49 protein-coding genes (2 of these 49 cut by a window edge) are annotated in these 57,671 nt (G+C 47.5%); 12 read left to right on the forward strand and 37 right to left on the reverse strand.

What is annotated here, in order from left to right; translation table 11 throughout:
* The 24 genes from QQK89_RS06235 to QQK89_RS06350 all read right to left on the reverse strand — a co-directional run.
* Window positions 1-568 carry the 5' portion of a FecCD family ABC transporter permease gene (locus QQK89_RS06235; protein ID WP_284237631.1) on the reverse strand. The gene continues 482 nt to the left of window position 1, outside the view, so only the first 568 of its 1,050 coding nucleotides appear in the window; its start codon is at window positions 566-568; the stop codon falls past the left edge of the window.
* A 5-nt stretch (window positions 569-573) separates the two neighbouring features.
* Window positions 574-1,611, reverse strand: a complete 1,038-nt coding sequence (locus tag QQK89_RS06240) for an iron-siderophore ABC transporter substrate-binding protein (protein ID WP_284237632.1) — start codon at window positions 1,609-1,611, stop codon at window positions 574-576.
* Window positions 1,612-1,852: 241 nt separating this feature from the next.
* Window positions 1,853-2,755: a hypothetical protein gene (locus tag QQK89_RS06245; protein ID WP_284237633.1), complete on the reverse strand. Its 903-nt coding sequence runs from the start codon at window positions 2,753-2,755 to the stop codon at window positions 1,853-1,855.
* Between the two features lie 46 nt (window positions 2,756-2,801).
* Window positions 2,802-4,139 (reverse strand): sensor histidine kinase, encoded by a 1,338-nt coding sequence (locus tag QQK89_RS06250; protein WP_284237634.1) that lies wholly within the window; start codon window positions 4,137-4,139, stop codon window positions 2,802-2,804.
* Window positions 4,132-4,821: a response regulator transcription factor gene (locus tag QQK89_RS06255; RefSeq protein WP_284237635.1), complete on the reverse strand. Its 690-nt coding sequence runs from the start codon at window positions 4,819-4,821 to the stop codon at window positions 4,132-4,134. The genes QQK89_RS06250 and QQK89_RS06255 overlap by 8 nt, the downstream gene beginning before the upstream one ends.
* Before the next feature lie 84 nt (window positions 4,822-4,905).
* Window positions 4,906-5,697, reverse strand: coding sequence for a COG4705 family protein (locus QQK89_RS06260; protein WP_284237636.1), 792 nt, complete (start codon window positions 5,695-5,697; stop codon window positions 4,906-4,908).
* Window positions 5,698-5,708: 11 nt separating this feature from the next.
* Window positions 5,709-6,221: a hypothetical protein gene (locus QQK89_RS06265; RefSeq protein WP_284237637.1), complete on the reverse strand. Its 513-nt coding sequence runs from the start codon at window positions 6,219-6,221 to the stop codon at window positions 5,709-5,711.
* The gene (locus QQK89_RS06270; RefSeq protein WP_284237638.1) at window positions 6,221-6,832 is read right to left on the reverse strand and encodes a DedA family protein; all 612 of its coding nucleotides are present in this window, start codon (window positions 6,830-6,832) and stop codon (window positions 6,221-6,223) included. Before QQK89_RS06270 ends, QQK89_RS06265 begins: the two co-directional genes overlap by 1 nt.
* Before the next feature lie 37 nt (window positions 6,833-6,869).
* Window positions 6,870-7,712, reverse strand: a complete 843-nt coding sequence (locus QQK89_RS06275; protein WP_284237889.1) for an undecaprenyl-diphosphate phosphatase — start codon at window positions 7,710-7,712, stop codon at window positions 6,870-6,872.
* Between the two features lie 159 nt (window positions 7,713-7,871).
* Entirely contained in the window at window positions 7,872-8,558 is a 687-nt protein-coding gene (locus QQK89_RS06280; protein WP_284237639.1) for a response regulator transcription factor, read from the reverse strand.
* 9 nt (window positions 8,559-8,567) lie between these two features.
* Entirely contained in the window at window positions 8,568-10,025 is a 1,458-nt protein-coding gene (locus tag QQK89_RS06285; RefSeq protein WP_284237640.1) for a sensor histidine kinase, read from the reverse strand.
* A 15-nt stretch (window positions 10,026-10,040) separates the two neighbouring features.
* Entirely contained in the window at window positions 10,041-11,360 is a 1,320-nt protein-coding gene (locus QQK89_RS06290) for a sensor histidine kinase (protein ID WP_284237641.1), read from the reverse strand.
* Window positions 11,357-12,028 (reverse strand): response regulator transcription factor, encoded by a 672-nt coding sequence (locus QQK89_RS06295; RefSeq protein WP_434481630.1) that lies wholly within the window; start codon window positions 12,026-12,028, stop codon window positions 11,357-11,359. Before QQK89_RS06295 ends, QQK89_RS06290 begins: the two co-directional genes overlap by 4 nt.
* Window positions 12,006-12,746, reverse strand: coding sequence for an ABC transporter ATP-binding protein (locus QQK89_RS06300; protein ID WP_284237642.1), 741 nt, complete (start codon window positions 12,744-12,746; stop codon window positions 12,006-12,008). The genes QQK89_RS06295 and QQK89_RS06300 overlap by 23 nt, the downstream gene beginning before the upstream one ends.
* Window positions 12,727-13,932, reverse strand: coding sequence for a staphylopine family metallophore export MFS transporter CntE (gene cntE, locus QQK89_RS06305; RefSeq protein ID WP_284237643.1), 1,206 nt, complete (start codon window positions 13,930-13,932; stop codon window positions 12,727-12,729). The genes QQK89_RS06300 and cntE overlap by 20 nt, the downstream gene beginning before the upstream one ends.
* On the reverse strand, window positions 13,929-14,753 hold the full coding sequence (locus QQK89_RS06310) for an ABC transporter ATP-binding protein (protein WP_284237644.1): 825 nt from the start codon (window positions 14,751-14,753) through the stop codon (window positions 13,929-13,931). The genes cntE and QQK89_RS06310 overlap by 4 nt, the downstream gene beginning before the upstream one ends.
* Window positions 14,754-14,765: 12 nt before the next feature.
* A complete protein-coding gene (locus tag QQK89_RS06315) occupies window positions 14,766-15,608 on the reverse strand; it encodes an ABC transporter permease (RefSeq protein WP_349816716.1) in 843 nt (280 codons plus the stop codon).
* A complete protein-coding gene (gene nikB / locus QQK89_RS06320) occupies window positions 15,605-16,561 on the reverse strand; it encodes a nickel ABC transporter permease (RefSeq protein ID WP_284237645.1) in 957 nt (318 codons plus the stop codon). Before nikB ends, QQK89_RS06315 begins: the two co-directional genes overlap by 4 nt.
* 16 nt (window positions 16,562-16,577) lie before the next feature.
* A complete protein-coding gene (gene nikA / locus QQK89_RS06325) occupies window positions 16,578-18,269 on the reverse strand; it encodes a nickel ABC transporter substrate-binding protein (protein WP_434481632.1) in 1,692 nt (563 codons plus the stop codon).
* A gap of 176 nt (window positions 18,270-18,445) precedes the next feature.
* Window positions 18,446-19,648 (reverse strand): COG4705 family protein, encoded by a 1,203-nt coding sequence (locus QQK89_RS06330; RefSeq protein ID WP_284237647.1) that lies wholly within the window; start codon window positions 19,646-19,648, stop codon window positions 18,446-18,448.
* Window positions 19,649-19,799: 151 nt separating this feature from the next.
* Window positions 19,800-21,044 carry an iron uptake transporter deferrochelatase/peroxidase subunit gene (efeB, locus tag QQK89_RS06335; RefSeq protein ID WP_284237648.1) on the reverse strand — a complete coding sequence of 415 codons (1,245 nt, stop codon included), beginning with the start codon at window positions 21,042-21,044 and terminating at the stop codon, window positions 19,800-19,802.
* A gap of 12 nt (window positions 21,045-21,056) precedes the next feature.
* The gene (gene efeO, locus QQK89_RS06340; RefSeq protein ID WP_284237649.1) at window positions 21,057-22,217 is read right to left on the reverse strand and encodes an iron uptake system protein EfeO; all 1,161 of its coding nucleotides are present in this window, start codon (window positions 22,215-22,217) and stop codon (window positions 21,057-21,059) included.
* A gap of 39 nt (window positions 22,218-22,256) precedes the next feature.
* Window positions 22,257-23,720, reverse strand: coding sequence for an FTR1 family iron permease (locus tag QQK89_RS06345; RefSeq protein WP_284237650.1), 1,464 nt, complete (start codon window positions 23,718-23,720; stop codon window positions 22,257-22,259).
* Between the two features lie 12 nt (window positions 23,721-23,732).
* A complete protein-coding gene (locus QQK89_RS06350) occupies window positions 23,733-24,209 on the reverse strand; it encodes a Fur family transcriptional regulator (protein WP_284237651.1) in 477 nt (158 codons plus the stop codon).
* 282 nt (window positions 24,210-24,491) lie between these two features.
* On the opposite strand from QQK89_RS06350, the gene QQK89_RS06355 reads away from it, so the two are divergent.
* Together QQK89_RS06355 and QQK89_RS06360 are read left to right on the forward strand one after the other, a co-directional pair.
* Complete coding sequence (locus QQK89_RS06355) at window positions 24,492-25,448, forward strand: ABC transporter substrate-binding protein (protein ID WP_284237652.1); 957 nt, start codon at window positions 24,492-24,494, stop codon at window positions 25,446-25,448.
* Window positions 25,449-25,514: 66 nt separating this feature from the next.
* Window positions 25,515-26,330, forward strand: coding sequence for an AraC family transcriptional regulator (locus tag QQK89_RS06360; RefSeq protein WP_284237653.1), 816 nt, complete (start codon window positions 25,515-25,517; stop codon window positions 26,328-26,330).
* 1 nt (window position 26,331) lies between these two features.
* On the opposite strand, the gene QQK89_RS06365 is transcribed toward QQK89_RS06360, so the two are convergent.
* From QQK89_RS06365 to QQK89_RS06395, 7 genes are all read right to left on the reverse strand, one after another.
* A complete protein-coding gene (locus tag QQK89_RS06365; RefSeq protein WP_284237654.1) occupies window positions 26,332-27,378 on the reverse strand; it encodes a copper amine oxidase N-terminal domain-containing protein in 1,047 nt (348 codons plus the stop codon).
* Between the two features lie 251 nt (window positions 27,379-27,629).
* Window positions 27,630-28,475 (reverse strand): sugar phosphate isomerase/epimerase family protein, encoded by an 846-nt coding sequence (locus tag QQK89_RS06370; RefSeq protein WP_284237655.1) that lies wholly within the window; start codon window positions 28,473-28,475, stop codon window positions 27,630-27,632.
* 38 nt (window positions 28,476-28,513) lie between these two features.
* Window positions 28,514-29,647 carry a glycoside hydrolase family 88 protein gene (locus QQK89_RS06375; protein ID WP_284237656.1) on the reverse strand — a complete coding sequence of 378 codons (1,134 nt, stop codon included), beginning with the start codon at window positions 29,645-29,647 and terminating at the stop codon, window positions 28,514-28,516.
* A 99-nt stretch (window positions 29,648-29,746) separates the two neighbouring features.
* Window positions 29,747-30,580: an AraC family transcriptional regulator gene (locus QQK89_RS06380; RefSeq protein WP_284237657.1), complete on the reverse strand. Its 834-nt coding sequence runs from the start codon at window positions 30,578-30,580 to the stop codon at window positions 29,747-29,749.
* 118 nt (window positions 30,581-30,698) lie between these two features.
* Window positions 30,699-31,700: a hydroxyacid dehydrogenase gene (locus QQK89_RS06385; protein WP_284237658.1), complete on the reverse strand. Its 1,002-nt coding sequence runs from the start codon at window positions 31,698-31,700 to the stop codon at window positions 30,699-30,701.
* Window positions 31,701-31,906: 206 nt separating this feature from the next.
* Window positions 31,907-33,082 (reverse strand): Gfo/Idh/MocA family protein, encoded by a 1,176-nt coding sequence (locus QQK89_RS06390; RefSeq protein WP_284237659.1) that lies wholly within the window; start codon window positions 33,080-33,082, stop codon window positions 31,907-31,909.
* 25 nt (window positions 33,083-33,107) lie between these two features.
* Window positions 33,108-33,917 (reverse strand): sugar phosphate isomerase/epimerase family protein, encoded by an 810-nt coding sequence (locus QQK89_RS06395; RefSeq protein WP_284237660.1) that lies wholly within the window; start codon window positions 33,915-33,917, stop codon window positions 33,108-33,110.
* A gap of 152 nt (window positions 33,918-34,069) precedes the next feature.
* On the opposite strand from QQK89_RS06395, the gene QQK89_RS06400 reads away from it, so the two are divergent.
* Window positions 34,070-34,951 carry an AraC family transcriptional regulator gene (locus QQK89_RS06400; protein ID WP_284237661.1) on the forward strand — a complete coding sequence of 294 codons (882 nt, stop codon included), beginning with the start codon at window positions 34,070-34,072 and terminating at the stop codon, window positions 34,949-34,951.
* 72 nt (window positions 34,952-35,023) lie between these two features.
* Here the strand turns inward: QQK89_RS06400 and QQK89_RS06405 are convergent, their stop codons facing one another.
* From QQK89_RS06405 to QQK89_RS06415, 3 genes are all read right to left on the reverse strand, one after another.
* A complete protein-coding gene (locus QQK89_RS06405; protein WP_284237662.1) occupies window positions 35,024-36,889 on the reverse strand; it encodes a glycoside hydrolase in 1,866 nt (621 codons plus the stop codon).
* Between the two features lie 136 nt (window positions 36,890-37,025).
* Window positions 37,026-38,642 carry a response regulator gene (locus tag QQK89_RS06410; protein WP_284237663.1) on the reverse strand — a complete coding sequence of 539 codons (1,617 nt, stop codon included), beginning with the start codon at window positions 38,640-38,642 and terminating at the stop codon, window positions 37,026-37,028.
* Window positions 38,642-40,453 (reverse strand): sensor histidine kinase, encoded by a 1,812-nt coding sequence (locus QQK89_RS06415; protein WP_284237664.1) that lies wholly within the window; start codon window positions 40,451-40,453, stop codon window positions 38,642-38,644. The genes QQK89_RS06410 and QQK89_RS06415 overlap by 1 nt, the downstream gene beginning before the upstream one ends.
* A gap of 56 nt (window positions 40,454-40,509) precedes the next feature.
* On the opposite strand from QQK89_RS06415, the gene QQK89_RS06420 reads away from it, so the two are divergent.
* The 8 genes from QQK89_RS06420 to QQK89_RS06455 all read left to right on the forward strand — a co-directional run bounded on the left by QQK89_RS06420 (window position 40,510) and on the right by QQK89_RS06455 (window position 51,995).
* Window positions 40,510-41,943 carry an ABC transporter substrate-binding protein gene (locus QQK89_RS06420; protein WP_284237665.1) on the forward strand — a complete coding sequence of 478 codons (1,434 nt, stop codon included), beginning with the start codon at window positions 40,510-40,512 and terminating at the stop codon, window positions 41,941-41,943.
* 180 nt (window positions 41,944-42,123) lie between these two features.
* On the forward strand, window positions 42,124-43,047 hold the full coding sequence (locus QQK89_RS06425; protein ID WP_284237666.1) for an ABC transporter permease: 924 nt from the start codon (window positions 42,124-42,126) through the stop codon (window positions 43,045-43,047).
* An 11-nt stretch (window positions 43,048-43,058) separates the two neighbouring features.
* The gene (locus QQK89_RS06430; RefSeq protein WP_284237667.1) at window positions 43,059-44,012 is read left to right on the forward strand and encodes a carbohydrate ABC transporter permease; all 954 of its coding nucleotides are present in this window, start codon (window positions 43,059-43,061) and stop codon (window positions 44,010-44,012) included.
* 72 nt (window positions 44,013-44,084) lie between these two features.
* Window positions 44,085-45,674, forward strand: a complete 1,590-nt coding sequence (locus QQK89_RS06435) for an ABC transporter substrate-binding protein (protein ID WP_284237668.1) — start codon at window positions 44,085-44,087, stop codon at window positions 45,672-45,674.
* 371 nt (window positions 45,675-46,045) lie between these two features.
* A complete protein-coding gene (locus QQK89_RS06440; protein WP_284237669.1) occupies window positions 46,046-47,011 on the forward strand; it encodes an ABC transporter permease in 966 nt (321 codons plus the stop codon).
* A gap of 37 nt (window positions 47,012-47,048) precedes the next feature.
* Window positions 47,049-47,924, forward strand: coding sequence for a carbohydrate ABC transporter permease (locus QQK89_RS06445; protein WP_284237670.1), 876 nt, complete (start codon window positions 47,049-47,051; stop codon window positions 47,922-47,924).
* Window positions 47,925-47,991: 67 nt separating this feature from the next.
* Complete coding sequence (locus tag QQK89_RS06450; RefSeq protein ID WP_284237671.1) at window positions 47,992-49,656, forward strand: extracellular solute-binding protein; 1,665 nt, start codon at window positions 47,992-47,994, stop codon at window positions 49,654-49,656.
* 101 nt (window positions 49,657-49,757) lie between these two features.
* Window positions 49,758-51,995: an AraC family transcriptional regulator gene (locus QQK89_RS06455; protein WP_284237672.1), complete on the forward strand. Its 2,238-nt coding sequence runs from the start codon at window positions 49,758-49,760 to the stop codon at window positions 51,993-51,995.
* A 27-nt stretch (window positions 51,996-52,022) separates the two neighbouring features.
* On the opposite strand, the gene QQK89_RS06460 is transcribed toward QQK89_RS06455, so the two are convergent.
* On the reverse strand, window positions 52,023-52,892 hold the full coding sequence (locus QQK89_RS06460; RefSeq protein WP_284237673.1) for a helix-turn-helix transcriptional regulator: 870 nt from the start codon (window positions 52,890-52,892) through the stop codon (window positions 52,023-52,025).
* Between the two features lie 63 nt (window positions 52,893-52,955).
* On the opposite strand from QQK89_RS06460, the gene QQK89_RS06465 reads away from it, so the two are divergent.
* Window positions 52,956-55,151 (forward strand): alpha-galactosidase, encoded by a 2,196-nt coding sequence (locus QQK89_RS06465; protein ID WP_284237674.1) that lies wholly within the window; start codon window positions 52,956-52,958, stop codon window positions 55,149-55,151.
* A gap of 165 nt (window positions 55,152-55,316) precedes the next feature.
* On the opposite strand, the gene QQK89_RS06470 is transcribed toward QQK89_RS06465, so the two are convergent.
* Together QQK89_RS06470 and QQK89_RS06475 are read right to left on the reverse strand one after the other, a co-directional pair.
* Window positions 55,317-57,140 (reverse strand): heparinase II/III domain-containing protein, encoded by a 1,824-nt coding sequence (locus QQK89_RS06470; RefSeq protein ID WP_284237675.1) that lies wholly within the window; start codon window positions 57,138-57,140, stop codon window positions 55,317-55,319.
* Window positions 57,137-57,671 carry the final stretch of a glycoside hydrolase family 88 protein gene (locus tag QQK89_RS06475; protein WP_284237676.1) on the reverse strand. 608 nt of this gene lie beyond the right edge of the window, so the window shows 535 of its 1,143 coding nt (coding positions 609-1,143); the start codon falls outside the window, past its right edge; it ends in the stop codon at window positions 57,137-57,139. The genes QQK89_RS06470 and QQK89_RS06475 overlap by 4 nt, the downstream gene beginning before the upstream one ends.

A 57,671-nucleotide genomic window follows, 5' to 3' on the forward strand; every position in this document is an offset into this window, starting at 1 on the left:
CAGCGCTATTCATCAGGGTTAATGCCGTCGTTATGCCACTTAAGGCTGCTCCTAGAGCAACCCCAGCGAGTGTAATTTGGATGGGCGTAGGCGCTTTTCGGCCAGCACCGCCACTAATGACATAGACAATTAAAGTCGCTAGCAATGCACCGGCCAGAGCGAACCAGGTATAACCCGACATGGTGCTTACCGAGAAAACGCCAACCCCCAAAGCAACAGCAAAGGCTGCTCCAGCACTCACACCTAGAATGCCTGGATCAGCCAATGGATTTCGTGTTAAAGCTTGAATTAATGCACCCGAAAGTCCGAATGCCGGAGCTACAGCAAGAGCAATCAGAGTTCGGGGCAACCGCGACTCAAGAACAATTGTACTGTCGTAACTATCGGAGTTCGAGAACAGCGCATCCCACACGACTCCGAAGGATAGCGCTTTGGATCCGATCATTAGGCTTAAGAACACTGCTGCCAACAAAATCAAGATGGCAACCATTAAGCCCGAAAGCAGCCTTGGAGTTGTAACCTGTACTTTTTGTGCTGCTTCATCCTTTGGCTGCTTTGCCGGTATCACTACGCTCACTCTCCAGCTGTTACGATTTTTTTAATTTGAGGGGTCAAGTTCTCGATTGTCCAGAGCAAAGAAGGCACCGTTCCTGTCGAGAAAGCATTAGCCGTATCCGCATCCAGGATAATCGATCTACCATCAACAACGGACGGGATTTTTTGGAACAACTTATTATTAGTAATTTCTGTAGGATCTACCCAAATTGGCATAACAACCGTTACATCGGAATCCAGAAGCTGAAGTTGCTCGTCCGACACTGGAATGTAGAAATTGCCGCTAGCTTGTTTTTCAACTTCTTCTTTTGTCTTAAAGCCAAGTCGAGTCATGAAATCGATACGAGCATCGCCTTTTACATAGGCACCAAACCCATCAGAAGAATAAGCTGCTACTACCGCTTCTTTATCCTTGAATTCTGGGTTGTCACTTGCTGCTTTCGTGAACGCTTCATCTACTTTTTTCAGCAGGGCTTCACCTTCTTCTTCCTTACCAAGCGCCTTAGCGATGATGTGGACTTGATCCTCTGTAGAAGTCAAATAGTTATCTCCGTTGACAGGAACATCAACTGTCGTAGCGATTTCAGAAAGACGTTTATAACGAGTCTCGTCACCGGATGACTTCACGTCCAGGATCAGGTCCGGTTTAAGTGCTGCAATCTGCTCATAATCAAGCTCTGTTGTTCCCAAGATCGTTGGAGGAGTCGTATATGCACCTTTAAGCCATGGGCCAACGCCTTCTCCGCCAAACGCAAGCCAGTCGCTTGCGCCTACAGGTTGTACGCCAAGGCTAAGAGCAGTCTCAGCATCGCCCCACCCAAGAGCGACAATTCGTTTAGGCTCTTCCGTAATATTAATTTGTCCAAACTTTGTATCAATTGTTGCATTAAATGCCGCAGTAGATGCGTTAGCAGGAGCTTCCGATGCTGCCGAGCTATTTCCCGCATTCGCATTCGTATTTGTATTTGTATTATTCGAGTTTGAAGAACAACCCATCAATCCAATCGCTATTGTTGTAACGATCGCTACGCTACCAAATAATTTCGGTGTTCTCATGATAATATTAATCCCCTTTTTCTCCGTTGTGAATGATAATCATAATCAATAATATAATGGAGAAAACGGACAAGTGTCAAGCACAATAACCTGTATATTTAACTATATTAAACACATTAATTAAGACTTTCTAAATAGGGCCCCAAATATAACCTATAGACATCCATTTCATCCACTTTCTTGTAAAGTCTAAACAAAATGAGGGAACTAAAAAGACTGCCAGTGGCAGCCTTCATTAAGCTTATTTCTCTTCTTTTACGACAAACATCGTCTGTGTATGATCAACAAAATCCTCAATGTCTTTCAGCACGGCTTGCTTCTTCTGATTGGCTTGATCTTGCGTAATATCGCCTGTTGCTTGTATAGAAGCGATTTTGGCAGTAAAGTCGGACATTAAGGCATCAATGAGCTTCTGACGGGATACACCGTGATCCTTAGCAATATCAACAAATGATTTGCCTGCTTGAATTTGTTCGGCGAAGGTCGCTTTATCAATGCCTAACAACTCAAAAGCCGCTTGCATATTATATTCGCCAATCCCCTGATCTTTCACTTCTTGCTCCTTGTTTAGAGGAGTCTTGAATACCCTATCAGCTTCCATTGCTGCTTTCTTGCGAACGTTCGCTTTCTCTTCATCCGAAAGGCTCTTCGTACTCTTCGACTGAATCTCGTCACTGATTTCCTTTGTTAATTCATCAATCAGCGGTTGAACCTCTTTCCCTTGCCCTTCCGCGATATCAGCCAGTGACTTCCCAGCCTCAAGCGCCTTTTGGAAAGCTTCCTTATCTAAGCCAAGCTTTGTAGCAGCGATCTGTTGAAAATCTATTCTAATTCCTTCCTCGCGGATCTGCTTATCCTCTTTCCCCTGTGCAGCTGCGGAGCTCTCCTTCTTAGCAACAACCAGATTCCAGTCATTCCCTTCTTGCTTAACATTTTTGACTGTTTCTCCTGGCTTACCAGCTGGCTTTGTTGTTTGACCATCCGCAAAACTTGCTTTCTTCTCATCTTGCGATTGGCTGTTCAGATTATTGTCTGCCGCATAAGCAGACACCGGCACTGCAATGGCAACCAATAGCGCTGCGCCTGCGAGCTTCCAATTTCTCTTCATGGAATTATCCCTACCTTTATTATATTTGCCTTCCATATTCCGAAGGCTACGTTATATAAGATAAGGAAACATTCTGAAACAATTATGAAATGCTAGGTAGGGTGACACGGAATGTTGTTCCTGCCCGTGGCTCGGTCCACACTTCTATCTTCGCCTGATGAGCATCCACGATTTGTTTAGCAATCGCAAGTCCAAGACCCGTTCCTTCGGAACGACGCGTGCGGGCTTTATCGATACGGTAAAACCGTTCGAAAATATGCGGTAAATCTGCATGCTCAATCCCGATCCCCGTATCCATTACACTGAAGGACATTGTCTGCAAGCTCACATCCAGTGCAACAGTTACCCTGCCGCCTTCACGATTGTACTGTATCGCATTTTCAACCAAGATGAGAATAAGCTGCCTTATTCGGACTTCATCTGCTTGTATCATGGAATCTTTCTGTCGATTCCCCTCTTGGTTAACCTCCCATTCCAGAGATACATCCTTTGAGGCCGCAATCGGCTGGAGCTGCTCAATGACTTGGTTAATGGTGTACCACAAAGAGAAGCGCGAGACAGCAAGCTCAATTCGTCCGTTGTCGCTCCGTGCTAGGGTAAGCAGATTTTCAACAAGCCGGCTCATATGATGAATTTCACGTCCCGACTTCTTAAGCACATTCCGGTGAAACTCCGGAAGCCTATCGCTTTGCTCATCCAGTACTTCATAGGCGGATTTCAATATGCTTAGCGGGGTTCGGAGTTCATGCGATGCATCGCTTGTGAATTGTTCCTGCCTTTGAAAGGCATTCGCGATCGGTTTCATTGCCCTCCCTGCAAGCAAATAGCCTGCAACTCCGCCAGCTGCGAGTAAAACAAGAGCAAGCCCCGCAAACGCCCATCTTAATTGCGCTAGCAGTGCAGCATCATTCGTTATTTCCTGTGCGACAATAACCCTATACTCATTGAGCTCCCCGCTTGTTATAACCAACCCTCCAATTCGGAAAGTCCGTCCATTCGCTCGAATATTATGGTAGCCATGAGCCGGTCTTTCAAGAACACTTGGCAATAGCGCGCTCATTGGAAAAACCTCGTCTACGGCTTCATCATTCAAACCCAGTTTGTTTGCTGAGGGGGATTCGAAAATAATTTGCCCTTTCGGATCAACTAACCATGCCATTTGGTTCAATTGTAAGCCTGAAGGCACAAAGCCCTTTTGTGAATTCTCATAAGAATCAAACAAGACATCACCCTTTGGCGAGTCTAACAGCTTTTGCAATTCTGACTTGTACTGACCGCTTAACGTTGTAAGCTGATTATCCTCAGTCGTTGTTAGCAAATTTTGTACCATCCACAGCGCAAAAACCGCAGTTATCATCAAGATCATACCTACGGTTAGAGAAAATTCGCGTGTAAGCCGTGTTCTCGTTTGTTTAAACATTTGCGCACCCGTCCACTGTCAGCCGATAGCCAGCGCCATATACACTCTGAATGCTTTTAGACTCAAAGGGACCGTCTAATTTCTTCCGAAGCAACTTGATGGTGGCGTCTACGACGTTTAGGGTTACATCTGAGCCGATTCCCCATACATGATCAAGCAGCTGCTCGCGCGATAACACTTGTCCAGCATGACGCATCAAACAGACAAGCAATTGAAACTCGCGCCTCGTAAGCGCAATAGCCATACCTTCACGGTTTACTTCAAATCTGTTCAGATGTGCCGTTATATCCCCAAGGGAGATTATATCCGATTGATAACTGCGTTCCTGACGCCGGAATAAGGCAATAAGCCGCGCCTCCAGTTCCTCGAATGCAAAAGGCTTTATCATATAGTCATCCGCACCGGCATGCAGTCCTTCTACCCTGTCTTGCACGGCATCTCTTGCCGTCAGAAGCAGAATTGGAGTATGGTCATCTTTGCTTCGGATTTCCCTTACAAGCTGTATGCCGGTCATCTCCGGCAGCATCCAATCCAGCACATAGACATCATACAAGCCTTTTACTATGACTTCCTTCGCTTGTAAGCCATCCTTCACCCAATCTACGACATGATACCTTCGCTTCAGTTGATGTTCGGTTAACTCACCTAGCGTTTCATCGTCCTCCACAAGCAAGACGCGCATTTGATCTTACCTCCTGCAACTTCATAGAACTTAAATATACCAATAAACTATGAAATTAGCATGAAATGAGAAGCTGCCTTTCTGTTAAGGATTAACAACAGCATGATGTTTCTCCTCAATCTGAGCAGGGGCACCGCCGCGAAAAACAACGAGAAGCACGATAATGATCAAAAGCACCAGACTAACCAGACCTTTGCTGTAGCCTACTCCGCCATGAGCAGGTGCTGCAGACAGCCAATCCGCAAAAGATGCGCCTACGGGACGGGTCAAAACATAAGCTGTCCAGAAAGCCGTTATTTCTTGCAGATTAAACAGCTTATAACATAATGCAGGTATAAGTAGAAATACAAAGAACATGATTCCGGAAGCCAAATACCCCAAATGCATGCTGGAAGCTGTTAAGTCTCCGGCTGATGTGCCAAGAGCGAATGTGGTCAGAACTGTCAACCAATAAAACACTTCTCTTCGTCGTGTATTAATACTATGAATGGATAAGCTTTTCTCTTTTACGTACCAAGTTCTGAAAATGGCCGCAAGCGCAGCGATAAAGAATATAGTTGAAGCCGTATTCCCCAAACCTGCCCGGATAACATCCGCTGCCGTAGTACCAAATATGCTTACCATAATGACGACAAGCCAATACAGACTGGCAATATATTTTTTCGACTTGAACTGAAGAACCATTGCCGCAACAAAAATCGCTACACTTAAAGGCAACGAGATGAAAGGATTTAATTTCTCAAATAAATAATCCGAGGCGACTTCCCCAAGACCCGTAGTCAGGAGCTTGGTTATCCAGAAATACAAGGTGATTTCGGGTACTTTCGCCAACATCGTTGTAGCTCTAGGGTTTAACACTTCTTTATAAGCGTACATGTCTAACTCCTTTATTTCTTAGATTGGATTCGTCCTATTAAGAGCCTAGCCGCAATTGCTGCAATGAATATGGGAATGGCTAACCACTTAAGCTTCCTAAATTGACTAAATAGATTAGCCTTATGAGAACTAGAATCCGTCCCCCGTTGTACGATATCCGATTGGTTTATTGTAAAATCAATCCGGTCTTCCTTATCTTCGGTTAAATACTGAAAATGAATATCCGCTCTGTAATCACCCTTGCTTAATTCAGGGACATTGTTAAATTCAAAATATTGTTCCGTTCCAGGTTCAACAATAAGATCATGCATGGCGATGGCATGTCCGACATGCTTGTAACCATATTCATCCTGACTGGTATTGTAGGCACGATCCAATTGGACAGTCAGATCGCCAACCAATGCCTTAGCACCCGTGTTCAGTACCGTAATATAAATAACCGGTTCTCCATCGGACGTATAAACATAATCATAATGCTCAATGATCAGATTGGAGGCTGAAGCATGTATGGAGGCTGTATCCATCAGACTCTTGCCCTTCTCTTAATTAGAAGCCAATAAGCAAGCAGGCCAACAACTAATAAGGCAACGGCATAGCTAACCGGATGCATATAACGCTCCAATAGATCCGCATTTGCTCCCCATTTATATCCGACATAGGCTAGCGCTATATTCCAGGGAATGCAACCTAATGCGGTAAATAACAGGAATGTGGGAAACCTCATCTTGGCTATTCCAGCCGGCAGCGAAATAAAGGTTCGGATAAAAGGCAGGTTTCTTGTAAAAAACACGCTCCATGCCCCATAACGGGTAAACCATTGCTCGGCTTGAACAAGATGCGAGTGCCGGAAGAAGACATATTTCCCATACTTATTGAGCAGCCTTCTTCCGCCTAGCGCTCCGATATAATAAGCGATGACTGATCCGATTACATTGCCAAGTACTCCAGCAACAACAACCGCCTGCAACGAAATGGTGCCGCTCGCTGCTGCGAGTCCCCCGCTTAATAGAATGACTTCACTTGGGATCGGGATACAAGCGCTCTCCAGTACCATGCCAATAAATATGCCATAGACACCAATGGCATCTATTAATTGGACAGCCGTATTCGAAATCCAATCGATAATACTTTGCATTTCCGCAGTACTCCTTTCCAAACCATGAATGAAACGATTAGTTGCCTGTAGCCACTAGATATACAAGAAAGACAGCTGCGAGAACAAAGCGGTAATAAGCAAACGGAGCCAGCTTGAACCGTTCAAGAAGCTTTAAGAAGGTGATTACCGCAAATAGAGCAACGACAAAAGCAACTAGAAATCCGGTTATAAAAAACACGGCATCCGAAGACGTTAATGTTTGATAACTCTTTAATAATTCATACCCGCTTGCCGCCACCATCATGGGGATAGCAATCAGGAACGAGAAGTTTGTTGCGGCTCTATAGCTAACTCCAGACAACAATCCGCCAGCAATCGTTGCTCCTGAACGGGAGAATCCAGGCCAGAGCGCCAAGCATTGAAATAGCCCGATGTAAATAGCCTGTCTATAAGTAAGTTGGTCAATCCCATCCGTTAGAACAGGTTTTTGGCTTCGCTCGCCTATAAGCATAAACACGCCTCCGAGAACAAGTCCTACGAGGACCGTATAAGCAGAGAACAAATATGAAGTAATAAAGGAGTGTAAGACTAACCCAAGCACCATCGCAGGTAAACACGCAAGTATCACATGAAGAAGATTTAATCTTCCCGGCGCTTGATTTGGTATCTCTCTTTCTTGAGCCATTGACCCTGTAGTCCCTGTATTCACTCCAAGGAGACTTAATATTCTGCGCCAATAAATAACCGCAACTGCTAGAATTGCGCCAAGCTGTATGATGATCTCGAAAGTATCTGCTTTGTCACCGGTAAAGTTCAATAACTCTCCCGTCAAAATTAAATGCCCCGTTGAAGACACCGGAAGAAATTCAGTTAATCCTTCAATGATTCCTTGGACTACTGCCGTTAGTATATTTTGCATAATGCTGTACAACTTCTCCTCTCGCAAACACGATTTTCTCTATGTGGAACTCCTCTACTTTAAAATTCAATTCTCAACGAGCTGTGAATACCTTATTAAATTTTCATTAACAATTATGAACAAAAATAAAAAGCCTGATCGCTTGATCAGACTTTCCATTCATCCTCTGCAGCGGTATCCCGCTCCCCATAACGTTTCAATGTAATCGGGGCTTGCAGAGTCTTTTTCGATTTTTTCGCGAATTTTACGAATATGTACGGTTACGGTCTGAATATCGCCGAGGGCATCAACTCCCCAAATTCGTTCAAACAGATGCTCCTTGCTAAAAACCTTATTCGGGTGGCTGGCCAGGAAATACAGCAAATCAAATTCTTTTGTCGTTAGTACGGTTTCCTCGTTATTAACGAATACCTTCCGAGTATCCGCATCAATGGTTAAATCTCTAATCTGAATGACATTCTTAGTATCCTTCCGACCAACTAACCGCTCATATCTCGCCAGATGGGCCTTAACTCTCGCGACTAATTCAGCCGGCTTGAACGGTTTCGTAATATAATCATCAGCGCCAAGTCCAAGTCCCCTAATCACATCAATATCTTCATGACGAGAAGTTACGATTAGAATAGGGATATCTTGTTTCTCTCTAATTTTCTTGCACACCTCGAATCCGCTTAACTTTGGAAGCATCAAATCGAGGATGACCAAGTCGTAAATACCGGAGAGGCACATGGCTAGCCCAGCCTCGCCGTCAGCTGCAACCTGCACTTCGAATCCGTTAATCTCCAAATAATCCCGTTGCAGCTCCGAGATGGTGGAATCGTCCTCAATAACAAGAATGCTCTTCATCCTTAATCCTCATTCCCTTGAGTGGTTAGGCAAATATAAGGTAATCGTGGTTCCAACTTTAAATTGACTATTCGCCATTATTTTACCGTTATGGCCCTCCATGATTTGCTTCGCAATGGCAAGACCTAAACCGCTTCCGCCTGTACTGCGCGACTCATCGGCGCGATAGAAGCGATCGAAAATATGTTCAAGATTGTCTGGCTCCATCCCAATGCCATTATCCGATATTTCCATCACCGCGTTGTCCGCTCTAAGGAACGCCTTGAGCGATATTTGAGGCAAAGGTTTATTCATGTACCTTATGCTATTTGAAATAATGTTATTAAGCACTCGTTGAAACTGATCTCTGTCCATGAGCACAAATATCCCTGCAGCCACTTGAATATCAAATGCAAAAGAGATCGATTTTTTCTCCAGCTCGAATTGAAGTTCTTCCGTTAAATCCATTACAAAAGGAAGAAATTCTACGGTCTCGAACTGGAATTGCTGCCTGTTCAAATCCAACTTGGAGTAAAGAAACAGCTCATTAATCAGATGATCCAGCTCGTTAGCTTTGGCATCGATCGTTTTCATGTATTTATAGTTTTTCTCGGGCGTGTCGGCTACGCCTTCCAATATCCCGTCAATATAACCTCTAATCGCCGTAAGCGGCGTTCTCAAATCATGCGAGATACTTGCAATTAATTCTTTGCGGTTCTCTTCGTATTGATGCTGGATCCGGATTGACTCCTGCATGCGAGTACGCATATCTTCAAATGCCACTCCTAATTGCCCAATCTCGTCTTTCCCCCAAATATTCAGCTTGAAATCCATATTTCCGTTCTTCATCTCTCGAGCCGCTCTCCGTAGAGAATCCAAGCGCCGTATTATATTTTTGGACATATAGGTCGTAAGAAGAACATGCGTGATAATCAGAGTTAGGACCAAGCAAATTAATAAGGTAGGAAAATACTTTCGTATAAAATAAGTGAGCGGATCCTCTTTGGATATAATAAACAAACTAACCTGTTCTTCTTTGATCTTACTGTCGAACTGGAGATAGACATAATTCGTATTTCCTTCTTTTTTCTCCATATAGCTATTCGTGAATTTCTCCCCATCATACTGAGGCAAATCTACGGCAAGTTGCGGGCTTTGTTCCATGTTAACCGAGCGATAATAGATGGAGTCCCCTTTTCTCAAGATGATCCCGGAATCGCTGCTTTCCAGCTCCTGCGACAAATCTTCAAGATAGGTGAAGTCTAACAGCAGATCAGGATGCCTTGGAGCGGAACGTTTGATCTCTTTAACCGCATGCTCAACGGCTTCATGTCCAAATCTGTTCTCTGTAGTCTCGTATACGCTTTTTAAATTTTTCACGTCGCCTTGGTAAAAGATAACGAGCAGCAAACAAATAGTCAGAATGGAGACGAGCGGTACAATAAGCATAGCCGCATAAGAGAGAAGCAATTTTAATCGTATAGACATACCCGTTAAATCTCCTTAGGAGCTTTTAGGAAAGCTGATTCTAAAACAAACATAGCCATTATCATTTTGGACATTTATTGTTCCTCTATAATGGTCTACAATTTTTTTGGTTATACTTAAGCCTAACCCGAAATTCCCTTTCGTTCCTTTATAGAACGATTGGAACAAATGCTTCAGCTCCTCTTCCGTCAGGAGCGGACCGTCGTTACGGATCTCGATCAACCAATAGAGGCCATCTTCGATTAGCGTAATGGAGATGCTATGACGGGCAAATCTAAGCTGGTTCTCCAAAACATTCTCGATGGCCACTCGAATGCGATCGGGGTTTGCCAACATAACCGCTTCCCGGTTCGCGCCCGATAATTCCCAAGTCAATTCCGAATCAATGGTTTTAAAATTTCGAACGAGATAGCTCAGGATCTTATCTAAATAAACTTCTTCCGAATTCTTATCGTTATCCAAAACGTAATCAAGCGTATTTAAATACAGAATTAGTTGGATCTTTCTTTCGAGACGAAGCGCCTCTGCCTTAATAATGGCGGAAGGCTCCTGCGCAGAATGCTCGTACATGCCATCCATAATCGCTTGGGCATGGCTTGCAATTATCATTACCGGTGTTTTCAAATCGTGAGAAATGCTCTGCAGAAATTTCCTTTCCTCTTCATCCGCAATCTTTAAAGCTTCCTTCATTTCTTTCATGGAGCTTGCTAATCTGCCAATCTCGTCTTCCCGTTTGATCTCCAATTGACTGTCCCATTCTTTATTGGCAATTTGTCTCGTGTATCCTTCCAGCTTCCTCAGCGGCCGTCCGATGTTATTGGCAATCAACTTTGAAATAGGCAAACTGATCAATATAATTAGGATTCCCGCCATAATAATTTGATACATATCCTCATCGCAATCCAGTGCCTTATAGGAAATTAGATAAGTTTGCCCCTTTATTTCGCTAATTTGCGCGAGATAAAATTTGTTATTCACTTTGCTCGTGAACACATGGCTTTGATGATCGTCGATTAAGGCAAGTCCTCTGTCCAAGAGCAACTCGTCTATACCGCTGCTCACGCCGATAACGGGTTTGATTTGTCCAACCGCTTGATCATACACAAAATGATTAATCCGTTGGCTTTCAAAAGATTGCTTCGTATTCTCGTCTAGATCGTTAGGCGCAATAGCGTCCAGCATGATCGCGTGAGTGAATTCAAACGCATGACGGGCACTTTCCTCATCATTATCCTTCATGATAAACGCAAATAATACCAAGATAACGATAACGATCGAGCATATAAAAATAGAAATGGTCATCCAGATTCGCAGCGTCAAGGATTTAATTCTCATTGGGGCACCTCTAATTTATAGCCAAAGCCATAAAGCGTCTCAATTTGAATTCTAACCAGCTTTTTCCTTAATCTCCGAATCGTATCGTCAACTACCCGGTCGGATCCGAAATAGTTATCTCCCCATACCTTTTCTAGAATTTGCTCCCGGGTGACTACCGTATTTTTGTTCTCCGTGAAATAAAGCAGCAGAGCGAATTCCTTGTTTGTTAATATAATTTTTTGATTCCCGTCAAACACCGTCCGTTGCTTAAGGTCCACTATATAATCTTCTACTTGGGCAATAGCCGGAAACTCTTCTTTATTTCCATACAAACGTTGCATGATTTTATTGGTTCGGATCACGAGCTCCCTTGGCAGAAAAGGCTTTGACAAATAATCATCGCTGCCTAATTCCAATCCAATAACCCGATCCAATTCCTGATTTCTAGCGGACATAAAAATGACCGGCGTGAAATGGTTATGCTCCTTAATTGCTTTAATCAGCTGATAGCCGTCAATATCGGGGAGCATGATGTCCAGTATCCAAAGATCGGGCGAATGAGCCATCCTCTGCATAGCCGATTCCCCGTCATAAAAGGATACGACTTCATAGCCTTCCTTCTCCAAATAAACTTTAAGCAAATGATTTAAATGTTCCTCGTCTTCAACCAAGTAAATCGTGTGCATGATAACTACCCCCGGCTAATTGTACAAATTCGCCATTCTTCATAAAGGCGATTTGATCAGCCAAATAATGAACCGCCATTGAATCGTGCGAAATAAATAAATAGGAAATACCGCTTTGTTCCTTCAATTGTTTGAGATGGATCAGAATTTGCTTCTGAATAACCATATCCAGGCTGCTTACTGGCTCGTCCAATACGATTAATTTGGGCTTTAATGCGATTGCGCGAGCTATATTCACCCGTTGGAGCTGCCCTCCGCTCATCTGTTTCGGGCGTTTGGTCATTTCTTGCGGGGACAAGCCCATCGTTTCCAGCAGTTCGGCCACTTTCTTTTGTTCCTCCAGTGCCGATAACCTCTCATAGTTCCGTAAGGGCTCCGCAATAATATCGCGAATGCTCATCCGGGGGTTCATCGCCGAGTAGCTGTCCTGAAACACAACTTGAATGTCTCTTCTCCATTGCTTCCGCGCCTTGCGGTCCGATTGGTATAAATCGATTCCGTTAAACGTAATGTTACCACTGTCAGGCGGCAATAGACCAAGCACGATTTTTCCCAGGGTACTTTTCCCGGCTCCGCTCTCGCCAAGAATTCCTAGACAAGCCCCCTGCTCGAGCACAAAAGAAAGGTCCTTTACGCCTTTGCCTGCCGGAGAATGCTTTCGAAACCATCCGCTGTTGTTGTAGGTTTTAGTCAGGCTATTAGCTATTAGCAGAGACATAACGCCCCCTCCCTTTTCTCTTAAACGCCGCGGTAAACAGCAGTGCCGCGCCCCCAATACAAGCCGCTGTTGCCAGCATCGCTTTATAGGAATACTCGTCTGCCAACCATCCCATCAGATAAGCACCGCAAGAAGTTCCTAGATCTGCGGCCGCTATAAACCAACCGATGGAATACCCGCGCGATTGTTCAGGTACAACAAACGTTATGTAAGTCATTAGGGTGGGATATAGCAACGACAAGGCTATGCCATTGCATAACGCGGATACAAGCAATACGGGAGTTGAAAGCGATACGAATAATAACATAGGCGCAAGCATGAAACAAGCTATTAAGGGAATGATCAGCCAAGTCGGCAACACGGAAGAGTTAGGAATATACTTTCGTCCATAGAAACGGATGAGAATAAGAACAGCCGTCTCCGTTAGGAAGTATAGCGGTGCCGTATGAAGCCCTATGCTCTCCAGATATAAAGGCAAGAAAGTAGGCGCGACGCAAAAAACGACAGAAGCAAGCAGCATAATAACGGCCGGGAAAATAATAGCGCGATTTGCTGTGCGAATGGATGTCGCTTCGCTTGGTTTAATGTTCGTTACAACTTGCCGTTTAGCATCGTAACGAAGGGAACGAAACAACCCTGTGCCAAACAAAATGTTACATGCACCGATAGCAGTGAATAGGAGCAATACCTGCGTCATCGAAATATGATCCTTCATATAAAGCACTAGTGCCGGCACAAACGTATACGGGAGCATCGACGCTAAGGAGAGCATAGAAATGCCCTGTCCCCTTGCTTTATCCGACACCAAATCAATAATAAGCAGGTGTATCGTCATGGAGAAGAAAGCAAGTATAGCTCCCTGCAATGCCCTCATAACCGCAAAGGCCCATAGTGTCTCGATTGAATACAAAGCTAATACAATAGCATTTAGAACAAGCGTAATCATAAATAGGTTGCGTGAACCTAGTTTGTCTACAATAGCACCCGCGACAGGCCGCAAGAACATGGAAACAAACATGTATGCGCCCATAATCATTCCAATATCCGATTGGCTGGCACCCAGCTGCTCAGAGAAGAATGGCAAGGCGATAATGAGCATATGATTTGTAGCGTAAAATAATAGCGCAACAAGGTAGAGCCACGAGGCTTTCTTGTTAAACGGATGATCAAGGCTGGACAACTTCAAAGCGCTCTAGGCTCCTCTTTTGTATGATGGTTAAGAAAACGGGATTCACATAAGAGTTTGGTATATTCATTTCTCGGGTTGCGAATAACGTCACTTGTCTTACCGGACTCAACTATTTTTCCTTTATTCATCACAATCACATTATCCGCTACTGCTTCAATGACGTTCATATCGTGAGACACAAGCAAGATCGCGGTTTCCCCTGCTGATTTAATCCTGCGGATAGCGTTAAGCACATGCTCCCGGTTTACGCTGTCTAAAGCGGTTGTTGGTTCATCGGCAATGAACAAAGAGGGTTGGTTCGCGATGGCAAGTCCAATCATAACGCGCTGCAGCATCCCGCCGCTCAGCTCGAACGGATATTGCCTCAGCAACCGATCCGGTTCCGCCAGATTCATTTCCTTCAGACAATAAACGGCATGCTCCGCAGCTTGCTTCCGCGTGTAATTCCCCTGCAACCTTAACGTCTCTATGAATTGGCTCCCAATTGTTTTTAACGGATTGAAAGCGATCATTGGATTTTGTAGCACCAAGGAAAGCAACCGGCGGCGCACTTGGATTAGCTCTTTCTCTGAACTGTCCAGCAAATTACTGCCCTTAAGCAAAATTTTTCCTTGCGTTACGCGAGCTGTATCAGGGAGCAACCCTAGAATGGACATGCATGTCAGCGACTTCCCGCATCCGCTCTCCCCCACGATTCCAAGCACTTGCCCTTTATCAATCCGGAAGGAAACATCTTGAACAACCCTCATTGTTTCTTGTTGCATGAACGTTTCAATATTCAAACATTGAACATCAAGAACGGTTTCGTCATGATCCACTAGAATCTCCTCCTAATGTTCTGTTACCCGAGGTTTAAGCTTCCTGCGTAACGGACTCCCAAATCCCTTGCTCTCGCTGAAAGAGTCGCTTATCAGGTTCAAGAGCGCCACCATAATAAAGATTAGAACTCCCGGAGCAATCATCAGACGCGGATGGCTGCGGATAAAGGACTTCCCGTCATTGATCATCGCTCCCCACTCGGCGGTTGGTGCCTGAACGCCAAGGCCAACAAAAGATAAAGCGGATATGTCCATAATGACCCACCCAACCTCCAAGGTGACGACCACAAGCAGAGGAGGAACAATGTTTGGGATAATATGCCGTACCATCATTCGGTAAGGACTTGTCCCGCTTACCTTGGCCGCCAGGATATAGGTCTCTGTCTTTATGCTATGTACAAGGCCTCTGACAAACCGAACGTAATAAACCGCCAGAATGATGACCAAAGCAATGGCCATCTGTTTCCAGCCGGCACCCCATACCGCAATAAGAGCAATCGCTAGAATTAAAGAAGGGAATGCAAGAACAGCGTCACTTGCGCGCATGAACAGATGATCTACCCAACCGCCGGCATAACCCGATAGGCAGCCAATGACAAGACCAACTCCCAAACTGGCAAGCACAATAACCATAGCTAAGCTTAAGGAAACTCGCGTCCCGTATAATATTCTGGAAAACAAACATCGGCCTAACTGATCCGTACCTAACGGATAAGAGAAGGAAGGGCTTTGGAGCTTATGGGACAAATCAACTAAATTAGGGTCATGCGGAGCTAGCCAAGGAGCAAGAAGCCCGGACACAACAATAAGCATTACTAGCGTTAGCGATACGATCAGCTTAGGCTGCAACTTCAACGTCCTCTCACCTTCCCTTGCTCTAAGGCAGAACGCGGATCCAACATCGTTTGGATTACATCCGCTATAAAGTTACCGAATACAAATATAAACGCCATAATCAGGATATAGCCTTGAATGACCGGATAATCGCGCCGGAACACCGATTCCAGAAAAAAACCGCCCATGCCCTGCATGCCAAATATTTGCTCCACAATGACGCTTCCGGCAAACAATTTACCTAAATTCATGCCTGCTGCGGTTATGACGGGGCGAATGGCATGCCGGAGAACATGCCGGGTTAATATTGCAAATGTCCTCATCCCTCTAGCTTTTGCATACAAAACAAAAGGCTCATTAAGACCCTTAAGCAGTCCAGCTCTTAACAAACGGGAATAGGTCGCTATCAATGAGAAGGATAGCGTTATAGCTGGAAGCACATAATTCCTCCACGAATCTGCCCCTTGCAGCGGGAACATATCCCACTTCACCGACAAGAAGTATATAAGCAAATAAGCCACCCCAAATTGGGGGGCTGAAGAACCAAGGAAAGCTAATACTCTGCATACATGGTCAATAAACCTGTCTTTCTGTAGAGCCGAGGCCAATCCGAGCGGAATACTTACGGCAACCGCCAGTATTAAGCTCGATATAGCTAACGCAGCTGTAATCGGCAGCCGGTTGTATAGCTCTTCCGTTACGGGGAGCTTACTATAAAAGGAAGTTCCAAAATTGAAATGCAGGAGATCCCCTAGCCATGTGGCAAACTGAGAGAAGAACGGCCGATCCAATCCTAATTGGGAGCGTATCGCACTCACAGCCTCATCCGTCGGCCTTACGTTCGAGACCGTTAAGTATGCTTTCGCCGGATCGATTGGGGTTAGCCGCAAAAGCGAAAAAGAAACGAAGGAGGCCCCCAATAATACGGGGACCGTCATCCAAATTCGTTTCCAAATGAAATTCGAAATTTTCATTAGAATTACACCTGACTTATTTTTGAATGTCGAGCGTGTCAAACGGTGTCTCATCGCGATGTGCCGGGAACTTCAAGCCAGTCACATATTTCGGATAAACGGCAATGCTAGTCAAATACGAGATTGGCAAGTATACGGCTTGGTCATGCAGAGTTGTGAAGATGGAAGTGTACAACTCTTGACGTTTCGCCTCGTCCGTAGTCAGCAGAACATCCTTCATCTGTTGGTGAAGCTCATTCGCCATAGGCAATCCTTGTTGAGCTTCAAAAATACCGTAGCCTGGTTCATAGTTCGTGGATACGAAATTATGCGGATCATATGGAGCTCCATAGGTGCTCCAGAACAGAAGATCAGAATCTGCCGCTTCCATGCGTTTATTGCGAAGCTGTCGTTCAAGACCAGTCAACTTAACATTAATTCCGATCTGCTTCAAATCGGATTGAATCGCCGTAGCCATTGGTTTCTCTACCTCGTCATCACCCATGTATACCAATTCGATCTCAAGGGGCTGACCGTTCTTCTCTCTAATCGATTTACCTTCGGGAAGCTTCCAGCCCGCTTGATCAAGTAAGGATTTGGCTGTTTCCAAGTTATAATCATATGGCTTCAAGCCAACATTCGCATACGGGAAGTTGGGAGCAATAATGGTATCTGCGGCCTTCTCTACGCCGTTCGTAACCCCGTCTACCAGCGCTTGTTTATTTACGGCGTGCTGCAGAGCTAGACGGACATTGAGATCGGCAAAAGGTCCCTTTGTCGTATTCACAATAATCGCGCGGCTTGCAAGCGGATCAGATACGGCCGTCTCGAATTTACCGGAATCTCTCAGGTTGACGAAAGCATCCAGGCTGATCACGCCTTCACCGTAGATGAGGTCGATATCTCCTTTTTCCAAGGCAAGAACACGAGCTTCCGGATCCGGAATTACCTTCACAATAAGCTTATCTATGTTTGGTTTAGTTCCCCAGTAATTGTCATTACGGGTGAATACAGCTTCTTCGTCCTTCTTATATTCACTAAGAACCCATGGTCCAGTCGTAATCGGACTCTTAATTCCATTAGCTGTATTACCGTCATCCGGGAAGCCGGCAGCTCCCAAGAAACGGAGAGGACGAACGACTGCAAACTCCTGCAACGCCGGGTAATATTGGCTTTTTAGCGTAATTTTGAAGGTATTGGCATCCACGACTTCCGTATTTTCAATTTGACTAATAACGCCCAACCAAGAATGCATATCGCGGTTAGCCAAGATTGTGTCGAAGTTTTTCTTCACCACTTCAGCGGTAAAGTCTGAACCGTCAGTGAATTTCACGTTTTTACGAAGATGGAAAGTGTAGGTCTTGCCATCCTCCGAGACATCCCAGGACTCTGCAAGCTTCGGTACGAGTTTGCCGCCCTCGCCATAATCAATCAGCGGTTCATAATACATGCCTTGAGCAAAAAATTCGTTTGGCGCATATTGATGAGGATTTAATGGACCGATATCTTTCGGCCACGAAATTGTCAGTGTCTTTTCTTCTGCCGCTGTATTTGCCGGAGCAGCTGTATCAGAGGCATTTACTGAAGAAGCAGCATTAGATTCTTTGTTGCTGCTGTTGGAAGAACATCCAGCAAGAATAATGGTGAAAATGATAGAGAAGATAATGAACGTGCGCAACCCTTTGTGTAACACGAATACTTGACCTCCCAGTGTGATAATGATTCTCATAATCACTTTACTAGGGAATCTTCATGAAATTATCGTTTAATTATGTGAACATGATGTGATTATGAAAGAAATGAGAAAGCTGCCGTCAAATAACGGCAGCTTCTCATTTCTTTCATATCCATGCAGGACATAGTCCGTTAAAAGCCCAAGGAATGCTAAATCCCTCGGGCCGGCCCTTATTGATTGGATGAATTTAACGTATTAATAGAATCCGCAAGAACCGTATTGCATTTATTCGTATCCGGATTTTTACTGCGGACAGCGGCAAGAACATTATCAATCGTCCCGTCAATTTGCGTCCATGCTTTTCGGTCTATCTTTCTGAGCCTAGGTTCCGACTTATCCCAGTTATGTTCCAGGTCATCCGCTTTGGCCTTTGCGGATTTCCAGTCGTTTATGGTGATACTGTTCTCAATGTCATTTTCGATACTGATAAAATCATTTAATTGGCCGCTCAGAGTCGTTTGAGTCGAATCCACTTTTGGTACAAGATGATGATTGCACCAGCTGTATCCGCCAATTCCTACAACCAACAATACAACGATAGTCGAGAGGGACTGCAGCCACGCCTTTTGTATGCCGCTACGTTCACCGTCCGATTTAGCTCCTTCGGATCTTGGCAAATAGTCCAGCTTGGTTACGGCCAATACAATAATGACAGCCAGTATCGCTATGAGGAAAATGACGCTTGTTAAGGTCGCGCCTAGCTCCAATCCGCCGTTTTTCTTCGTCTGGGACAAATAATCTCCTAATGACGCCCCAAGCGGCCTTGTCAGGATATAGGCAATCCAGAATGCCAAAATCTCGTTCAGCTTTAATTTCCAAGCCGCGAACACGCTGCCAATGACGACTAGAACGATAAGGCCTGTTTTCAAATAACCAAGACCAAGCTGTTCCGAATAAAGATCTCCTACCGCAGTACCTAATGCAAAAGTAAAGAGAATGGTTAGCCAATAAAATACTTCTCTCTTAAACGTATAGATCGAATGGATGGATAACGTTTTCTCGCTGGCATACCAGGACAGGAAAGTTGCCGCCAATAAAAGCGTAAAGAGAAGGGTGCTTTGTTCAAGCGGCACTCCCCATCCGTCCGTCATATTGTCCGTTATCAAAGTGCCAAATACGCTGATCAGCACAACCGTCAGCCAATAGATAAACGGGTTGTATTTCGATGATTCAAACTGAATATACAACACTATTGCAAAGGCAATGCCCATCACCAAAGTTGTGACAGGAAGACCCAAGCCTACATTAATGCTCAAAAAGTCCGAGAAGGTTTCCCCTACCGTTGTGCATAATACTTTAATGATCCAGAAAAAAATGGTTACTTGCGGCACCTTGCTTAGAAGCTGATTATATTCTCTTTGAGACGTAGCCATTTACATCCCCCTTTCGATAGTTAACAAGAACTTTTCGTTTTTTTGCTTTTGTAGAATAACGTAAAATAGTGAAAATTTTATTAACTGGATCTTAATATCAAAATAACCGGGATAAAAAATAAGAGCCGGACGATGTCCGACTCTTTCTTTCCTATTCCATCAAGCTTTGTCCCATATATTGTCCTGCTGTCAAACCTCCCGGGCAAGCAAACATGCCGCTAGCAATATGAGAGGTATACGCATTTAACTTATCCTTGCTTTGCATTAACTTCAGCATTGGGATGAGCTGCTCCTCTGGATTGCGGGAATAGCCGATAAATAACAACCCCGCATTCACGTTGCCAGTCTTGGGATCTACGCCATCGGTATAGGAATAACCCCTGCGATGAATGAGCTGGCCGGATTGTTTGGCAAGCGCAACATGCGAAGTCACCGGCAGCTTAGAGCTGTCCACGGCTTCAAACTCATTGGTCTTGCCAAATGCCGCACCGCTTTCTTTATGCCTGCCGAACGTATTTTCCTGATCGGATAAGGAGGAGCGGTCCCATACTTCCAGTAGCATCCGAATTTTGCGGTAGCTCATATAACTGCCGCCTGTCATCCAGGAAGGTTCCTCTTGACCGGCCCATATTACTTTCTTATTTCCTTCGGGGTTATCGTGAAGCTTATTCGCCGTTCCGTCTTTAAATCCAAATAAGTTGCGGGGAGTCACGCCTGCTTTGCCGCTTATGAATCCTTCCTGCAGCCAGTTCAAAGTCGCGTATCCCGTGGACAGCCGGATGAAATTCCGAACGGCATGAAAGGCGACTTGTTGATCATCCGCGCACACTTGCAAACACACATCCCCCCCTGATAGTGAGGGGTCAATGTTCTCGCGAGGCATACGCGGTATATCCTTCAAATACAAGGGCTGCTTCTTGGCAATTCCAAACCGGTCTTTTCCATCCTCAAGGAAAAAGGTCGGTCCAAATCCATACGTAATCGTAAGATTAGATGCAGACAACTCCAACGTTTCCCCCGTATCGGAAGGAGGAAGCAACGGGTTATCTCCCGTCTTCATGGTCCCCCCCGATGTGCTTAGATCGCTAAATTTCGTCCAGCTTTTGAACAATTGAATAACATCGGCCTTTTGACTTGTCGTAATTCGGAAGCTCACCAAATACATGTACTTCTGCTGAGGTGTTATTATGCCTGCTTGGCGATCACCATACATGGCTATTACATCGTTTACGGGTTGCTTATTAACCTCAGATTTAGCCTCAGGAATAAGCTTCTCATTAATGGACGCCATTCCGGCTGCCCCTATTGCTAAACCAAAACCGACGGATGTAGTCAGTTTAAGAAAGTCGCGTCTGGATATCGTACTGCCTGCAGGTTGGTTTTCTTCTGTACTCACGGCTTAAGCCTCCTACAAAATACTAGCCGTTTGGGACATTAAATTAGACAACTCGCTTAATTGATCGCTTATGACGCGAATTTCTTCCGTGGACAGCTTATCGTAAGCGATATATTGTCCATTTGTTTGATGAGTCCGAAGCGTTCCTTCAAGTTGCTGGAATGATTGATCCAATTGATTGCCCAATTCAGGATTTTTCTCGTTTAAAGCAGGAATAATAGAGAGATACACGGTTTTTGAGCCGTTAACATTTGCCGCAAAATCAACTAAATCCAGATGGGAATAAATCTCCTCTTCGCCTGTAATTTTGGAAGTTGCAGCCTCGTTCAATAATTCCATCGCCCCTGCAACTACAAGCTTCGGATCAAGCTCATAGGATTTTGCTTGTTCTTGCAGCGCCTTTGTATCTATGACTAACTGATCGGCCACTTGGCTCATGCCTTCAAGCGAATGGTCTTCCCATAATGCCTTTTCAATTCTATGGAAGCCGGTCCAGGCGGATACATCTTCAACATCGCCAATACGGGCATCGATTTTGGGATCAAGCTCCCCAAAGCTTTCGGCAATCGGTTCAATCTCTTCATAGAATACGCGGGCTTTTGCATATTCTTGTTTCGCCCGCTCCACATCCCCACTCTTAACGGCATCCGCGAATAACGCCGTTTGTTTGGTGAGGTTATCGGTTTGTTCCTCTACGTACAGCTTATAATTAGCTACTGCTTTAGTTAATATCTCCGAGGATTCCCCGCTACTTTCCTTGGCATTTAACAATGCGGTCAAAGCGTCTTGCAATTTGGAAGCCGTGTCGGTCAACACATTAAAATCAATCTTATCGTAAGCGGAAGCTGAGAAGATCGGCATTTCGTACTTTTCGACATCGGTATATTCAAGCGGATAGGTTTGGCGAACGGCATTCTCGTAGGATAGCCACGCATCATTGATGGACTTACCTAAACTCTTCACCAATTCGGTATCTTGTTTAGTAATGGCATCTTGCAGCTGAGTTGTTAATCCCTGCAGCTTAGCAGTCCCCTCTTGTATAGCATTATGATCCTTTGCAGGCGCTTGGCTTTGCTCTGTATTCTCCGGTTTAGCCGTGTCGTTATTGCCGCAAGCACTTAAGGTTAAGGCTGTAGCTACTACTAATGCCGAGAGCGTTATAGACTTTTTCAATTGAATTCCCCCAAATGTGTTTTGTTGCCAATATTTAAATTAAATAATGGTTCTGTTCTTGGAATAGCGAGTAGATCCTAGCTTCTGATAGAGCCATATAGCAATCGCGGCCAGCACGAAGACTAGCTGTGGCAAGAAACTGTACCACGATGGATATATGCTTAATGCCATACGTTCCGGTAAATAGTCTTGCATGGTGGAAGGGATAACTCCTGCCATTTGCAAACTATGGATCCCCGATCCAATAAATTTAAAGCATAAGTAAAATACAATTAGACTCGAAACGAGGAATACCGGGCGAATGGGTAAGCGAGTTCCTGCTTTTATCATGACAACCGCACAAATGGCCAGAATGCCAAACCCAGCAATAATTCCTGCAGAAAGCGCAACATTGGACATTTTGCCAACCATGCCTACTAGAAAAATAACCGTTTCAAGACCTTCTCGCACGATGGCGAAGAAAGCGAGTAAAGCGAACGAGATCATGCGGCCGCTTGTGAGCGCTTTGTTGCTTTGGGCTTGCAGGAACTGATTCCAGCGTTTAACATCCGAATTCCGATGCAGCCAGTAGCTGACGTACAGGAGCATTACGCTTGCGATTACGCCCGTCCACCCGTTAATTAACGTATTGTTATGGCCAAACGTACTGGAAGATAGTAACAATGACACGATAACACCAACAACTAGACAGACTAACAAAGCAGCTGCGGCCCCGCCAATAATCCACCTATTTGCAAGAGTAGATTGCGACCGCTTGGTGTACATGAGCAAAGTTCCTACCACGAGTAACCCTTCCAAACCTTCGCGCAGCGGTATTAAAGCTGCATCCCACCAGGAATATTGAGCGTCAAGAAGCGGTGTTAATGATTGAATTAATCTTTCTACCACTTGAATGGCTTGATTTTGTTTCTCTCTATTGTTCAGATTGGCATCCAGCAGAACCAGATCACGCTCAGCGTTGTTATACTTGGTTTGCGACTGGCTGACGACATCCCCTTCGACGGAGAGCCATTCCCTTTGTAGAAGTTTTACTTCCTTTTGAGCCTCCAGCCAATTTTGCTTCTCCAACAAATTACCGACCTTCTGAAGCTTAACGATATAAGTCTCGAGGGTCATCGCGCTTTTCCCTGAATTGCTTATGTATGCGCCATCCGAATAGTTATTTAGCGAGAACTGCAACGTGCCTGCTATTTCCGAGGCTTGAGCTGCATCCTTGTTAAGGAAAGCTAAGGACAAGCTTGCGATTTGCCGATCGATTTCTAACGCCATATCGATTGAATCTTGCTTCACGGCCGTTTTATTGGAACTCCACCACTTTTTGATAATCGCCAAATCCTCGTAGGCTTTTTCCAGGTCCTTGTTCTCCAGATCCGTAACCAGATTGGACATATAAGTCTTCGGATCATTCCCCTGTGCGCCGCTTAATTGATCCGAGGCAAACAAAGTACCGCTGTTCCAGCAGAGTAATGCGAATATAAAGATAATTAAAACTAGCCTAGGCATACACATCTCCTATTATCTATTCGTTAGTCTGTCTCCATGAATACGACAGCTCTCCTTCTGGCAATCACTATAAATACCTGAAAATACAAGCTGATGATCCATTACCTTAAATCCAAATTCTCGTTGTAATCGTTCTTCTATTTCCATTAACCAGTCCTCTTTGATAAGCTTTACATCTTTGCACCTCGTGCAGATCAGCATATGAGAACCATGTTTTTGATCCCGTTCACAAATTGTGTACCGGGGAACTGGGAAATCATGTGTCATTTTTTTGATTATATGCAGCTCTATCAATAAATCTAAGTTGCGATAAATGGTTGCAATGCCGATTCTGCGGATTTCTCTTACTCTATTAAAAATTTCGCTTGCGCTAAAATGTTCATCCTTATGCTCCAGCAAAAAGCGAATAATGACTTCTCGCTCCAATGTCATTTTTAAGCCGCTCTTATTCAGAATAGATAAGATACTTTCTAGCTCTTCCGATTGCAAAATAAAAACACGCACCTTTCGGGCATTTGATAGTGATTATCATCATCAGAACAAGATTACTATTAGATATTCGAGCAATTATCGAGTAATTATGTGAAGAGAATGTGATTTTTGAATGAAATAGAGAAAAGCCCCAGAGCCGTTCTCTGGGGCCAATCCTATACTTGCACATTCAGATAATCCATCATTCATATTCTGTTCGTCTATTGTACTTAACCACAACGTCTCGTATATTGTAATTGATAATGCTTATCAATAGACTGGATAGGAGATAATCTAACAATGAAATCTATCATGCTGTACGTTCTTCTGAGTGTAAGTCTTATGCTATCAGGTTGCAGTTCCGATTCGGATCCCGCTCCAGCTCCAACCGCTGCTGTAACGGAATCCAACACTAATAGTGCTCCTGCGTTTCCTAGAACAATAACAGATGCAAAAGGAGAACAAATTATCCCAATCGCTCCCCAAAAAATTGCGCTAACCGCATGGGGCTTCATCGACATGTTGTTGACTTTAGAGCCTCAACAACTTGCAACTACAGGTTATTCCTACTATTCTAAGCTTGATGCATTTAAGGCTTCCTTCGCTTCAGAATCCTTTGTAGATTTAGGCTCTGATACTCAAATTAATATGGAGAAACTATTGGAGTACAAACCAGACATTATTTTAGCCGGAGGCACGGATAATGATGCCGTATATTCGCAACTTACAAAGATCGCGCCTGTCGTATTTATAGATGCCGCCAAAGGTTACGAGGATTGGAAGTGGGCTTTAACCGAATATGCGAAAGCATTAGGATTAGAAGACAAGGCTAAACAGGTTATTGAAGACCATGAAGCTAAGCTCCATTCCGCCAAAAATAAATTAGAGAAATACAAGGACCAGAACGTTATTTTCCTTGACCCCAGCGAAGGTGAATTTTATTTGTGGGGAACGGATCGATTAAGCACCTATTACGATGTTCTTGGTTTGAAGATGGTTGACACCGAGCTCGCTGCGTCGGGTGGACAAATAACGCTAGAGGGTCTTCTCGAACTCAATCCGGACCATATTTTCCTGCATAACCGCCCAACTGCTCCAGCCGCGGAGGCATTAGAAGCGCTTAGCAAAAGCAAGGTCTGGAATATGCTGGACGCTGTGAAGAATGGACATGTATATACCTTGGAATCTTCAGCCTTCTCCCCTGGGCCTACTGGTGTTGGATACGGGGTTGATCATATTCTAGAAGCTTTGAACTAATTACATCAAGTTTGATAACGCCAACTCCCGATTCTTCTCGGGAGTTTTGCCTTTATGGAGGATTGCATGGTCGATATTATTGAATTAGCCAACGATGTTCTACTTGCTAAATTAGAGATTGCAGGGGTGTATCGAGTAAAACTCCCTCCTAATCAGAGCTTTGGCAACGTTAATATTAAACAAGCCGGTTTCCTGTTTATACTTCGTGGTGAAGCCGAGTTTAGTTGCGATGGCGAATCTTACCGTCTAACTCCCGGGCTGATGCTGCATGGAATGAAAGATATGCACTTGAAGTATACAACCGGACGAGATGAAGAATTCGAGTATATTCTGGTGAATTATCGCGGTATGACTAAGGAGCAACAGATTTACCAACATCTAAACGGACATTTTGTCATGAACATTCCTATGAGTATGGATATGTCCAGCAGGCTGCTTTTTCTTCATTCGATTTCACTAGATCCGGATTCTATTTCTGCCTTAAAGTTAAATATTGCTTTTATGCAATTAATGCTTGATATATTTGAGCAGACTCGCCAGCAATCGTCTCATAATCGGTCTCACTTAATGGTGGAAGATACGCTTGCGTATATCCACGAACACTATATGAGCCCGATCTCTCTAGCTTCGCTTGCGGCACGTTATAAGGTTAGCGAAGGATTCTTCTCATTTAAATTTCGTAATTACACGGGCATTAGCCCGATCGAATATTTACTGCGGTTTAGGATTAATCGTTCGAGAGAACTTCTGGCAACCAATCAATTTACCGTGCGTGAAGTCGCAAGACAAGTCGGTTACGCAGATGCTTATTACTTCAGCAGATTATTTAAAAAACATACTGGAATAGCTCCGAGTCAACTACTTACAAATAGACTGCTGTGAATTAGGAGTCAACATCCTTGCTGTTGACGTCCTTCCCATCAAAAGACGCGCGGAAAGTCGGAAGCAGCTGATCCGCTACCCATTTATGCTTTTCCACCGTGCCATCGCCAATATTAATCTCGATATAGTAGGTCTTCTCCGGCAAGCGGAGGATCCAGAATTGGGAGTAGGTGACGGAGAACGGTTCATTATGGCCGGCTATAAATCCGACGAAACGACCGTCGTTCGTCTGGAGCGTACGTTCCAGAACCGTAAACCAAGAAGTATGAATTTGTTTCTTCAGTTGTTCCATCGCTTCGGCATCCGTCAACGGCTTTCCGCCTTCATCCGTCCATATCGTAACACCGAAATTAGCGTTCGGATCCGCATTGAGCGACCCGCTCCACTTCCAGACTCCGGGATGGGTCTCGAATCCAAACCAGCTTGCGGGGGACGGTTCGCTAGGATTGTGCAAAGGCGCCGCGATCGACCAACTATCCTTACTGCTTCCTATACGATGCTTGCCGTCGATCAGAATATCAGCCGCTCTCGTAATACGAATCGTCTTATTCTTGCTGTCAAACTTCACTGACGCTTCAAGCGATTGTGCAAAAAAACGCAACGGAACCATAATTGAGCCTTGTTTCTCTACCGCCGGCTGTGGCAGCTTAACGCCCTTTCCGTCTACTTGAGCTTCAAGTGCGCCAAGTTTCACGTAAGCACCGTAATCCCGATACGAATTGCTATTTAGGGTGAAAGACTTTTCATGGGCGATATTGAAAAATTGAATTTTCAGATCGAACGCGAGCATTAACGCTCTAACCGGTATCATTGTGACGCCATTTGTTTCATACATCCCTTGAACCTTTATGTGTTTGCCATTCACTATAGCCTTATCGCTGCCCTGCTTCAGATCAATCTCTATTCCTTCAGGTTGAGCGTCTGCAGCACTTGCCGCCAATGGAGAAGCAATCAGCCCCCCTATTAATAGGAAAACAATAAAGATAACTACCACTAAACAAGTAATTCCGGTTTTCTTCCATTGTTGTAGCTTAATTTGTATGTTCATCGTAATGTGTACCTCCTTCTTCACTCTATAAAACCGTAAATCTAGCGAGATGTTTTCTATACTATATCGTATATTGGTATTATTTGTATATATAAACTACTTCTTACATAATTCAGATAAATAGATTCCCGCGATGAAGGCACCGTTAATTTTGCCGACCATCTGCTTCAGCGGCAAGTTTAAACATACAAACAAAAAAAAACGGCATCTCTGCCGTTTCTGCTTGTTCCAGCTATTTTATCTCGATTTGCCTATGAATTCTGGACTTCAGCCATACGTTTCATAATCGACGAGTAGGACGCCAATACATCGTTCACATCCAGATTTAACTGTTGCAGCTCAGGTCTCCATTTGGGTTCCCACTCCAGCGAGTAATAACCGTCGTAACCGCTAGCCTCCAACGTTTGTACAATGGAGCGAAGCGGCAGAGCTCCTTCGCCTGTTCGCGTATACTTCCACTCATGGATGTTTGGGTCGTCGAATGGAACCCCGTCCTTCATGTGAATATGAGCGCAATTGCGGCCGAACAGGCGAACTGTCTCCTCCGGTGCTTCTCCGAACTCGAAAGGATGTATGATGTCGTAAATAACATGGCAGTTGTCACGGTCGATTTCGTTCAGCAGCTGCCTCAGCACTTGCCCGGTGGAAAATTCATTATGCGTCTCGATCCATACTTGGACGCCGCGTTCCGACGCGTAATCGCAGGCCTCCCGCAAATAGCGGACAATCTGCTCCCGATCGATCGGTTGCTCTCCGGCATTCTTGAAGCGCAAGTAGTTGCCAAGCATGACGCGTACGCCTTTCGCCTCCAGCGCGTGGGCAAGTTCGATATTCCGCTTTAATTCCGCAAGCCGCTCGGCGCCGTTCGACTCCACCCCGTTGAAAATGACTCGCGTGCCTATATTCGTCACGGTAATGCCGGCATTGCGAAATTTCTCCGCCGCCTGCCGCAAATCTTCCTCTGTGGAATCGATGGTGACGGCATATCCGGCATCCTCTTTGAGCTCAATGCCTGTAAATCCATATCTCTTGCAGCTTTCAATTAATTGTTCTACGCTCCACCCTTCGCAAGGAAGGGTACTAAAGGACAGTTTCATAATAGTCTGGCCCCCCTTTTCAATATGCGTATTATTAATTACCAATAAATAACGGTTTGGCCCTGCAGACGGGCCACCGCTTCCGCAAAATAATAGTCGCCGTAAATGAGGGAAGATCGGATGCCGGAGTCCTGCGGCTTATGAGATGTCGCTTCCTTCAGCAACCCTTCATGCCCAGGTTCATCCTTCGTCGAATAGAAGCTGTACAAGTTGTTCACCATCCGAGTAGCCAGATCCTTGTAATAAGCGCTCTCAGTCTCATCCATATGGCTCGCCATCTCAAGCAGGCTTGCGGCAGTTACGGCTGCAGCCGAAGTATCCCGCGGCTCTCCGTCCTTGTCGCCTTGGAAAGTAAAGTCCCACATCGGAATAAGATCTTCTTCCAATCGCTCGATGTACACATCCGCGCAACGTCGGGCAATCTCAAGATACCGTCTGTCGCCCGTATACCTATATGCATGCGTGTAGCCTCCGATCGCCCAGGCTTGACCCCGCGACCAGCAAGACTCGTCGGCATACCCTTGAAACGTGCGTCCGCCAATTGGATCGCCGGTCTCCGGGTTGAACAAATACGTATGGAACGTCGTGAAATCCGGACGAACAATGGTGGTCGAGCAAGTATCCGCTTGCGCAATGGCAATATCCCTGTAGCGTGAATCTCCCGTTTCCTCTGCCGCCCAGAACAGCAAGGGCAAGTTGTACATGCAATCGATGATGAGCCGTCCGCGGTTCTCTTCGCTGAACGGGTCTCCCGGCGTCCATACGTTCCAAGCCTGCAGGAATCGTCCCTTCTCATTAAAGCGATCGGCGAGAGTGTTCGCCGCGTCGATGCCGATTCGACGCGATTCGGCATCGCGGGTCAGCTTATAATCTGCGACAGCAGATAAGCTGAACAGGAAACCTAGATCATGATCCGTAGTATGACGATCATCGTATAGCCGCTTCGCGAAGCGGTGTTTGGAACGTCTGGCATTGTCGATAAACGATTGGTCGCCGGACATCTCATAGCACAAATAATTTAGCCCCGTCCAGAAGCCTCCTACCCAGAAACAATTGTCAACGAAATTGTAGTTGTCCTCGTCAGCGCAATGGGGTAACTTGTCCCCGAATCTAGCTGCGTTTGCTTTTGTTTTATCCACAATAAATTGCCGTATCTCTTGCAATGGAATCATATGAATCCCTCCCTACCGCCATATTAACGGAACTACCGCTGCAAAAAATGCAGTATTTTAAGAAGTTGTTTGCGTTTTTTATGGCAGGAAGTACCGGAATTAATAACCTTGCTTGCGGTATTTCAACGGACTAACGCCCGTGGCTTTCTTGAACATGCGCGTGAAATGGCTGACATTGTTGAAGCCGGTCTCGAAGCATATTTCCATAACGCTGAGGTCCGACATGCGCAGCAGATCAAGCGCCTTGCGTATGCGTATATCGTTCACGTATTGGATGAACGGCTGCCCCATCAGCACCTTGAACATGTAACTGAAATAAGTTGGCGACATCGCCGCGCGTTGAGACATCTCCTCCAGGTTCAGCTGCATCGCATAATGGGTCTCAATATATTGTACAGCTGCGAAGAACAGTTCCCTGTTCCTGAATGCGGAAGCGCCTTCAGGCTGCTCGTCGTTGCTCTTCTCTCTGAACAGCGTAACGAGCATCCGAATAAGATCGGCCTTAATCAGGAGCTTGTAGCCATCCTCCTTCTTCCGGTGCTCTTCCTTCATGCTCGCAATCAGCTGCTCGACGGAGCTCTGACTTTTGGCCGACAGACGAAGCTTGGGAAACAGAGGAGCGTCGCGCAATATCTCGTCCTGGTCGACGACTAGCGGCATGAAGTCGATCTGTACCATCTCGAACCGCTCTTCCTGATACCGCTCGAAGCGGTGTGGAACAAAAGGCGGTATCGCCAGCATGTCTCCCTTGGTCATTAAATAAGCTTCGCGATTGACGTGATGGATGCAAGCGCCCCTAGTCAAATAACAAATCTGGAAATGTTCATGGGCGTGATTCACTCGGTTAAGCGTCTCTTCATTGGGAAAAGCAAGTTTGAATGGAAAATCGATTTCCATGAAGTCTTTATAATAATAAATATCGTGAGTGCTCATTTCCTACGCTCCTTCGCCCGTCCCGGCAGGCTCGCGGCTAGTTGATCTGCCTGCCTCTATGCTAGCATTAGACCGAAGAGAGATTCAATTATTTGGCGAAGAATGAGCCGTCCGCTTGTCAGGAGGTTGTCATCCGAACAGCATAATGATAGGGAATCGCACTCCTTGGAGATTCACCTTGCTGAATCCTTAGAACATCCGCTAACAGCTCCAGTACGACCTTCTCTCTCATATCGAAGGTAGGACCGGCGATATGCGGCAGCAGCAGCGCGTTGTCCAGATATCGGAAAGGACTGTCCGCTGCAAGCGGCTCTACGGGATAAACGTCAAGCACCGCCTGGAATCTGCCGCTCTGAAGCTCCTTTAATAACGCGTCATCGTCTACAAGTCCCGCCCTGGCCGTATTGACGAACAAAGCCCCTGCCTTAATGCCGGATAATAAGGAAGCCGTAATCATGCCTCTATTCTCTTCGTTAAGCGCGGAATGCAACGAGATGACGTCACAATGCTCAAAGATGTATTCCTTGGAGACCCGGCGCGCGCCGATTCGGGCCGCTTCCTCATCCGGCATATACTTGGAGTATATATACAGCTCGACGTCAAACCCGCGCAGCAGCTCCGCATAATATTGGGCGATTGCGCCGTATCCGACCAGCCCGACCTTCTTGCCTATTAATCCGGTATTCCTGTCCTGCTCCGGACGCCAGCCGCCTTGGCGAACAGCGTTGACGTATGCTTCCGCCCTACGCAGCCCCATGAGCGTATACATCAGACATCCTTCGGCTACGCTTCTGGCGTACAGGTCGTTGCCGCTTAATACGGTAATTCCCCGCTTGTACTCTTCTTGGCTGACTACGCCCGCAACGGTTCCTCCGGTATGGGCATGAACCCTCAGACGATCCGCCTTCGCAAGCACTTCCGCATCGACTCGCGGCGCACCCCAGCCGGAGAACAGCACGTCCACTCCGCCAATCATCTCCATTAACTGCGCCTTGGTCAACGCGAAAGAGCCTGTATCGTTAAAAACAACTTCTCCATGCTTCTTCAGCTCGGCAATCGCCATCGGCGTGAAGAAACTGTCCCTCGTCTCGCCTTCTCCCATTGTCACAAGAAATTTCATGAGTACCTGCCTCCTTATTTGTGAGATAAGTATATCGCTTGCCATGTACGGCTTCATGCACTTTTTTACGAAAAGTTTTGCTTTTTTTACGCGTTAATAGACTGCCTAACAATAATCAATATGCAATCAAACAAGGACAAAAAGACCAAGACAGCCTATACTGGCTACCTTGATCTTTCTTGGAATTTCGACTTTTTGTACCAGCCCTATCTCCCGAACGAATCCTCCATGTCGACCTTGACGTCTGCTTGCACTGTTTTCACAAAATTTGAGCCATTGATTAGTGACTTCAGTTTGGCCTCGTAAGCATCGGCGTCAATCGGAACCGGTACGGCCGCTCGATTGAACGAAGAGAGCATGATGCCATTAGCGAGCATGACCGAATGAACGCCTTCGTGTCCGTACGCGGTCAACTCGCCTTCTCCGTCCAAAATACGATTAAAGAACTTCTCGGCGACGACTCGATGCCCTGTCGGCTCCGTATTCGGAATCGCTACTTCCGTGCACGAGTTCTCCACCTGGCCGAAGCTTAAATTCGTTTCCCGCAGGAAGGCTAACATCGATTGACGGTTTCGGTAGAACAGGAGTTTGTCATTCTCGTAGACCAGCTTGCCATTCTCGCCAACGATCTCGAAGCGGTTCGTTCCCGGCGATTCAGCCGTCGATACAATTAGATGGCCGATCATTCCCCCATCATGTTCGAAATAGGCGGTTACTTCGTCCTCTACCTCGATCTCATGGTACTTGCCGATATGCGCATGGGCGCTGATCGTTTGCGGCATTCCGAACAACCACTGATACATATCCAGCGTATGAGGACATTGATTCACCAGAATGCCGCCGCCTTCGCCAGCCCATGTCGCGCGCCAGCCGCCGCTGTTGTAATAAGCCTGGGAACGGAACATCGTCGTGTTGATCCAAGTGACGCGAACCAATTCCCCAAGCTCGCCGCCTTCCAGTATGTCCTTTATTTTGCGGTAATGGGCAAATGTGCGCTCCTGGAACATCAGACCAAACTGCAAATCAGGCTGTTTGTTCCTCGCCTCTTCATAAGCGTCTACCATGGTAACCGCATCGTTCACATGTACCGCAATCGGCTTCTCGCAAAGCACATGAATGCCTCTTTGGAACGCTTCGATAGCGACCTTCGGATGGTCATAATGCGGTACGGCTACAATGACCGCATCAAGCGCCGCATTCTCGAACATATCCCTATAATCCAAATAAGCCTCTGCGCCTGTTTCCTTGGCGAAGAAGGTTGTCCGCTGCTCGTCAATGTCGCTTACGCCTGCCAGTTCCACCCTGTCCATATCCTTCAAATACAACAGATGCGTCTTCCCGATATTCCCAAGCCCAACCAAACCCACTCTTAATTTCTTCATTTCGGCTTCCTCCCCATTGTTATTCTTATTGTCCAAGTACCTGCTTGATGTAGCCGATGTAAGCGGGAAGCGATACTTCCGGTTCCTCCAAAGCCGGAACCCATTGCTTCTCGTATTCTAGCGAAAGCCAGCCCGAATAGCCGCCTTCCTTCAATAGAGCAACAATCTCCGGTACCGGAACCTCGCCGTCACCGATCAGGCAGAGCTCCTTGCCTCCGTCAGTATGGCGGGCATCCTTCACATGCGTATGCTTGATGTAAGGGGCCAAATGACCGTATGTATCCGACACTGATTCGCCGTGCATATACGGATGCTCGAAATCCCATAACACGCCGACCGCACCGCTCTGCACCCGGCCAAGCACGTCCAGAATGACCTTCTGTTTATTGAAATCGCCATGCGTCTCCAGCAGCACCTTGACCTGCTTGTCTTCGGCATAACGCCCCAACTCTTCAAGTCCTTGCGCGACCATAGCAACAACATCCTCATGCTGCGCTCCAGGCGGAACGAGATCGCCGAATACCCGGATATACGGCACCTCAAGACGGGCCGCAAGATCAATCGTATCTCGGCCTTCCGTAATGGCTTTGTCATATCGCTCTCCGTCGTGGAAGGCGCAGCCCGAGTCGAGGCAGCAAATGGCAAGCCCTCTCTTCTTCAGATCGGCCATTGTCTCTTGAATGTTGCCAGGCAGAAAAGGACGTGCCTTGGGCAGATACATTTCTCCTTCAATGCCGCGTATTTCAATGCCGTCGTAGCCCATTCGCTGCGCTTCGGAGACAATGGTCTCCCAATTCCATGACGGACAAGCCAAAGTTTGAAATGCAATTTTCATCTTAAATAATGCCTCCTGACGGCTGATTTCGTGTACGCTTCATTGTACAATTGGGAGCAGGAAGCAAACCCTGCACTTTCTTTGGAAATCTTTCCTCTATTTCACGATTATAAATATCGGCGATGGCCAAACGAATGGACGGTGAACATCAGTTGAAGCTTTTAGCCTACACGAGCATTATGAGCGAAGCATTCCCTTTCAAAATCCAAATCAAAGAGAACGAGCAGCTTAATTCTGACTCCCACGCGCATGATTACTTTCAAATTTGCTACGTGCTAAAAGGAACCTGCCTTCACCATGCGCACGGTAAACGGGTCTCTCTCGTCAAAGGGGATCTGTTCTCCATCCCGCCCATGTACGGGCATATGCTCGAAGCGCTTCCGGATCAGGAAGCACAGGTCGTCCATATTGATTTTCTTCCAAGTCTGCTCGATCGTCATATGGCCGGGCTACTTGCCATGGACAGCTTCGTGGATTTTGCCTTTATTCAGCCTTTCGTACAATTCCAGGACAACCTTCTGCCCAAGCTTAACTTATCCTACGAGGGACAGCTGGCAACGGAGCAGCTGATCGCCGGAATGATGGGAGAATTCTTGCGGCAGGACTCCGGTTTTCCCCTTATGATCAAGTCCGACCTGCAGAAACTGCTGGTCATTGCCGGCCGTGAGTTTCTGCAATACAGCCAGCATGACGGGGAGCGCCAGCTTGTCAGCCAGCACCGCGAACATTTCGAGCAGGCGCTGCGCTATATCGATACCTGCTACCGCGACCCTGTGCGCCTGCAAGACGCTGCGTCGAAAGCCGCTATGTCGCCTTCGTATTTCAGCACTATTTTCAAGCTCATGAAAGGCATGACCTTTGTGGACTATCTGAACGAAATCCGGCTGAACGAGGCGGTTCGAATGCTCAAAGAGCATCCGGATTGGAGCGTTGAGCGCATCAGTGCAGAAGCAGGCTTTAATCATTTGACGCATTTCTACCGGATGTTTAAGCGCAAGACGGGCGTAACCCCCGCACAATATCGCAACAACTGAACGGCAAACAGGGGCTGTCCGTCCAATCACGAGAAGTGATTGGCGGACAACCCCTGTTACTGAGGCGGAACCTTAGTCTTGCAGCGTAATGAATCCACGCGGCTGCACCGTTCTTCCCTCGAACTCATACGGGTCTTCGCCAAAATTGACGACTGCCCGGCGACCCGAAGAGAAGCGCGATTCCTGCACTTTGCGGTCCGCGCTGACGAAACGGTGGGCTATCATCTCGTCACGGCAGATTTGCCCCAGCCACGGACAGACGTTGTTGTAGCTCTCGATAAAGTTAACTTCGAAGATCTCCCATCGGTCCTGATCGATGGACCAGAGCGGCGCTGTACCGTAGAGGATGTTGAACAGATCCTTTTTCCACCAAATCTCCGGACAGTGATGATTGCCATCCTCCCAACGCCAAGACGTAACGACGGCGTCATGATAGACCAGCTCGTATAGCGGCACCCTCGTATATTCGTTAATCGCATACTTAAGATAAGTGTCGGATGCTGTGCGAGTTCCGAGCATGACGGACGGTCTCGGGTTGTTTTTCCAATCGCCATAATAATGGATGGTACCCTTATGGGTAATTTCGGAACCAAAGAAGGTACGCTGCAAAGTCATCATACCGTGAGCGAACAACCCGTGCTTGGCGGCAAAGTCCGCTCCAAACTCGCCGCCAAGATACGTACCGTAACGTTCCTCTAGCAGCTCGCAATTCCTTAGAATCGCCTCTGCATATTGTTGCCGGCTTAGCCGGTGTTCTGGATTATGACATTCATAGAGTCCGTTTGCCTGGTAAACGTCCAAGAAATACGTCTCATGGTTATACTCCTCCAGCTCCCTCTCTACCCGCTTGAACATCTCCGGCCTTACCGCTTCCGGACATACGTAAGTTCCATACGAATTGGAATATGTAGAACCGTCCGCCTTTCTGGAAACAATCTCTTCAAATTTACCTGGATAAACGTTCCGCTTTAACGGAATATCCTCGCGTACCGAATTGTCGGAGTGAATGTCGGTGAAATCTTCCGGATGAATATCCGTAAACAACTCGTACGCACCGGTTCCGTAGCCCAGTTCCTTTAGCCGGTCGTCGTACCCTGGTTCTGGATAAGGAAGATGATTGGCGTCCCACAATATAAGCGCCTTCTCGATGCCTGCCTCCTTCAACCCGCGGGCAAATTCAATCTCTCTCGCACCATCCCATACGTACATATGAACGCAGCCAAGCATCTTTTCGAGCGCCGGAAAACGCTCCTCGTTCTCCCGCAGCGTCCGAATGCCGTTCTTCGGCCAACTGTAAGCACGGTAACGCTTGCACTGGGCGACATAGCCGCCACGGTCAAAGAATACGTATGTCACCTTCCGCTCATAACCAAATTCCCCCATCGTACCATACCAGACCGGCGCGAAATTAATGAGTCCCTCTTCATCCCGCTCGAACGAGAACGCCGCGTCGTAAGGTGTCTCGACGATTGCCATATACCCGCTTTCCAGCTCTTCGTCAACCACGCCAGCCCAAGCCATAGCACCTCCGCCGCCGCAAAAGAATAGTGGCTGCTCTTCCAATGGATAGAACAAATCTTCCGCCGGCAAGAGCAATCCCTGGCTGTCCGTCTGCACTATGGCATGCCGGCTGTCCGGTGTCCGGAAAGCCGAGGGGAAACGGATCGCTTCGCAGGAGGCGTTTCTTTCTGCTTTCAGCGTCACGCTGAGCTCCGACGCCTCCGTCAGTTCAATTGTAGCCGTCATAACAAACTCGCCGCGCAGCTTTACCTGCAGTTTATTGCCTTCCTGCGTAACCCCTTCAAGCGTCAAGCTCTCATCAACCGGCTGCTGGCTCCATACCTTGCCGCAACGCTTATCGTGAACCAATAGGCTGCGACTTGTTTCATCGAACAAGATTCTCAGTCGTTTATCTTCTAATTTCCATTCGTAATCCATAGGGTCCAAACCTTTCTTGTTCAGGATTAGCTGCCGCACAACAGCGGGGCGCACGGTTTATTCTAATGTCTGGCAGCTAATCTACAAGTAAGAATCCAACGATTTCTATTCATTTCTGTTGATTTTGTCGCTCCGATCAGAGCGTTTCGCGATACTTGCCCGGCAATACGCCGGTCAGCTTTTTGAAGACCGTCGTGAAATAGGTCGCATTCTCGAAGCCAACCATCTCGGCGATCTCAAATAGTTTCAAATCAGGCGATTTCATGAGCTCCATTGCCCTGTCCACCCGAACTTTTGTCAGGTATTCGATAATGGTTTCGTTGTTCTCTTTCTTGTAAATCTGACACATATAGGTAGGACTTAGGAATACAATTTCGGCCAGCTGCTGGATCGTGATATTTTCCATATAGTGCTGGTCGATATAGGTTTTGATTTTCTGCGCAACCTTCTGATTTTTGGAATGATGCTTATGGAAGAAATAGCTCGACATGCCGCCGAGCAGTTCAAGAATGAACCTTCGGAGCGACCCGCTGTCTACTGTGTCCTCTATATGTCCAAGCACAACGTTCAGCGACATGCCCGTTATGGCATCAAACGACTCGTCCAGCTCGTGAACGGTGCGGGCAAGATGGAAGACGAACTCGGTGCACAGATTATGCACCTGCTCCACCTTGAGGCTTGGCAGTATCACCTGATCAAACATCCGATCAGCAAGCGTCTGGACCCCCTTCGAATCCCCCAGCTTTAGCAAGGTCAGCATCTGATTCTCGATTTGATACACCTGCCGGTAATGTTCATGCGTTTCCAAATTCTGGCCAAGGTCGTCAATGGTAACAACGGACCCCTTGCCCGAGAAGAACGTATACCGGATTGCAGAATCTGCTTCGCTATAGGAACGGCTGAGCTGCAGCAGCCCTGTCACCGGCGAGCCTAGACCAATCGAGACGGACACTTTGACAAACTGGCCGACGCAGGCAATGATCTCCTCGCATAGCTGCATCGGTTTGCTGCCTTGCAGGGAGCTGCCTTTGAACAGAATAACAAGCTCGTTCTCGAGCGTATTCGCGAAAGCAAACCCCGCGTTTGCGGCGGCAAGCAGTTCGCTCACGACATTAAGCAAGGCGAAGAACAATAGTTGCTTGTTCTCTTCGTTATAGGTTTCAAACGTCTTCTTGTAATCGTCGAGCTGTAGCAATCCGACAGTCATAACTTCCCCCGGCAGGAGCTCGATTCCGTAATACGCCGCCTTCTCGGCAGCTTCGTGCTCGCTTGCGAAGTCGCGGGAAATGAGCTGGATCAGCAACCGTTCCCTCAAGACCGGCATGCTCTCGCGGAGCTGCCTGTGAAGACGTTCCGTCATCTGCGCCTGGCTGCGCTCGAGTTGAATGCTCGTACTAACTTTCTGCACGACTTCCAGCAGCTCCGGGATTTTGACCGGCTTCAGCACGTAAGCTTCCGCTTCTAGACTAAGCGCGGTTTTCGCGTACTCAAAGTCTTGCACTCCGCTGATCAGGATGACCCGAGTGGCGCTGTTATCCTCCTGCAGCCGTTGCGCAACCTCCAGCCCGTCCATCATCGGCATGCGGATGTCGGTACACAGAATATCGGGTTTCAGAACGCTGCACAGCTCATAGGCATCCTTGCCGTTATCGGCCAGCCCAACGATCTCAATGCCGTAATCCTTCCAGGGTAAAATCAAGCTCAAGCCTTCCCGCACCATATCCTCATCGTCCGCAATTACCATGGTAAGCATCAGTACCCCTCCATTGTCTTTACTGCCGGTATCGTAACGATTGCCGTTAGCCCCGCGTCTTCGTTAGCTTCATACCGCAGTCCGTATTCCTCGCCGAACCATTGCCTTATGCGCGCATGAACGTTGCGGATGCCAAATGAGCCTGCCTCGCCGCCCGTGTGAAGCAGCTCTGTAATGGAACTCGCCGTCGCTTGATCGCCGCAGCCATTATCAATCACGCTAAGCATGATCAGATCTCCTTGCAATTCTCCCCGAACAATTACGCTTCCGTGTCCGTTTGAACGGTCGAAGCCGTGGATAATCGCGTTCTCTACAAGCGGCTGAAGCAATAGCTTCACCGTCAGAAAGGGGGCTAGTTCCCCAGGCACGTCCACCGAATAAGTCAGTTTCTTGCTCATCTTAATTTTCTGAATGGTCAGATAAGCCATGACTTGATTAATCTCGTCTTCCAGCTTGATGATGCTTCGGCCTTTATTCAAGCTAAGCCGGAAGAAATCAGACAGCGACGTGACCATCTGGCTAATATCGCCAGCTCCGTTCCTTAGAGCCATCCAGTTAATCGAATCAAGCGTATTGTATAAGAAGTGCGGGTTAATCTGCGCCTGCAGTGCCTCCAGTTCAGCCTTTTTCTTATTAGCCTCCGATACGTACAGGCTATCGATCAGCTCTCTTGTGCGTACGATCATTTGATTAAAACGCGTAAACAAAAACGAGAATTCGTCATTGCGCTTATACTCCATCGTTACGTTGTAGAGATCTGCCTCGGCCTGATTGATAGATTTGACGAATTTACGTATCGGATTCGTAATGTTATTGGATAACAACAATGCGAGAAGCAGCGCAAGCAGCAGGCTGACCAAGAGAACGAGCACCATTACCTTCCTGAAGGAAACAAGCGGGCCGTTCAAATCCCGCATTGGCGACAGGGTTACGATTTTCCATCCCAGCTCCGGGATACCTCGACTAGCTACCAGCATTGAATCGCCGTCCACCTTCCGTACGGAGGCCTTGAAGGCGACACCGCTTGCCAGCGCTCTCTCGCTCAAATGAATGCTTGAAGCGAACGGTTCATTTACTGTAACCGGCTCTGTACCCGCCATAATCGTTCCATTCTCGTTAAGGAGATAAACCTGACTGTTAGCCGAAGGTTTCATCGCCATAAGGGTTTGGTTGAAATCGTCGATACTAACATCAGCTGTCAACAAGCCGGCGAACGCCAGCGTTGGATCGTTTAGTCCGTACAGCCGTTTGACGAAGCGGATCGAATAGGAACCATCGCCGTTATCGCTGCGATAGAGACCAAGAACCTTGTATTTTTCTTTAAATGGGATAGAATGAAACCATTCTTCGTTTTGGATGCTCTCGATATTGTAAACGTTACCAATAAACGCGAAACGACTATATTCCGTACGATCCATCAAGTACAATTTGAGCTGAAATTGATTTCCCGTGCGTTCGTTCGTGCTGTACGTTGCAAGCAGCGCATTCAGCCGCGTCATCTCGTTAATCATCCCATAATCATCCCGAGGCTTGTCCGAAGATAGAATATCCTGCAGGTCAGAATTAAGATACAAGCTGGTCGTCGTATTGTCGATGGCCTCCACATTCTTGGTCAAATTCATCTCCATCATCGTCATGTCGCGTTCTATCGCACTCTTCATGTTTTGATTAATGGTCGACGAGGATGTATTATACAACGTCAGAATAATAATCGATGAAGGCAGGAGCACCATGGACAAAAAATAAGTCAACAACCTCGTTCGGATACTGATATTATTCATCACGAGCGAGGAAACGGATCGAACCGCCATCGGCTCACTTCCTTTTTCCTTAATTTATTGCCCATTATACTTGCGGGAGGATTAAAATGAAACCCATAAATATTCGTATCATTGCATTGCTTTCAGTTGTTCTGACCTTCATTACGGCTTTCTTTCTAATCCACGAACTTCGCAAGCAGCAGGATGTCGAAACGGCGGAGCCTCTAGTTCCCGCGAATAAAGTCCACCTTACTTTCGCCTATAACGGCGGGATTCCGAAGACGAGATTGGCGGAGATCATTGAGAATTACAATCGCACTAATCCGGATAAAACGACCGTGGAGTTAATCGATACTCCGAAGGAGGATTACGCGCGGCTGATGAACATGCACATGATTGACGGAGACGGTCCGGATCTGCTATCCGTGGACGAGGATTGGAAGACAACGTATTTCTTAAAGAACTGGCTGGCCGATCTTACCGCCGCCGCGAAATCTCCGGAACTGCCGGCTTACGACCAGTGGGCGATCGACTACGGCAGCTTTAACAGCCAGATCTTTAGCGTTCCGCATGCTTTTGGCACAACCCGGCTGATCTATAACAAATCGCTGTTCGTTACGGCAGGGCTAGACCCCGAGGTTCCGCCTGCCACGCTGGACGAGCTTGCCAAGAATGCCCGTCAAATCAGCCAAAGCCAGCTAGGTTACCAGCGATACGGATTTGCTTGGCCTCTTGGCGATAAAGAAGCCGGCTTTATCAACAGCATGGAAGTGCCGTTAACTTACAGCGGGCTAGCGATATTTAACCCTGACACCGGACGGTACGATCTGACCGGTTACGGGAAATGGCTTGATGCAATGAACGGACTCGAAAAGACCGAAAGTCTCCTTCCCGGCGGTCTGTCGCTGGGTTACCAATCCGCGCTGGCACAATTCGCCAAAGGCAATGTAGGCATGATGATCGTGACAAACAGCGATGTGTACGAGCTCGAGCATTCCTTAGACGTTCAGTTCGATTGGGGGGCAGCGCTACCGCCCGTCCTGGATGCCAAGCAAAAAGACAAGTACCCGCTTATCCTAAAGCCGGAACCGTTAATTGCCGTTAACAATGCCTCCGAGCACAAGGAAGCCGCAATTCGCTTCTGGACTTATCTTGAAAGCTCGGAAACGCTGCAAAAGCTCTATGAAACTAACTTACTGCTACCTTATTCGGCAGAGATTCGCAAAGCTTCTCAACCTAACAGTACGGCAGTATCGCATATCCGAAGTTTTCTTCCAACCGAATCGGAAGCCTTCTATCCTCCCGCTCCGGTCTTGCTGAACAACAAGCTGAATCCAAATCAGTCGCTGTTTCTCGATATTGACTGGAGTAACCGGCTTCAAGCGTACTCGGAAGCCGTCTCCGGCCGCTTCACCGTAGCAAAGGCTCTCCAGCTCGAGACGGATCGCATGAATCTTCTGTTGCAGGAAGAAGTGCAGGATGGTCATATCCAGCTCTCATCGTTTCTGAGGCCAGTCTTCCATTCGCCATTTGGCAATTAGTCGTAACAATAACAATGAGGTTTTCCCACGCTTCTTTACGGGAAAACCTCATTTTTTTCATTATCTTCTACAAAGTATCACAAGAAACTGATAGGAATACATAAATCCTTTATTTTAAATCTGCCCTATTTCCTTAAAATAAGGGTTACAACATTGAATGAGAAGGAGCAGGTGAACATTGTGGGAGCAATTAAATACCATTTTCGAAACATGATCAAATTCCGCGTTTTATTTCTGATGATGCTGCCGACGCTCGCCATCGTCATTTTTAACAACTACGTGCCGATGTTCGGGGTCGTACTGGCCTTCAAGAATTACACGTTCAGCGACGGGATCTGGGGAAGCGCTTGGACCGGCTGGACAAACTTCAAGTATTTGTTCCAGACCGATATCGCGTGGCTGGCTACGAGAAATACGATTATGTACAATGCCATCTTCATTGCGCTTAATACCGTATGCGCCATAGGCCTCGCCATCTTGTTGAATGAGATTCGCAACAAACGATGGAAAACCATCTTTCAGAGTACGATGCTCTTCCCGTATTTCTTGTCTTACGTTGCCGTAAGCTACGTCCTTTATGCCTTCCTTGGCGAATCCGGCTTTATGAATACCTCGATGCTCAAGTGGCTGGGCGAAGACGCTGTCTCTTGGTATTCGTCACCGGACAAATGGCATTTCATTCTGCCGCTCGTCAACACCTGGAAGCATGTCGGCTACTTTGCTATCGTCTACTTGGCCGCAATCGTATCCATCGACACCGAATATTATGAAGCCGCTGTCATTGACGGAGCATCTAAGTGGCGCCAAATCCGCTACATTACGATTCCAATGATGCTCCCGGTTATCGTAATTATGACCTTGCTGCAAGTCAGCCGAATCTTCAACGCCGACTTCGGGCTCTTCTATCAGGCGACGCTGAACTCGGGCGCGCTGCAGAATGCGACGGAGGTCATGGATACCTTTGTATACCGGAACTTCCTGTTGAACGGAGATGTTGGCATGTCTAGCGCCGCCGGCCTGTACCAGTCGTTCGTAGGTTTTGTGCTCGTGCTCGCATCTAATGCAATTGTTCGGAGAATTAACAAAGAGAATGCTTTATTCTAGGAGGTGGTAACTTGTCACAACTTGCTGAAAAACAAATCGCAATGCGTCCGGAACGCGTAAAGCGCAAAAAGTTTATGGGCGCCCAGTCTGTCTCTCCGGCTGCCTATTACACCATTATTGTCTGCTTGACCATACTTAGCTTGGCATGCGTAGTGCCGCTCTTGCTTGTTATCATGACTTCGTTCACTGACGAAAGCTCGCTGACCTTGCACGGCTATCAATTTATCCCTGCCAAGTTCTCGTTTTATGCCTACGATTATCTGATGAACGATTTTGACAAAATCGCACGGGGTTACGGCATCTCGGCTTTCGTTACCATCGTTGGCACGGCTGCCAGCCTGCTGCTTATTTCGCTCTTTGCCTACCCGGTCTCCCGGCCGGACTTTCCATACCGCAATATTTTCCTGTTCCTGGTCTTCTTCACGATGTTGTTCCACGGGGGACTTGTTCCTTGGTATCTCATCTACGTGAAAGCCGGACTGAAAGACACGATGATGGCACTTATATTGCCAAGTCTGATCGTTCCGTTTAACCTGATCATCGTGCGAACTTTCTTCGCCAATACAATACCTCATGCTCTGGTAGAATCGGCGAAGATCGACGGCGCCAGCGAATGGCGCATCTACGCCCGTATCATTATGCCTCTCTCGCTGCCGGTACTGGCAACCATCGGCCTGTTCCAGACGCTAATCTATTGGAACGATTGGTATACGAGCCTGATCTTCATCAGCTCGGAAAAACTCGTCAACATCCAATACTTGCTGTACCGCGTCATCAGCGACATGAACTATCTGAATTCCGGCTTCGCCAATCAGCAGGCCGTGGACGGTGTACTCAAGACGCTGCCTGCGCAGACCGTGCGCATGGCTATGGCCGTCGTTGGCATCGGACCGATCGTCATCGTCTATCCGTTCATCGCCAAATATTTCGTCAAAGGCTTGACAGTTGGTGCCGTCAAAGGCTGATTCCCGATTAACTACGGCTACTACCGCCACAGCGGATAGCATATAAGCAAACACATAGGAGGGTTAATAAAAATGAACAGAAAAAAAATCGTCGCCAGCGCAATGACATTGTCTATGGCAACCGCCATGCTGCTATCGGCGTGCGGCAACACGAATAACAACAACTCAAACGCCAATTCCAAACCAAGCTCAAACGCCAGCGAAACCGCGGGAGCAACAAATAACGGAGGTGCCACGGATAATACGGGCGGAGCCGTCGATCCGTCCAAACTTCCGCCAAGAGAAATCTCCATTTATTTCGAAGGCCCTAAGGCACAAACCGACACTGCGCTTGTAGAAGCGGAGCTAAACAAAATTACAAAAGCCAAAATTAATGCCACCGTTAAAATTAACCACCTTAGCTGGGGGGATTTCCCTCAGAAAATGAACCTGATGATGGCATCCGGCGAACCGTTTGACCTTATGTTCACTGCCGGCTTCGATAACTTCACCGGCAACGTGTCCAAAGGCGCCTTCGTCCAACTCGATGATCCAAACAATAACCTGCTTGAGAAATACGGTCAGGACATTCTCAAATCAATTAATCCCGTGCTGCTGAATGGCGGCAAAGTCGATAACAAGCTGTATGCGATTCCAACCCAGAAGGAAATGGCTTCCCAATACGGCATGTTGCTTCAGAAGGAGATTGTGGACCAGTACGGCATCGATCTGTCCTCGATCAAGAAGCTGGAAGATCTCGAACCTTATCTGCTGAATGTCAAAAAAGATCACTCGGATATGATTCCGATTGTCGCCAGTTCCAACTGGTTGGCCATCCTGCCTTACGAACTTGTCGGTTCGCAGGAAAGCCCGGGACGCCTGCCTAAGGACGGCAGCACAAAGGTCGTAAATATTTTCGAGCAGCAGGATACGAAAGATCTATTCAAACTAATGGAGAAATGGTACAAACTTGGCCTCTTCCAGAAGGATCCCGCAACCAATACCGAGCTTAGCGCTCAACTCAAAACCGGGTTGCTCTTCGCAACCGAAGCTCAATTGAAACCCGGTGCAGCTGAGGAATCCAGCATTAATCTGACCAAGCCGGTCGTTCAAGTACCGCTGACGCCCACATATACGCAAATCGGAGATTTGAACAACTCCATGCTCGCGATCTCCAAGACGTCGAAGGATCCTGAGCGCGCCATGATGTTCCTGAATCTGCTCCATTCTGATCCGGATGTCGTCAACCTTCTCGACTTCGGTGTCGAAGGCAAACACTATGTCAAAGTCGATGGCAAAACGACGGTTATTAAACACTTGGACGGCGTTGAAACTTCCGAGATCGGCTACGCGCCAGGTAACGCTTGGCAGGTTGGCAACCAATTCCTTAGCTACACCTTTGAAACGGAGAACGAACATAAATGGGAAAACTTCAAAACGTTTAATGAATCAAGCACGCCGTCCGTCCTTGCCGGCTTCTCCTATAATAACGAGCCTGTGAAGAACGAGGAAGCCGCAATCGCCGCGATCTGGAAGAAATACATTGATGCGCTTTCCGCGGGCATCGGCAATACGGACGATTATCTGAACAAGATGAACAATGAAATGAAGAAAGCCGGAATGGATAAAATTTTGCAGGAGAAGCAACGTCAAATCGATGCCTTCCTGGCCAGCAAAAAATAAACAGATTGCTTAAAGATAAAAGTCAAAGGCTCTGCAGATTTCACTGCAGGGCCTTTTGCTTACTCCTCCTTATAACAATTCAATTGTCCGCACTCCCCTCCCCAACCGACTGCTTTTTACGGAAGATCAACGCGTTTAGTTATGAAAATCTGCGCGCAATGCAAATGCAGAGACAGCGTTTACATTCACAGATAATCATCATTTTTGCGGCATTCCGCCATTTTCAATAATTTTTTAATTCATGTCCGATAAAGGTGATTATAACGGAAATTCCGCATTGAACAGCACAACAGACTGCCATTATAGTGGGGGCAGAACAAAAGAAAACGCTATCACAATCAATGTGCACAAGGATGGAGTGTGAGGATGAATTGAGCAATGAACAAATAACGGCAATTAACCCTGCAGTGCATATCCGCAGCGCATCAAAAAAACGAACCGTGTGGAAACGCTATCTCGATAACAAGTATTTTTTTATCATGCTGGCACCTGTCATTTTGTATTTTATTATTTTTCACTACTTTCCGATCTATGGGGTCATCATTGCTTTCGAAAATTTCAAAATCATTAAAGGCATCACGGGCAGCCCTTGGGTTGGGCTGGACAATTTCAGAGACATGTTCTCTGGGCTTTATTTTCTCCCGGTGCTGAAGAACACCTTCATTATTAATTCTTATAAACTTCTCTTCGGTTTTCCGGCACCGATTTTGTTAGCAATCCTGCTTAATGAAATTCGCAAGCCTCTTTTCAAAAAATCAGTGCAGACGATCACTTACTTGCCTTACTTTCTCTCCTGGATCGCGCTGTCGGGCATCATTATCGAGTTTCTGTCTCCAAGCCGCGGCCCGATCAATGTTTTACTAGACTTGCTTGGCTTCAAGCCGATTTTCTTTATCGCCGACGTACACTGGTTCAGGTCCATCCTGGTCAGTACGGAGATCTGGAAGACGGTTGGCTTCAACGCTATCATCTATTTGGCCGCCATTGCCGGTATAAATCCAGAGTTATATGAAGCAGCCGACGTCGACGGCATCAGCAAACTGAAGAAAATTTGGTACATTACGCTGCCTTCTATCTCACCGGTTATCGTCATAATGCTCATTCTCACTTCGGGTCAAATCATTAACGACGATTTCGATCAAATCTACAATCTGCTCAACGCCAAGGTAAGCAGCGTTGGCGACGTAATTTCCACCTATACCTATACCGAAGGAATTCAAAAAATGAATTACAGCTATGCCGCAGCAGTTGGCCTGTTCAAGAATGTCGTTGCGCTTGTTGTCGTACTGACCGCCAACTTTATTGCCAAACGGTTCAGCGATGAGACGATATTTTAGCCTGAATAACGAGATGTTTGAATGGAGGAAACCTGAGGTGCGGACTTATACAACAAACAAATCCGATTTTATTTTTACCTTCTTCGTTTACACTGTCCTGACTCTATTGGCGGTTGTCACGCTGCTGCCCTTTCTGCAAATCGTAACACTATCAATGAGCTCGGCGGAGATTGTGAACAGCTACGGCTTTCATTTCATCCCGACATCCTTTGACTTCTCCGGTTACCGGCAGGTGTTCCACAATGACTTGATCTGGACAGCCTACGGCAATACGATTTTGCGTACCGTGCTGGCTGTTGCCCTTACGCTGGTTCTCACTTTCCTTGGCGCTTATCCGCTATCGAAAAAATTTCTGCCGCACCGAACGTTCTGGACGGGTTTCGTCGTTCTGACGATGTTTTTCTCAGGCGGCATGATTCCCTCTTACATTCTAGTGAAAGAGCTCGGTTTGATGAACAGCATCTGGTCGCTCGTATTGCCGGGTGCGGTCAGCACGTTTCTGCTGCTGATCGTACGAAACTTCATTCATGAAATTCCGGAAGCACTGGAGGAATCGGCCAAGATGGATGGCGCGAATGACATCTATATTTTATGGCGGATTATCCTGCCCCTTTCGATGCCCGTTCTAGCCACCGTTGCGCTTTATACTGGCGTTTATCACTGGAATGCCTGGTTCGACAGCATGCTTTACATTCAGGATGAGAAGAAACAAGTGCTGCAGCTGGTACTGCGACATATCGTGCTTGACGGCGATCTGGCAGCTTCTGGGACGGAGACTGGCCAGACCAATGTCAATACGGAGTCGATGAAGCTTGCAACGCTTATCGTTTCCATCCTTCCCATTTTGTGCGTTTACCCCTTCTTGCAAAAGTATTTCGTCAAAGGAACGCTGATCGGCTCCATCAAAGGGTAAGTAAACTCGGTTATTTCCTGCTCCACGGCAGGCATGACATATATACATTACAATTGGAGGGTTTCAAATGACAAAAGAAAAAAAGAGAGTCAGGTCGTCAGCAAGTATTCTCCTATGCTGCATCATCGCGGCAGGCATGCTCGCAGCATGCTCCAGCAATAATAACAACGGCAATTCGGCAAGCTCCGAATCAAGCACGCCGTCTGCCGACGCAGGAAACAATGGAGGCAATCAAAGCACTAAAAATGAAGATCCCGTTACGATCGATTGGCTTGCCTACAACTCCTTCGGCCAGATGACGCCGGGCAATACGATAGACAAAATGGTTTCAGAGAAGTTTAACGCCAAGTTTAATGTTTGGTATATTGACTCAAGCAATTGGGTGGATGCGCTGAATGTCAAGCTTGCCGGAGGCGAAATGCCGGATGTCCTGCTTGTCAAACCGGATTTTAACACCATCTCCAAATATGTCGATAACGGTGTGCTTGCCCCGATCTCCGAAGACACGATTCGCCAATTCGCACCATCGTACGCAAAACTAATCGATCAATATGATTTGTGGAATACGGTGAAATATGACGGGCAAATCTACGCGCTTCCAGCTATCAACATTAATGGAGATTACCCAACCGCGTTAATATGGCGCCAAGATTGGCTGAAGAAAGTAGGTATCACAAAAATCCCTCAGACGCTTCAGGAATTCGAGGACGCTTTAATCAAGATTCGCAACAACGACCCGGACGGCAACGGGAAGAAAGACACGTACGGCTTATCGGATTACGCTATGCCGGCCATTCTTGGTGCATTCGGCTACCCCGGTATCTCTGATTTCAAGAATGCCGGTAAAGGCATCGTAAACCTCGATTATATCCAGAAGGACGGCAGAATTCAGTTGGCGGCGATACAACCGGAGATGAAGGATGCGCTTACCTTGCTGGCCAAGTGGTACAAAGAAGAACTTATTGATCCCGAATTCATTACCTCGGAAAATACAGGCGGTTACTGGGCTGACTCAAATGCCTTCTATAATAACCGGATTGCACTGACAGGCAAAGGCATGTATTACCACTGGAGAAACAAAATGAATCCAAACGCTCCTGACGACTTGGGAGGCGGACAATATCAGAACCTTCTGAAAGCGCAGCCGACAGCGGAAATTGCTTTCGGTACGCCGCCTGTCGGATCAGGCGGCAAATCCGGTACGATCAAATGGGGCGTTAACGCCCCACCGGTAGGCATTACAACAAAAGGCGCAAAGGATCCTCGCAAGATGGAGACGATTCTGAAGATGGCTGAAGCATCGATCACCGATTTCGATTATTACAACACTACATTCAGAGGCGTTGAAGGCGAAGATTGGAAGGAAGAAAACGGCAGTTACATCAACCTCAACCCAAAAATCACGACTGCGGACGCAGCTAAAAAAGGAATTGCCGTCTACCATATGATTGAATCGCCCGACTTCAACAAAAAGTTTGATGCCTTCAACTACCAATTCGCCGACAGCGTCAAAACGACAGGTTATTCCCCATTCCCTGCACCGACAGTCGATTCGTTTACGAAGTACGCGGGTGATCTTACAAAGCTCACTGATGATGCCTATCTGAAGATCATCCTCGGTGAAGCAAGCCCGGACAGCTTCGACGATTTCGTCAAGAAGTTCAAGGCTAACGGCGGCGATCAAATTGAGAAGGACGTCAACGACACTTACAATAAGATGGTCGGCAAATAATAGCCGGCAGCCTTAATTGGTTCCGATTGCATAAAGGTAGAAGCAGACTGCGATGCAGCTGCTTCTATCTTTCTATTGTTTCCAGGCGGGAGGAGTTTGGGATGAAATTAAACAAACATGGCAAGCAGCAGCCCCATTTTTTTCAGCAACTATTTTTGTTTAACATCATACTGGTCGTTCTCGTAACCTTCATGCCAGTCGTTATTTACTATCAGTATTTTTCGAAAGCGCTTAATGAGCAGCTGGAAAACATCAATAAGCAGACCGTCATGCAATTCCGCAGCTCCATTGACGATCAATTTCTGAAAGACAGCATTAAAATGATTCAGACGAGCTTCGTAGATTCTACGGAATACGATACGCTGAACAAGCCGATGATGAGCTCCATCCGGCATGATTCCACTGCGATCCGCAACGTGGTCAACAAACTGGACAACCTGCAGAGTAATCTCCCCAATGTACGTTCGATTGATGTTTACTATAAGACCGACAACGTACTTTTCTATGATTCCCGCTTCTGTTTCCTGAGCGAGGACACCTGTTCCATTGGTTCCCGCAAAGGCTGGCTGGAACAATTCCAGCATTCGCAGGGGCAGGTCAGCTGGATGCCTCCAAGTCCGTATTCTTACGCTGGCACGCCGGACGAACCGGTCATTACCTATGTTAGAAGCATTCCCTACTTTGCACCGCCCGAAAAACGGAAGGCAATCGTGGCCGTTAATATTTCCGCGGCCGCTCTGGATGCGGCGCTGCAGCAATTAAAGGATCCGGCAGATGGTCAGATCATGATCGTGGATGAGATCGGCAGAATCATCGCGAGTAACCATCCGCACGATCAAATTAACGAGCTTAAGCATGGCGAAAATGATTGGCTGGACAAGATACTGCTGAATCAGGAGCAAGGCAGCAACGAGAGTATTTTTAATGACAAAATCGCAGGAAACTCGACCATGGTCTCATACTTGAAGTCGGATTATAATAATTGGCATTATGTTTCGATGGTCAATAAAGATTTGTTTTATAAACAAGCAACCGAACTGAGAAATCGGCTCTTTATGATGGTTATTGTCTTCCTGGCCGTTGGCCTGCTGATTTCGTATGTGCTTGCGAAACGTGTTCATAAGCCAATCCGCAGTGTAATCGGCAGCTATTCGAATCAGATCCTCGATTTGAACCAGAAGGTCCAAGTGAATAAACCCGTCATCCGGCATAATTATATCCGCAGTCTGCTCCATGAAGAGTCATCCAAACCAGCACTTTCACTGGAAAGCGATTACTTGCAGGTTAATTCCAACTGGAGCCTCTTCTATACCTTCGTCCTGCAGACGCCAAAACAGGAATTGTTCGAGAACGAACAAGCCTGCTCATTCCGGCTTATCGCAATGCTAGAATCCATGAATGAACCTGGTTACCAGATTTGGGCGATAAAAGATTACGGCAATCAAGTGCAAGGGATTGTTTTCCTCGACGAAGTAACCGAGGCAGCAACCGTCACCCGGCATATTACGGAGATGATTGGACTGATCTATGGGAACGATTACCGAATGGCCCTTGGCTATACATATCCGCTCGGCGATTATACAATTTCCATCTCCTACCGAGAGGCGGTTGAAGCTCTTGAATACGCCTACCTCTATCCGGACGATAAGGTGCTTTCCTATCATACGCTGAAAATTTCAGACCGGCAGCGGAGCGGCGGTTCGGTCAGCCTGACAGACGAGCTTGAGGTGAGTATCCGGGCATGCGACGAGAATAAAGCCATTCAGCTAATCAGGAAGCTGGCGGATGAGATGCGGAGTGGAGCGTTCACCGTGGAATATTGCAAGACCCATTTTTCCGACGTAATCGCTTCGATGAGAAAGGTCGTGGAGTCGATCGGTTTCAGCTCAACCGCCCTGTTCGGCTGCGATATTAGGGAAAAGTTCAAGGAGCTCGACCATATCGGAGAAGCGGCTGACTGGGCGATTAGCCTCATTAGGAAGGCGGTTTCGGCGATTGAAAACCGTAAACAAAGCTTTGATTATAACATCGAAATCAAAATTAAAAATTATATTAATGAACATCTTTACGACGATATTAGCCTTGAACGGGTAGCGGATGATATGAACATTAGTGCAAATTACCTCGGTAAATTATTCAAGAAGAGCACCGGAATCAATTTTACCGAATATTTGACGGAATGCCGGCTATCGGAGGCTGCTAAGCTGCTCAAGGAGACCAAGCTTCCGGTGAACGAGATCGCAAGCAAGCTCGGCTACAGCTCCACAAACCATTTTATACGGATATTCAAAGAGAAGTACGGCGACACGCCGAAAAAATATCAGCTCCTGTACAAATGATCTTTCGGCATATAGCTCCACTGCAGACTACACAAGCTTCAGCCGGTCGACGTTCCAGTCATGCTGGCCTTCGCGGTACTGCAGCGGAGTCATCCCCACATAACGCTTGAACACTTTGCCGAAATAGCTGGTCGTATCGAACCCGGTTGCTGCGGCAATCTGCGTCACGGTTAAGTCACTGCCGCCGAGCAGCTCGGCCGCTTCTTCCACGCGCACCCGGTTCAAGTAATCAAATGGCGAAAGGCCAAGCGCGCGATGAAACGCTTTGCAATAATGAGACTTCGACAGATGTTCAACCGCTGCTAACTCCTCGAGGTTGATCGTCCGACCGTACTTCTCGCGCATATAGGCAATCGAAGCCCCGTAAGGCGGAAGCCCATCCGGCCTGCGGGATGCCTCATGCCCCTGACGGCTCAGCCTAAGGATAGTGAGCAGCCACTCGTAGATGCGTACGGACTGAACATATGGATCATTCAGCTTGCCCTTGATCGTGTCATGGAACAACCGTCTCCACGCGGCAATTGGTTCTGCATCGGCATTCAGCTGCAGAACGGGTCCCCGTTTATGCAGGCTGTCCCAGATGGAAGCCATTTGTCCACCGCGAAGACGAACCCAGATCACCTCCCAGGGCTCTCCCGCACGCGGATCGTAATAATAACGGTGCGGCCCGGGAATCTCTACGACAAAAGCCTGATTCTTCTTCACTTCAAACAACTGTCCCTCGACCTCCAGCCAGCCGCTTCCCGCCAGCGTGTATTGAAACAGATAGCCGGTCGTTTGCCGCGTGCGGCCCTCCCAGTCGTAGGCAGCGTCGGTAATCGTCTCATGGCCAATCGTCTCGATCAGCATAAGCTCAGGATAGCTATCCGGGAAACGAAATCCATATGATTTAATCACAATATTTTACCATCCAATCCACTCAATATTGTCAGATTGATTGCAATTACCAAGTTTAATAAGATGAAGCTGAAACCAATTATGAACAATATTTTATCACGAGAGGACGTGTTTCATATAGCTACCTGGAAAGATTGTTATTATAGGCTGGAAACAGACCGCTTTGTGGTCGGCAACGGACAGATTGAACGCAGTTGGCTCCTCAAAGGCAGCAAATTAACGCCGGAGGGACTAACCGATAAACTCCGGGGACGGCAATGGTTAACCTCCGGAGCTAATGCGGCAGAGGCGTATCGGCATCCCTTCTCCGCCGGAAGCCGCTTTGATGACATAGAGGCAAAGGCAGTCGTAGATAACCGGCACGGACTAGCGGCCGAGCATTGGCGCATCTCGCTTCTAATGCGGTACGGTACGCTCGATATTAAGCTTGTCGTCAGGCTTTACCCTCAGCTGCCCGTCATAAGAACCGCGCTACTGTTCCGCAAAAACGCCGCCGGGAAAGTCATACAATCCATCCCTGCTTCGGTAACCGCCGCCGGGGGCTTGTTGCTGGACACCAACAACTCGGAGCGCAGCATGCTGCCTGACGATTATGTCGATATGCTTCCCCTGCGCTTGCAGCACGGACGTTGGCAAGCCGCTAAATTCCGCGATGTAACGGATACGAACAACAATCTCGCAAGCATTGAGACTGGTCTTCTCTATCCGAACGAGAAGCTATCGCTGCGCGGCAATGTCCTTGTCATCAATGATTTGCTCAGCGGGGATGGATTAACGATCGTCAAGGAAAGTCCAACAACGTGCGGGCAGCTGAACGACTGCGGAACGGATTTCCAATTTATCGGACGAAGTCTTTTTGTCCGCGGATCGAGCGTGACTGAGGCAGATTTAGATTTGGGAGAACATTCCGAAGACGATGTCCATGAAGGCTTCGTGCGCGCGTACGGCAGCGCCGTCGGCGTATGGAGCGGCGGCGATTATGAGTCGATGCATTGGCTGCATCAGTACGCGTTGGCGCAAAAACCAATCGTGCCGGAGCGCGATCTGTTCGTCATGAGTAACACCTGGGGGGACCGTTCAAAGGATGCGCGCATCTGTGAGTCGTTTATTCTGGAGGAGCTTGATGCCGCAGCGCGTTTGGGCGTTACCCACCTGCAGATCGACGACGGCTGGGAGCACGGTATAACCATGAATTCCGTTCAAGCATCGGTTGCTGGAGGCGGACAATGGGGCAGCTATTACGAAGCGGATGCAGCCTTCTGGTCCGTTCATCAAGGGCGTTTCCCGCACAGCCTACATTCCGTTATGCAGCGGGCAGGCGAGTACGGCATCCGGGTCGGCTTATGGTTCTCGCCAGATGCCACTAACTACTATGGACAATGGCGTCAGGACGCGGATACGTTGCTCGGGCTCCATACGATTTGGGGAATTGACTACTTCAAATTGGACGGCATTCATCTTCGCTCCAAGCGTGGCGAGCGTAATCTGATCGCCATGATGGACGCCGTAACGGAAGCTACCGGCGGGAAAGTATACTTTAACCTGGATGCGACAGCCGAAGTCCGGTTCGGGTATTTCAGCGACATGCCTTACGGCGGCATCTTCCTGGAGAACCGGTATACCGATTGGCGCAATTACTATCCGCACTGGACACTGCGCAATCTTTGGCAGCTTGCCCGGTGGATGCCCGCGCAGCGCCTGCAAATGGAAGCGCTGAACGTCGAGCGCAATTCTCAGCAATACCCAAATGATCCGCTTGCGCCGGCCGCCTGCGGCATCGCTTATTCGCTTGCTGCCGCGCTCATGTCCAATCCGCTCCTCTGGATGGAGCTGTCCTCGCTCAGCGACAGCGCCGCCGCCATCATGGGCAAGCTCATCAAACGTTACCTGACTTATCGGGACGAGCTGCTCGGCGGCCACATCGTACCGATCGGAGACGAGCCATGCGGTACGGGATGGACGGGATTCCAATCTGTCGTTAATTCGTCGACTGGCTATGTTCTCGTATTCCGCGAGTTTACTCAGCAGCAGACCAGCACCATAAAGCTGTGGAACCTCCCGAAGGCAGCGCGACTCGAATTACAGCATATTCTCAGTTCCGATGCTAAACAGGATGCCGAGACTCATGACTTTACGATGGAAACGGAAACTGACGTCACCGGAAACCTAACCTTCTCGCTGCCTGCTCCTTTCACGTTTGCCCTATATCGCTACAGGATCGCTCCGCATTTGCCCGAGCCTGCCTCGCACACTCGCTGACAATTTCTATGGAAAGAGCAGCAACAGCCCGTCTCAAGGTTCTGTAGGTTAACAGAGCCAAGAGCGGGCTTTTTTACATGGCATTCAAAACAAAAAGCCCCGCCGAAGAAGCGAGGCCTTCCGATCACGTACAGGAAACCGTAACACAACAAGCTGTCTAACTTATTAAACCTCTGCCGTCACCATAAAGCGCAAAGGGATACGCACCTCTGCTCCCAGCGCTTGCGCTTTCAGGCGGACGCGATAAATAAGGACCGGTTCGGCATTATGAAGCTGGCTTGCGATCTCCTCGATCTCCGCTTGCAGCATTTCCCGGTCAAACACCAGCACCGCCTTGCTCCGCTCTCCCTTCCAAATGATGCGGCCGTGCTCGAGTGTTGGCCGGTGGAAGCTCATGAACAGCTCCTCAACGCGGTTATTCGCTTCACGGAAGGAATACGTATCGACAATTGACAGCTCGGCTTGCGGCAATTCCGGCTCTAGTCTCCAGGAAAACGCTCGAATCAGCTTCGTCAGTCCGCTTTCCGCCGGGTATGCCTGCGTTAGATCGACTTCCGCCTCCAGCATTCCTCCCTGTCCTTCCCGTCCAACGAGTTCGGCCGCATAAGTACGGCCAGCCGCCTGCTGACAGCCGTTAACGAGAGGAACAGAGTGGCCCTCCGACGCATTATGAAGATGTTCATAACGCAGTTCGCCAAAATAATCCTTCGTATAGACGCCTGCTCCGAGATCAGTCAGCAGCGACTCCCCATTGACATTGAGAATGAATTGCCCCAAGTCGTTATGATTATGAGGTTCGTCGTTGTGACCGCCCTTGCAGGCCATGCTGAATTGCGCGCTGGCATGCATCGCTTTGGAGACTGCCCAGCCTGCTTCCGGAAAGAAGAAATTGCCCTGCGCCATAGATCCGTTCAACAGCTCGGCTTCACTCCACAACAGATTGCGCGACGCATGCGCCCACCGATTGATTCGGTATAAGGCGGGAACTCCGTTCATCTCCGGCAGCGCTTGGCCTAACCTATGATGCAGACGGCACATCAGTCCCGTATGAGGCTGACTGTCCGGCCATGCATCCGAGAAGCTCGTATAGCTCGCTCCAGAGAGCTGCACCGCTGCGGGGAAAGACGCAATCTTACTGATCTTCTCCCCGCTAAGCAGGTTAATAGCCCCGGAAGTCAGCTCATGGAGCATATCGGCATAATAGAAGAAAAATCCGAATCCATACGCCCAATAACCAATTCCCTCCGTACAGCATCCATCATCCTCGAATCCGCTAAGGAAGACATTCATCGTGCGAATGACGCGGGCCGTTATCCCTGCCAAACGCTCCTTATCCTGCACGAGCATAATCGCCGCCATTCCCGCCGCGCCTGAACAAACCGCCGACCAGTTGCTCGTCGACGATTCCCATCCGAAAGCGGATGAGGATTCGAATAGCGGCTGAAAAACTCGCTCCTCTACTTCATCCCTCACGCGATCTGCGACCTGCGGGTCAAGCAAATCTCCCAGCAGGTACAAGGCTTCAGCCAGCGCATGAGCCGTCTCTGCCGCAAACAAATCGACACGCTGCCGTGGAGGAATTCTATCGGGAGACATCGGCAAATGAGCGGGTAAGCACCATGTATATTCCCCGCAGATTTCCCAGATCAGATCTTCTAATGCCTGCAGATCGGACGGCTCCTGCTCCAGGAGCACCACGAGCAGCAAAGAGATAAACCGGTTGCGGCGCTCAAAATAAGGCGTTTCATATTCTAGCCTGGTACCCTGTGCCGCAAACAGGCGAAGGTCGGAAAATTTCAGCTCCGGGAACGGCTCGCGCTTTGCAAGATCCGACGCGGCTCTAGCCTCCGCAAAAAGCGGCTCTAGATGCGGGGACTGCGCCAGTTGCCGGAGCAGACGCTGATTCATTTCCTTCCCTAGCAAAGTTCGGGGCACTTCCTGTACGGCTGTTATTGCATCTCGAATTGCTTTGTAGGTGTACGTTATCATAATTGCTCCCCTGTTATCGCCCGCAGCTTAGCAAAGGCCTCGACAAAATAATAGTCTCCGTATATTAACGCGCCATTGTCGACGTCGGCACGATGATTACCGCGATGGAAGGCAGAGGTGCCGTTTGTGAGCAGACATTCGTCGGATAGATCCCAGACGGCACACTTCTCTGCCAGCGCTTTCAATATGGCGAGCGCTGCTTGCAGATACAAACTCTGCTCTGCCTCGGGAACGGCCTTCGCAATCTCGATAAGACCGCAGGCAGCGATCGCTCCCGCGCTGCTATCAAACAGCGGCGCGTCAGACGGCTGCCGGAAATCGCAAGGCGGTACATAGCCGGTAAGCGCTAAATTAGCGATGAAATAATGCGAGATCCGTTTTGCCGCGTTCAAATATTCGGACTTGCCGGTCCAATTGTAAGCTTGCGCGAAGCCGTAAATCGCCCAGCTCTGGCCTCTCGTCCAAGAGGAACCGCTAACGTAGCCTTGCCCGCCTGGTATATCCAGCACCTCGCCGCTATGCGGATCAAAT

The organism is Paenibacillus glycanilyticus (assembly GCF_030161375.1).
GTDB classification, from domain to species: Bacteria; Bacillota; Bacilli; order Paenibacillales; family Paenibacillaceae; genus Pristimantibacillus; species Pristimantibacillus glycanilyticus_B.

What these genes read in the sequence shown, in the direction of transcription:
- QQK89_RS06390 (WP_284237659.1), bottom strand. Translation starts at nt 33,082, where the DNA reads ATGAAGAAATTAAGAGTGGGTTTGGTTGGGCTTGGGAATATCGGGAAG.
- QQK89_RS06470 (WP_284237675.1), bottom strand. Translation starts at nt 57,140, where the DNA reads ATGATAACGTACACCTACAAAGCAATTCGAGATGCAATAACAGCCGTA.
- QQK89_RS06345 (WP_284237650.1), bottom strand. Translation starts at nt 23,720, where the DNA reads ATGCCTAGGCTAGTTTTAATTATCTTTATATTCGCATTACTCTGCTGG.
- QQK89_RS06265 (WP_284237637.1), bottom strand. Translation starts at nt 6,221, where the DNA reads ATGGATACAGCCTCCATACATGCTTCAGCCTCCAATCTGATCATTGAG.
- QQK89_RS06285 (WP_284237640.1), bottom strand. Translation starts at nt 10,025, where the DNA reads ATGTCTATACGATTAAAATTGCTTCTCTCTTATGCGGCTATGCTTATT.
- QQK89_RS06420 (WP_284237665.1), top strand. Translation starts at nt 40,510, where the DNA reads ATGAAACCCATAAATATTCGTATCATTGCATTGCTTTCAGTTGTTCTG.
- QQK89_RS06255 (WP_284237635.1), bottom strand. Translation starts at nt 4,821, where the DNA reads ATGCGCGTCTTGCTTGTGGAGGACGATGAAACGCTAGGTGAGTTAACC.
- QQK89_RS06415 (WP_284237664.1), bottom strand. Translation starts at nt 40,453, where the DNA reads ATGGCGGTTCGATCCGTTTCCTCGCTCGTGATGAATAATATCAGTATC.
- QQK89_RS06395 (WP_284237660.1), bottom strand. Translation starts at nt 33,917, where the DNA reads ATGAAAATTGCATTTCAAACTTTGGCTTGTCCGTCATGGAATTGGGAG.
- nikA (WP_434481632.1), bottom strand. Translation starts at nt 18,269, where the DNA reads ATGAGAATCATTATCACACTGGGAGGTCAAGTATTCGTGTTACACAAA.
- QQK89_RS06410 (WP_284237663.1), bottom strand. Translation starts at nt 38,642, where the DNA reads ATGCTTACCATGGTAATTGCGGACGATGAGGATATGGTGCGGGAAGGC.
- QQK89_RS06240 (WP_284237632.1), bottom strand. Translation starts at nt 1,611, where the DNA reads ATGAGAACACCGAAATTATTTGGTAGCGTAGCGATCGTTACAACAATA.
- QQK89_RS06465 (WP_284237674.1), top strand. Translation starts at nt 52,956, where the DNA reads ATGAAGCTGAAACCAATTATGAACAATATTTTATCACGAGAGGACGTG.
- QQK89_RS06385 (WP_284237658.1), bottom strand. Translation starts at nt 31,700, where the DNA reads ATGAAATTTCTTGTGACAATGGGAGAAGGCGAGACGAGGGACAGTTTC.
- QQK89_RS06290 (WP_284237641.1), bottom strand. Translation starts at nt 11,360, where the DNA reads ATGAGAATTAAATCCTTGACGCTGCGAATCTGGATGACCATTTCTATT.
- QQK89_RS06380 (WP_284237657.1), bottom strand. Translation starts at nt 30,580, where the DNA reads ATGAGCACTCACGATATTTATTATTATAAAGACTTCATGGAAATCGAT.
- QQK89_RS06375 (WP_284237656.1), bottom strand. Translation starts at nt 29,647, where the DNA reads ATGATTCCATTGCAAGAGATACGGCAATTTATTGTGGATAAAACAAAA.
- QQK89_RS06275 (WP_284237889.1), bottom strand. Translation starts at nt 7,712, where the DNA reads ATGCAAAATATACTAACGGCAGTAGTCCAAGGAATCATTGAAGGATTA.
- QQK89_RS06250 (WP_284237634.1), bottom strand. Translation starts at nt 4,139, where the DNA reads ATGTTTAAACAAACGAGAACACGGCTTACACGCGAATTTTCTCTAACC.
- QQK89_RS06435 (WP_284237668.1), top strand. Translation starts at nt 44,085, where the DNA reads ATGAACAGAAAAAAAATCGTCGCCAGCGCAATGACATTGTCTATGGCA.
- QQK89_RS06455 (WP_284237672.1), top strand. Translation starts at nt 49,758, where the DNA reads ATGAAATTAAACAAACATGGCAAGCAGCAGCCCCATTTTTTTCAGCAA.
- QQK89_RS06295 (WP_434481630.1), bottom strand. Translation starts at nt 12,028, where the DNA reads ATGCACACGATTTACTTGGTTGAAGACGAGGAACATTTAAATCATTTG.
- QQK89_RS06300 (WP_284237642.1), bottom strand. Translation starts at nt 12,746, where the DNA reads ATGTCTCTGCTAATAGCTAATAGCCTGACTAAAACCTACAACAACAGC.
- nikB (WP_284237645.1), bottom strand. Translation starts at nt 16,561, where the DNA reads ATGAAAATTTCGAATTTCATTTGGAAACGAATTTGGATGACGGTCCCC.
- QQK89_RS06280 (WP_284237639.1), bottom strand. Translation starts at nt 8,558, where the DNA reads ATGAAGAGCATTCTTGTTATTGAGGACGATTCCACCATCTCGGAGCTG.
- QQK89_RS06245 (WP_284237633.1), bottom strand. Translation starts at nt 2,755, where the DNA reads ATGGAAGGCAAATATAATAAAGGTAGGGATAATTCCATGAAGAGAAAT.
- QQK89_RS06355 (WP_284237652.1), top strand. Translation starts at nt 24,492, where the DNA reads ATGAAATCTATCATGCTGTACGTTCTTCTGAGTGTAAGTCTTATGCTA.
- QQK89_RS06370 (WP_284237655.1), bottom strand. Translation starts at nt 28,475, where the DNA reads ATGAAACTGTCCTTTAGTACCCTTCCTTGCGAAGGGTGGAGCGTAGAA.
- QQK89_RS06450 (WP_284237671.1), top strand. Translation starts at nt 47,992, where the DNA reads ATGACAAAAGAAAAAAAGAGAGTCAGGTCGTCAGCAAGTATTCTCCTA.
- QQK89_RS06360 (WP_284237653.1), top strand. Translation starts at nt 25,515, where the DNA reads ATGGTCGATATTATTGAATTAGCCAACGATGTTCTACTTGCTAAATTA.
- QQK89_RS06405 (WP_284237662.1), bottom strand. Translation starts at nt 36,889, where the DNA reads ATGGATTACGAATGGAAATTAGAAGATAAACGACTGAGAATCTTGTTC.
- QQK89_RS06270 (WP_284237638.1), bottom strand. Translation starts at nt 6,832, where the DNA reads ATGCAAAGTATTATCGATTGGATTTCGAATACGGCTGTCCAATTAATA.
- QQK89_RS06330 (WP_284237647.1), bottom strand. Translation starts at nt 19,648, where the DNA reads ATGGCTACGTCTCAAAGAGAATATAATCAGCTTCTAAGCAAGGTGCCG.
- QQK89_RS06260 (WP_284237636.1), bottom strand. Translation starts at nt 5,697, where the DNA reads ATGTACGCTTATAAAGAAGTGTTAAACCCTAGAGCTACAACGATGTTG.
- QQK89_RS06365 (WP_284237654.1), bottom strand. Translation starts at nt 27,378, where the DNA reads ATGAACATACAAATTAAGCTACAACAATGGAAGAAAACCGGAATTACT.